This is a genomic window from Allobosea sp. 2KB_26 (genome assembly GCF_052115715.1).
Lineage (GTDB): Bacteria > Pseudomonadota > Alphaproteobacteria > Rhizobiales > Beijerinckiaceae > Allobosea.
Genome location: NZ_JBFRHE010000001.1, coordinates 557826 through 614068 on the forward strand (window position 1 = coordinate 557826; position 56243 = coordinate 614068).

General features: G+C 65.7%; 55 protein-coding genes (1 of these 55 only partly in view). 24 read left to right on the forward strand and 31 right to left on the reverse strand.

Annotated features, from left to right (window positions below):
• From proC to AB4099_RS02765, 3 genes are all read right to left on the reverse strand, one after another.
• Positions 1 to 167, reverse strand: the 5' end (the start) of a protein-coding gene (proC, locus tag AB4099_RS02755) for a pyrroline-5-carboxylate reductase (protein WP_441476953.1). Its footprint begins 655 nt before the window's first position; only the first 167 of its 822 coding nucleotides appear in the window; the start codon lies at positions 165 to 167; its stop codon lies off the left edge, out of view.
• A gap of 115 nt (positions 168 to 282) precedes the next feature.
• The gene (locus AB4099_RS02760; RefSeq protein ID WP_113510835.1) at positions 283 to 789 is read right to left on the reverse strand and encodes a type III secretion system chaperone family protein; all 507 of its coding nucleotides are present in this window, start codon (positions 787 to 789) and stop codon (positions 283 to 285) included.
• 283 nt (positions 790 to 1072) lie between these two features.
• Complete coding sequence (locus AB4099_RS02765; protein ID WP_113510836.1) at positions 1073 to 1327, reverse strand: accessory factor UbiK family protein; 255 nt, start codon at positions 1325 to 1327, stop codon at positions 1073 to 1075.
• 160 nt (positions 1328 to 1487) lie between these two features.
• Between AB4099_RS02765 and AB4099_RS02770 the strand changes: the two genes are divergently transcribed.
• The 7 genes from AB4099_RS02770 (at position 1488) to pth (ending at position 7179) form a co-directional block, all read left to right on the forward strand.
• Positions 1488 to 2639 carry a M24 family metallopeptidase gene (locus tag AB4099_RS02770; protein WP_441476954.1) on the forward strand — a complete coding sequence of 384 codons (1152 nt, stop codon included), beginning with the start codon at positions 1488 to 1490 and terminating at the stop codon, positions 2637 to 2639.
• A gap of 60 nt (positions 2640 to 2699) precedes the next feature.
• The gene (locus tag AB4099_RS02775) at positions 2700 to 3260 is read left to right on the forward strand and encodes a hypothetical protein (RefSeq protein ID WP_441476955.1); all 561 of its coding nucleotides are present in this window, start codon (positions 2700 to 2702) and stop codon (positions 3258 to 3260) included.
• Between the two features lie 157 nt (positions 3261 to 3417).
• Positions 3418 to 4362 carry a ribose-phosphate pyrophosphokinase gene (locus AB4099_RS02780; RefSeq protein ID WP_069882563.1) on the forward strand — a complete coding sequence of 315 codons (945 nt, stop codon included), beginning with the start codon at positions 3418 to 3420 and terminating at the stop codon, positions 4360 to 4362.
• 13 nt (positions 4363 to 4375) lie between these two features.
• Positions 4376 to 5119: a 7-cyano-7-deazaguanine synthase QueC gene (gene queC, locus AB4099_RS02785; protein ID WP_441476956.1), complete on the forward strand. Its 744-nt coding sequence runs from the start codon at positions 4376 to 4378 to the stop codon at positions 5117 to 5119.
• Positions 5109 to 5672, forward strand: coding sequence for a VUT family protein (locus tag AB4099_RS02790; RefSeq protein WP_113510840.1), 564 nt, complete (start codon positions 5109 to 5111; stop codon positions 5670 to 5672). Before queC ends, AB4099_RS02790 begins: the two co-directional genes overlap by 11 nt.
• A 151-nt stretch (positions 5673 to 5823) precedes the next feature.
• The gene (locus tag AB4099_RS02795) at positions 5824 to 6444 is read left to right on the forward strand and encodes a 50S ribosomal protein L25/general stress protein Ctc (RefSeq protein WP_441476957.1); all 621 of its coding nucleotides are present in this window, start codon (positions 5824 to 5826) and stop codon (positions 6442 to 6444) included.
• A gap of 120 nt (positions 6445 to 6564) precedes the next feature.
• Positions 6565 to 7179 (forward strand): aminoacyl-tRNA hydrolase, encoded by a 615-nt coding sequence (gene pth / locus AB4099_RS02800; protein WP_441476958.1) that lies wholly within the window; start codon positions 6565 to 6567, stop codon positions 7177 to 7179.
• 105 nt (positions 7180 to 7284) lie between these two features.
• On the opposite strand, the gene AB4099_RS02805 is transcribed toward pth, so the two are convergent.
• The gene (locus AB4099_RS02805) at positions 7285 to 7890 is read right to left on the reverse strand and encodes a hypothetical protein (RefSeq protein WP_441476959.1); all 606 of its coding nucleotides are present in this window, start codon (positions 7888 to 7890) and stop codon (positions 7285 to 7287) included.
• A gap of 213 nt (positions 7891 to 8103) precedes the next feature.
• Between AB4099_RS02805 and ychF the strand changes: the two genes are divergently transcribed.
• A complete protein-coding gene (gene ychF / locus AB4099_RS02810; protein WP_113510844.1) occupies positions 8104 to 9201 on the forward strand; it encodes a redox-regulated ATPase YchF in 1098 nt (365 codons plus the stop codon).
• A 19-nt stretch (positions 9202 to 9220) separates the two neighbouring features.
• Positions 9221 to 10231 carry a MaoC family dehydratase gene (locus AB4099_RS02815; protein ID WP_441476960.1) on the forward strand — a complete coding sequence of 337 codons (1011 nt, stop codon included), beginning with the start codon at positions 9221 to 9223 and terminating at the stop codon, positions 10229 to 10231.
• Between the two features lie 87 nt (positions 10232 to 10318).
• Here the strand turns inward: AB4099_RS02815 and AB4099_RS02820 are convergent, their stop codons facing one another.
• The 8 genes from AB4099_RS02820 to AB4099_RS02855 form a co-directional block, all read right to left on the reverse strand.
• The gene (locus AB4099_RS02820) at positions 10319 to 10963 is read right to left on the reverse strand and encodes a class II aldolase/adducin family protein (protein ID WP_113510846.1); all 645 of its coding nucleotides are present in this window, start codon (positions 10961 to 10963) and stop codon (positions 10319 to 10321) included.
• On the reverse strand, positions 10960 to 12069 hold the full coding sequence (gene mtnA, locus AB4099_RS02825; protein WP_441476961.1) for an S-methyl-5-thioribose-1-phosphate isomerase: 1110 nt from the start codon (positions 12067 to 12069) through the stop codon (positions 10960 to 10962). Before mtnA ends, AB4099_RS02820 begins: the two co-directional genes overlap by 4 nt.
• Positions 12070 to 12073: 4 nt before the next feature.
• Positions 12074 to 12619 carry an adenine phosphoribosyltransferase gene (locus AB4099_RS02830; protein ID WP_113510848.1) on the reverse strand — a complete coding sequence of 182 codons (546 nt, stop codon included), beginning with the start codon at positions 12617 to 12619 and terminating at the stop codon, positions 12074 to 12076.
• Positions 12620 to 12718: 99 nt separating this feature from the next.
• On the reverse strand, positions 12719 to 13588 hold the full coding sequence (locus AB4099_RS02835; protein WP_441476962.1) for an S-methyl-5'-thioadenosine phosphorylase: 870 nt from the start codon (positions 13586 to 13588) through the stop codon (positions 12719 to 12721).
• Positions 13589 to 13723: 135 nt separating this feature from the next.
• On the reverse strand, positions 13724 to 14605 hold the full coding sequence (locus AB4099_RS02840) for a cytochrome c1 (protein WP_113510850.1): 882 nt from the start codon (positions 14603 to 14605) through the stop codon (positions 13724 to 13726).
• Positions 14606 to 14611: 6 nt separating this feature from the next.
• On the reverse strand, positions 14612 to 15895 hold the full coding sequence (locus AB4099_RS02845) for a cytochrome b (RefSeq protein ID WP_113510851.1): 1284 nt from the start codon (positions 15893 to 15895) through the stop codon (positions 14612 to 14614).
• Between the two features lie 56 nt (positions 15896 to 15951).
• Positions 15952 to 16497 (reverse strand): ubiquinol-cytochrome c reductase iron-sulfur subunit, encoded by a 546-nt coding sequence (petA, locus tag AB4099_RS02850; RefSeq protein WP_441476963.1) that lies wholly within the window; start codon positions 16495 to 16497, stop codon positions 15952 to 15954.
• Positions 16498 to 16686: 189 nt separating this feature from the next.
• A complete protein-coding gene (locus tag AB4099_RS02855; RefSeq protein ID WP_441476964.1) occupies positions 16687 to 18552 on the reverse strand; it encodes an ABC transporter ATP-binding protein in 1866 nt (621 codons plus the stop codon).
• Between the two features lie 118 nt (positions 18553 to 18670).
• On the opposite strand from AB4099_RS02855, the gene AB4099_RS02860 reads away from it, so the two are divergent.
• Positions 18671 to 19132 carry a tRNA (cytidine(34)-2'-O)-methyltransferase gene (locus AB4099_RS02860; RefSeq protein ID WP_441476965.1) on the forward strand — a complete coding sequence of 154 codons (462 nt, stop codon included), beginning with the start codon at positions 18671 to 18673 and terminating at the stop codon, positions 19130 to 19132.
• 122 nt (positions 19133 to 19254) lie between these two features.
• The gene (gene hemF, locus AB4099_RS02865; protein WP_441477657.1) at positions 19255 to 20124 is read left to right on the forward strand and encodes an oxygen-dependent coproporphyrinogen oxidase; all 870 of its coding nucleotides are present in this window, start codon (positions 19255 to 19257) and stop codon (positions 20122 to 20124) included.
• A gap of 6 nt (positions 20125 to 20130) precedes the next feature.
• Here hemF and AB4099_RS02870 read toward each other — a convergent pair whose 3' ends face one another.
• From AB4099_RS02870 to AB4099_RS02885, 4 genes are read right to left on the reverse strand one after another with little or no spacing between them, the layout of a single operon-like run.
• A complete protein-coding gene (locus tag AB4099_RS02870; RefSeq protein WP_441476966.1) occupies positions 20131 to 21372 on the reverse strand; it encodes a CCA tRNA nucleotidyltransferase in 1242 nt (413 codons plus the stop codon).
• Entirely contained in the window at positions 21369 to 21626 is a 258-nt protein-coding gene (locus AB4099_RS02875; protein WP_113510855.1) for a DUF6111 family protein, read from the reverse strand. The genes AB4099_RS02870 and AB4099_RS02875 overlap by 4 nt, the downstream gene beginning before the upstream one ends.
• Positions 21627 to 21646: 20 nt before the next feature.
• A complete protein-coding gene (locus tag AB4099_RS02880; RefSeq protein ID WP_441476967.1) occupies positions 21647 to 22291 on the reverse strand; it encodes a CoA pyrophosphatase in 645 nt (214 codons plus the stop codon).
• Complete coding sequence (locus AB4099_RS02885) at positions 22291 to 22872, reverse strand: DUF1285 domain-containing protein (protein WP_441476968.1); 582 nt, start codon at positions 22870 to 22872, stop codon at positions 22291 to 22293. Before AB4099_RS02885 ends, AB4099_RS02880 begins: the two co-directional genes overlap by 1 nt.
• 206 nt (positions 22873 to 23078) lie before the next feature.
• Here AB4099_RS02885 and AB4099_RS02890 point away from each other — a divergent pair, with 206 nt between their 5' ends.
• From AB4099_RS02890 to AB4099_RS02905, 4 genes are read left to right on the forward strand one after another with little or no spacing between them, the layout of a single operon-like run.
• The gene (locus AB4099_RS02890) at positions 23079 to 24113 is read left to right on the forward strand and encodes an AAA family ATPase (RefSeq protein WP_069882560.1); all 1035 of its coding nucleotides are present in this window, start codon (positions 23079 to 23081) and stop codon (positions 24111 to 24113) included.
• A gap of 11 nt (positions 24114 to 24124) precedes the next feature.
• Complete coding sequence (locus AB4099_RS02895) at positions 24125 to 25042, forward strand: DUF58 domain-containing protein (protein WP_113510858.1); 918 nt, start codon at positions 24125 to 24127, stop codon at positions 25040 to 25042.
• Positions 25043 to 25055: 13 nt separating this feature from the next.
• Positions 25056 to 27872 carry a DUF4159 domain-containing protein gene (locus AB4099_RS02900; protein ID WP_441476969.1) on the forward strand — a complete coding sequence of 939 codons (2817 nt, stop codon included), beginning with the start codon at positions 25056 to 25058 and terminating at the stop codon, positions 27870 to 27872.
• Between the two features lie 3 nt (positions 27873 to 27875).
• Entirely contained in the window at positions 27876 to 29975 is a 2100-nt protein-coding gene (locus AB4099_RS02905) for a hypothetical protein (protein WP_113510859.1), read from the forward strand.
• Here the strand turns inward: AB4099_RS02905 and AB4099_RS02910 are convergent.
• Both AB4099_RS02910 and AB4099_RS02915 read right to left on the reverse strand, forming a co-directional pair.
• Positions 29947 to 30459, reverse strand: coding sequence for a GNAT family N-acetyltransferase (locus AB4099_RS02910; protein ID WP_441476970.1), 513 nt, complete (start codon positions 30457 to 30459; stop codon positions 29947 to 29949). The genes AB4099_RS02905 and AB4099_RS02910 overlap by 29 nt on opposite strands.
• Before the next feature lie 308 nt (positions 30460 to 30767).
• Positions 30768 to 31286 carry an NUDIX domain-containing protein gene (locus AB4099_RS02915; RefSeq protein ID WP_441476971.1) on the reverse strand — a complete coding sequence of 173 codons (519 nt, stop codon included), beginning with the start codon at positions 31284 to 31286 and terminating at the stop codon, positions 30768 to 30770.
• Between the two features lie 354 nt (positions 31287 to 31640).
• Between AB4099_RS02915 and AB4099_RS02920 the strand changes: the two genes are divergently transcribed.
• Positions 31641 to 32534 carry a metallophosphoesterase family protein gene (locus AB4099_RS02920; RefSeq protein WP_113510862.1) on the forward strand — a complete coding sequence of 298 codons (894 nt, stop codon included), beginning with the start codon at positions 31641 to 31643 and terminating at the stop codon, positions 32532 to 32534.
• 87 nt (positions 32535 to 32621) lie between these two features.
• On the opposite strand, the gene AB4099_RS02925 is transcribed toward AB4099_RS02920, so the two are convergent.
• A complete protein-coding gene (locus AB4099_RS02925) occupies positions 32622 to 33368 on the reverse strand; it encodes a glucose 1-dehydrogenase (RefSeq protein ID WP_441476972.1) in 747 nt (248 codons plus the stop codon).
• Between the two features lie 141 nt (positions 33369 to 33509).
• Positions 33510 to 35315: an ABC-F family ATP-binding cassette domain-containing protein gene (locus AB4099_RS02930; protein ID WP_113510864.1), complete on the reverse strand. Its 1806-nt coding sequence runs from the start codon at positions 35313 to 35315 to the stop codon at positions 33510 to 33512.
• Between the two features lie 137 nt (positions 35316 to 35452).
• On the opposite strand from AB4099_RS02930, the gene AB4099_RS02935 reads away from it, so the two are divergent.
• Positions 35453 to 35821, forward strand: a complete 369-nt coding sequence (locus AB4099_RS02935; RefSeq protein WP_441476973.1) for a hypothetical protein — start codon at positions 35453 to 35455, stop codon at positions 35819 to 35821.
• 92 nt (positions 35822 to 35913) lie between these two features.
• Here the strand turns inward: AB4099_RS02935 and AB4099_RS02940 are convergent, their stop codons facing one another.
• The 5 genes from AB4099_RS02940 to mdoH form a co-directional block, all read right to left on the reverse strand.
• On the reverse strand, positions 35914 to 36960 hold the full coding sequence (locus AB4099_RS02940; RefSeq protein ID WP_441476974.1) for an acyltransferase family protein: 1047 nt from the start codon (positions 36958 to 36960) through the stop codon (positions 35914 to 35916).
• A gap of 72 nt (positions 36961 to 37032) precedes the next feature.
• A complete protein-coding gene (locus tag AB4099_RS02945; protein WP_113510865.1) occupies positions 37033 to 38037 on the reverse strand; it encodes a glucokinase in 1005 nt (334 codons plus the stop codon).
• 3 nt (positions 38038 to 38040) lie between these two features.
• Positions 38041 to 38820 carry a 2-oxo-tetronate isomerase gene (gene otnI, locus AB4099_RS02950; protein ID WP_113510866.1) on the reverse strand — a complete coding sequence of 260 codons (780 nt, stop codon included), beginning with the start codon at positions 38818 to 38820 and terminating at the stop codon, positions 38041 to 38043.
• Positions 38821 to 38993: 173 nt separating this feature from the next.
• On the reverse strand, positions 38994 to 39974 hold the full coding sequence (locus AB4099_RS02955; RefSeq protein ID WP_441476975.1) for a hypothetical protein: 981 nt from the start codon (positions 39972 to 39974) through the stop codon (positions 38994 to 38996).
• Positions 39975 to 40345: 371 nt separating this feature from the next.
• Complete coding sequence (gene mdoH / locus AB4099_RS02960) at positions 40346 to 42937, reverse strand: glucans biosynthesis glucosyltransferase MdoH (protein WP_441476976.1); 2592 nt, start codon at positions 42935 to 42937, stop codon at positions 40346 to 40348.
• 45 nt (positions 42938 to 42982) lie between these two features.
• On the opposite strand from mdoH, the gene AB4099_RS02965 reads away from it, so the two are divergent.
• The 4 genes from AB4099_RS02965 to AB4099_RS02980 all read left to right on the forward strand — a co-directional run bounded on the left by AB4099_RS02965 (position 42983) and on the right by AB4099_RS02980 (position 46339).
• Positions 42983 to 43990: a zinc-dependent alcohol dehydrogenase gene (locus AB4099_RS02965; RefSeq protein WP_441476977.1), complete on the forward strand. Its 1008-nt coding sequence runs from the start codon at positions 42983 to 42985 to the stop codon at positions 43988 to 43990.
• A gap of 62 nt (positions 43991 to 44052) precedes the next feature.
• Positions 44053 to 44454, forward strand: a complete 402-nt coding sequence (locus tag AB4099_RS02970; protein WP_113510869.1) for a 6-pyruvoyl trahydropterin synthase family protein — start codon at positions 44053 to 44055, stop codon at positions 44452 to 44454.
• Positions 44451 to 45503, forward strand: coding sequence for a glycosyltransferase family 4 protein (locus AB4099_RS02975; RefSeq protein ID WP_441476978.1), 1053 nt, complete (start codon positions 44451 to 44453; stop codon positions 45501 to 45503). Before AB4099_RS02970 ends, AB4099_RS02975 begins: the two co-directional genes overlap by 4 nt.
• Positions 45500 to 46339, forward strand: coding sequence for a class I SAM-dependent methyltransferase (locus tag AB4099_RS02980; protein ID WP_113510871.1), 840 nt, complete (start codon positions 45500 to 45502; stop codon positions 46337 to 46339). The genes AB4099_RS02975 and AB4099_RS02980 overlap by 4 nt, the downstream gene beginning before the upstream one ends.
• Positions 46340 to 46349: 10 nt before the next feature.
• On the opposite strand, the gene AB4099_RS02985 is transcribed toward AB4099_RS02980, so the two are convergent.
• Positions 46350 to 46931, reverse strand: a complete 582-nt coding sequence (locus AB4099_RS02985) for a cytochrome b (RefSeq protein ID WP_441476979.1) — start codon at positions 46929 to 46931, stop codon at positions 46350 to 46352.
• A 262-nt stretch (positions 46932 to 47193) separates the two neighbouring features.
• Here AB4099_RS02985 and ribA point away from each other — a divergent pair, with 262 nt between their 5' ends.
• Positions 47194 to 48336 (forward strand): GTP cyclohydrolase II RibA, encoded by a 1143-nt coding sequence (gene ribA, locus AB4099_RS02990; RefSeq protein WP_441476980.1) that lies wholly within the window; start codon positions 47194 to 47196, stop codon positions 48334 to 48336.
• Between the two features lie 31 nt (positions 48337 to 48367).
• A complete protein-coding gene (locus AB4099_RS02995) occupies positions 48368 to 50734 on the forward strand; it encodes a hypothetical protein (protein WP_441476981.1) in 2367 nt (788 codons plus the stop codon).
• A gap of 7 nt (positions 50735 to 50741) precedes the next feature.
• On the opposite strand, the gene AB4099_RS03000 is transcribed toward AB4099_RS02995, so the two are convergent.
• The 4 genes from AB4099_RS03000 to AB4099_RS03015 all read right to left on the reverse strand — a co-directional run bounded on the left by AB4099_RS03000 (position 50742) and on the right by AB4099_RS03015 (position 54577).
• Entirely contained in the window at positions 50742 to 51602 is an 861-nt protein-coding gene (locus AB4099_RS03000) for a TIGR01459 family HAD-type hydrolase (protein ID WP_441476982.1), read from the reverse strand.
• Between the two features lie 5 nt (positions 51603 to 51607).
• Positions 51608 to 52546, reverse strand: coding sequence for a sugar kinase (locus AB4099_RS03005; protein WP_441476983.1), 939 nt, complete (start codon positions 52544 to 52546; stop codon positions 51608 to 51610).
• Positions 52547 to 52649: 103 nt separating this feature from the next.
• The gene (locus tag AB4099_RS03010) at positions 52650 to 53912 is read right to left on the reverse strand and encodes a coiled-coil domain-containing protein (protein WP_441476984.1); all 1263 of its coding nucleotides are present in this window, start codon (positions 53910 to 53912) and stop codon (positions 52650 to 52652) included.
• Positions 53913 to 53998: 86 nt separating this feature from the next.
• Positions 53999 to 54577 (reverse strand): DUF1134 domain-containing protein, encoded by a 579-nt coding sequence (locus AB4099_RS03015; protein WP_113510877.1) that lies wholly within the window; start codon positions 54575 to 54577, stop codon positions 53999 to 54001.
• Between the two features lie 177 nt (positions 54578 to 54754).
• Between AB4099_RS03015 and AB4099_RS03020 the strand changes: the two genes are divergently transcribed.
• Complete coding sequence (locus tag AB4099_RS03020; protein WP_441476985.1) at positions 54755 to 55273, forward strand: YHS domain-containing (seleno)protein; 519 nt, start codon at positions 54755 to 54757, stop codon at positions 55271 to 55273.
• A gap of 47 nt (positions 55274 to 55320) precedes the next feature.
• On the opposite strand, the gene AB4099_RS03025 is transcribed toward AB4099_RS03020, so the two are convergent.
• Positions 55321 to 56184 carry a 3'(2'),5'-bisphosphate nucleotidase CysQ family protein gene (locus AB4099_RS03025; RefSeq protein ID WP_441476986.1) on the reverse strand — a complete coding sequence of 288 codons (864 nt, stop codon included), beginning with the start codon at positions 56182 to 56184 and terminating at the stop codon, positions 55321 to 55323.
• Between the last annotated feature and the right edge of the window lie 59 nt (positions 56185 to 56243).

The window sequence follows — 56243 nt, forward strand, 5'->3', positions numbered from 1 at the left end:
GCTATCCCCTTCTCGGCTGCCAGCGTCGCGATCTCGTCCGAGGGCTTCGGGTCGATCAGCGTGATCCCGGTCGGATCCATGCCGATGCGCAGCCAGCCCTCGAGCATGGCGCCTCCCATCTTGCCCGCACCAATGAGGACAAGCGTTTGCGGCAGGGAACGGGACATGGAGGCCTCACGAGAAACGGTATGGAGCGTCATGCGCAGCCCGCAGCCGGGCGTCGCACGACCAGAAGCGGCAAGGGATGCCCGGGTCAAGCCCGGGCATGACGAAACCGGGGGCTCAAGCTTCCCCGACTGTTTCGAGCATCGCGCCCTCGAGCCCCTCGCGCGCGCTCTTGCCGGCCCAGACCACGAAGTGGAAGGCCTGGAAATAGCGCTCGCAAGCATCGATTGCCGATTTGATCAGTGCAGCGGCCTGCTCGTCGGTCGGCTCCGCACCGCCTGAAAGAAGGAGTGCGTGGCGATACATCACCACGTTCTCCGAGCTCCAGAGGTCGAAATGGCCGAGCCAGAGCTGCTCGTTGACGAGGCTGACAAGCTGCAGAACCTCGCCGCGCCGCCGCTCCGGCACCTTGAGATCGAAGGCACAGGCGATATGGAGCGCCTCCACCTCGGAAAGCCAAGTGATCGCGACGTGATAATCCGACCAGCCACCGGTGACGGCGACGGAGAGCTCGTCATCGCTGTCGCGGTCGAACGTCCAGTTGTTGAGTGCTGCGAGGCGCTCGATCAGGTCGAGAGGATTGGCAGGCCGTTCGGCTTCTGCGTCCAGGTCAAGGTCCATCATGCCCAGGGTCCAACTGCCAGCTCCCCGCGGGAATGCGGGTCCAGCTCGTTCGAGAACGGGAACACGGCGACGGGGAAGCGCGGGACGCAACAAGACTGCGGAAGCCGCTACATGGCCTCCTGACCGCCAAACGCACCCCAAACAGGTGCGGCCGGCGAATCACCTCTCCTTCGACGATAGCGCAGGCGCGACGACGCTCCCAACACCTGATGCAGGCTCGGCGGATTCGGGGGCTGGGCTCAATCCCTGCCGGCTGCTGTCCACAGCCGGAACGCAGGCCGGCTCAGCCCTTGTCGCGCGCAGCCTCGAGAGCAGCCAGCCGTGCGGCGAGCTTGTCATTCTCCTCACGGGCCAGAACCGCCATCTCGCGCACCGCTTCGAACTCTTCGCGTGTCACGACGTCCATCTCGCGCAGGAGGCGGTCGATCTGCGTGCGGGCGACTGTCTCGACCTCGCGGCGCACACCCTGGGCGGCTCCCGCGGCGTCGGTGACCAGACGAGCGAGGTCGTCGAGTATGCGGTTCGAGGTCGTGGCCATCATCAATCTCCAGGGCCGGATGCCGGCGCTCCATAGCACGCCTGATATGGGCGACGAAGGCCTCGCCCGCAATCGCAGCGGCACATCGTCCACGTCCTTTGAGCCCGAGCGAGCCCGGCCTAAACATGAGGACCGTGTCAGCACAGGGGATTCGCGAGCCATGGCCCTGCACTTCTCACCCGCCGAATTCGCCCGCCGGCGCGAGGCCTTGCTGGCAGCCATGCAAGCCGAGCGGCTCGATGCGCTCTTCCTGTTCCAGCAGGAATCGATGTTCTGGCTGACGGGCTACGATACGTTCGGCTTCTGCTTCTTCCAGTGCCTTGTGGTGAGGGCCGATGGCAGGATGGCGTTGCTGACCCGTTCTGCCGATTTGCGCCAGGCTCAGCACACCTCGAATCTGACCGATATCCGCATCTGGAAGGATGGCCGCGACGCAAATCCTGCGCGTGACCTGCTCATGCTGGCACAGAATCTCGGCCTGGCCGGCAAGCGCATCGGCGTGGAATTTGAATCCTACGGTCTCGTCGCTGCAAACGGCCGCAGGCTGGAAGCGGCCTTCGCTGAGGTCAGCGATCTCGTCGATAGCTCGACGATCGTGACACGGCTGCGCGCCGTGAAATCGGTCGAAGAGATTGCCTGTGTCCGGCGCGCGGCTGCTCTCTCCGACGCCGCCGACAGGGCAGCGCTCGACCTGATCCGGGCCGGCGCCGACGAGGGCGAGATCCTGGCCGCACAGCACAATGCGATCTTCACGAGCGGCGGCGACTATCCGGCCAACGAATTCATCATCGGTTCCGGCCGCGACGCCCTGCTTTGCCGCTATAAGGCGGGCCGCCGGACGCTCGACGCGCAGGACCAGATCACGCTCGAATTCGCTGGCGTCGACAGGCACTACCATGCTGCGATCATGCGAACGGTCGTGGTCGGAGAGCCCCGCCCGCTGCATCTGCGCTATCACGGAGTTGCCAAAGCGGCTCTGCTCGCCTGCGAGGCTGAACTGAAGCCGGGGCGGACCGCCGGCGATGTCTTCGCCGCCCACGCCCGCGTCTTTGACGAGCACGGTCTTTCCAGCCACCGGCTCAATGCCTGCGGCTACTCGCTTGGCGCAAAGTTCACGCCGAGCTGGATGGACCGGCCGATGTTCTACGAGAACAACGACTGGCCGGTCGCTCCGGGCATGGTGATGTTCGCCCATATGATTCTGATGGATTCGGCGAGCGAGACCGCGATGTGCCTAGGCCGCACCTATCTCGTCGGCGAAACAGGCGCAGAAAATCTGAACTTGCCCGATCTGGACCTCGCGATCCGTTGACCCTACAAGAGTCACGCAGGGAATCCTCAGCAAACCCGTACGCAAAAAGCGGGAGGCGTCATGTTTAGTCGTTTAAGTGGCCTCGTTCTGGGGCCAGTTCTCGCGCTTGCGCTCGCAGGCTGCCAGGAAACCACCAGCACGGCTGCGCGTCCGCGCGTCGATGCGCCCGGCGTCCCGGTCTCGGTCCAGAGCATCTCCGGTGCGCCCGACCAGGTCACCACGAATTTTGCGAGCCTGCTCGGCGAGGCGGCGGCGGAACGCAAGATGGAGATCGTCGCCGGCAATGCACCCGCGCGCTTCCGGGTTCGCGGCTATCTGACCGCCCAGCCGACAGAAGACGGCCAGACCGCGCTGGCCTTCGTCTGGGACGTCTATGACGAGGGCAAGAAGCGCGCCCAGCGCGTGCAGGGCGAGAGCCTCGGCAGGCGCGGCGGCGGCGGCGACCCCTGGTCGAGCATCGACCAGACCATCGTCGCCAAGGCAGCATCGGATTCGATGGACGCGATCGCGAGTTTCCTCGTGACCGCTCCGGTGCCGGACAAACCTGCCGCAGACAGTGCCAAGGATAAGGACAAGGCGAAAACCAAGACGGCTGCTGCGACCAGCGGCAAGCGCTCCTGAGCAGGGCATCCCGCTGAACGCAGTGGGATGAGGCGTGATTCGCGCACTGTTTTTGCAGTGCAGCGGTCGACTCATTGTCATGGCGCTGTTATGAGCGCTGCGAATTCAGCCGGTCTCACGACTCCCGCCCCCGCCAGTCCTCACGGTGCGCCACGGCATGCCCTCTTCGTTCAAAGTCGTCGCCGGAAACTCCAACCGGCCGCTCGCCGAAGCGATTTGTGCCTCCCTCGAAATCCCTCTTGCCAAGGCCCAGGTCCGGCGTTTCGCCGACATGGAAGTCTTCGTCGAGATCCAGGAGAATGTTCGCGGGCAGGACGTCTTCGTCATCCAATCGACCTCCTTCCCTACCAATGATCACCTGATGGAGCTGTTGATCATCACGGATGCCCTTCGCCGTTCCTCGGCACGGCGCATCACCGCGGTGATCCCCTATTTCGGCTATGCCCGGCAGGATCGCCGTGCCTCGGGCCGTACGCCGATCTCGGCCAAGCTCGTCGCCAATCTCATCACCCATGCCGGCGTCGACCGCGTTCTGACGCTCGATCTCCATGCCGGCCAGATCCAGGGCTTCTTCGACATCCCGACCGACAACCTGTTCGGCGCACCATTGATGGCGCGCGATATCAAGGAACGGCTCGACTACAAGAACGCCATGGTCGTTTCACCCGATGTCGGCGGCGTGGTCCGTGCCCGTGCGCTGGCCAAGCGCATCGACGCTCCGCTTGCCATCGTCGACAAGCGCCGCGACCGACCGGGCGAATCCGAGGTGATGAACATCATCGGCTCGGTCGAGGGCCGCTCCTGCATCCTGCTTGATGATATCGTCGATTCCGGCGGAACGCTCTGCAACGCCGCCGAAGCGCTGCTCGCGGAAGGCGCCAGGGAAGTCTACGCCTACATCACCCATGGCGTGCTGTCGGGCGGCGCAGTCGCACGCATCGCCAATTCCAAACTCAAGGAGTTGGTGATCACCGATTCGATCATGCCGACCGAGGCCGTGAAGGTGGCGCGCAACATCCGCGTCATTTCCATTGCCAACCTGATGGGCGAGGCGATCGAGCGCACCGCGAGCGAATCGAGCGTCTCCAGCCTGTTCGACTGAACGGGATGGCATGATGACGGCTGCCACGACCGGCGGAGGCCGCGCACTCGTCCTGTTCTCGGGCGGGCAGGATTCGACCGTCACGCTGGCCTGGGCCCTTGCCCGCTTCGGCTCGGTCGAGACCGTCGGCTTCGATTACGGCCAGCGCCACCGCGTCGAGCTGGACTGCCGGCTCGCGATTCGCGACAAGCTGCCCGCCCTGTCCTCGGCCTATGCCGAGCGGCTCGGGCCGGACCACATCATCGACCTCGCTGCGCTTGGCACGATTTCCGAGACCGCGCTGACGCGCGAGAGCGAGATCGCCTTCGCCGATACCGGGTTGCCGACGACATTCGTGCCGGGACGGAACCTGGTTTTCCTGACCTTCGCTGCGGCGCTGGCCTATCGCCGGAACTGCAGGCACATCGTGCTTGGCGTCTGCGAGACCGATTATTCCGGTTATCCCGATTGTCGCGACGACACCATCAAGGCGATGCAGGTCGCGCTCAATCTCGGGCTCGATCGGCGATTGGTGCTGCACACGCCGCTGATGTGGCGCGACAAGGCGCAGACCTTCGCACTGGCCCGCGAGCTTGGCGGCAAGACGCTGCTCGATCTGGTGGTCGAAGACAGCCACAGCTGCTATCTCGGCAACCGGACGACGCGTCATGCGTGGGGCTATGGTTGCGGAACCTGCCCGGCCTGTGAACTGCGGGCGAAGGGCTATGCTGGCTTTCTCTGTTCACCGGACGACACTGGACCATCCTATGACTCCTGATCGGCAGCGCTGGACCGAAGGGCTGGTCGCCCTCGTCCTTTTCACGCTCACCATCCCCGCCGCGAACTGGATGCTCGGCAATGTCGGTACGGTCTGCGTGCCAAACGGCCCTTGCCTCGTACCGGTCGCCCCGGGCATCAAGGCTCCGAGCGGCGTGCTGATGATCGGCCTCGCCCTCGTGCTGCGCGACATCGTTCAGCGGCGCCTCGGTGCCAAGGTCGGGCTGGGCGCGATCTTCGTCGGCGCCGCGATCTCCGGCTTCCTGGCACCGCCGGCGATCGTCGTCGCCTCGGTGGCTGCCTTCCTTCTCTCTGAGCTCGCGGACTTCGCCGTCTACACACCGCTGCAGCGCCGCCGCTTCGTCACGGCCGTGATCGCATCCAGCCTTGTCGGGCTCGTCATCGACAGCATCGTCTTCCTCTGGCTCGCCTTCGGCAGCCTCGACTTCCTGTCGGGCCAGATCATCGGCAAGGCCTGGATGGTGCTGCTGGCGCTGCCGCTGATGCATCTGCTGCGTCGGCGCGACGAGCGGCTGGGACTGGTCGCCGCCTGAGCGGAACCGCCCTTCCCCGGGTTGAGCTTTCCCGCTTTTTCGCCTATGAGCCTCCTCGCGCTCGACTGACACCCTTGGAGGCACGGGCGCGAGACCAAGACGGCCGCCATCGGGCGGCCGTGTCTTTATCAAGAAAACGAGGACCATCATCATGACCGCCGTGAAGCAAATCGAGGCTTCGGCGCGCACCCAGGTCGGCAAGGGGGCCGCCCGGGCAGTTCGTCGTCAAGGCCAGACTCCTGCCGTGATCTATGGTGCGGGCGAAGCCCCGCAGGCGATCGCGCTCAACGCCAACCAGACCCGCCTGATGATCTATGGCGGCCACTTCCTGACCACGATCTTCGAGATCAATGTCGGCGGCAAGAAGACGCGCGTCATTCCGCGTGACTACCAGCTCGACCCGGTCAAGGATTTCCCGATTCACGTCGACTTCCTGCGCGTCGCCGCCGGTCAGACCATCAAGGTCATGGTTCCGGTCCACGTCGTCGATCAGGAGGCCTGCCCCGGCCTGAAGTCCGGCGGCACCCTGCAGATCGTCGAGCACAACGTCGAAATCGACGTCGCGCCTGAGAACATCCCCGAGGCCCTCGACGTCTCCGTCGCTGGCCTGGGCGTTGGCACGTCTGTCCATGTCAACGACATCAAGCTGCCGGCAGGCGTCAGCCTGACCACCCGCGAGAACCTGACGCTGGTCACGATCCTGGCGCCGTCGGTGATCGAGGATGCTGCTGTCGAGGGCGCAGCCGAAGGCACCGAGGCCGCCAAGGCCTGAGGATGCCGCGCTTCGGCGCTGCCTTCGCGAGACCACTTGGACGGCCGGGTTTCCCGGCCGTCTTGCTTTGGAGGGTGGCGCACGACCGCGTGTCCCTCCCCACTGCCGGAGTGACCTGCCATGCTGATCTTTGCCGGTCTCGGCAATCCCGGCGCGCGCTATGCTCGCAACCGCCACAATATCGGCTTCATGGCGGTCGAGACCATTGCCCGCACATACCGGGCCTCCCCTTGGCGCTCACGCTTTCAGGGCGAGGCTTGCGAGGCGACGATCGGTAGCGAGAAGGTCATCCTGCTCAAACCGCAGACCTACATGAACGAATCCGGCCGCGCGGTCGGCGAGGCGGCTCGCTTCTTCAAGATCGCCCCCGCCGACGTGATCGCCTTCCATGACGAACTCGACCTCGCCCCGGCCAAGCTGCGCGTGAAGCTTGGAGGCGGCAATGCCGGCCACAACGGCCTGCGCTCGATGACGGCCGCGATCGGCAACGACTATCGCCGCGTCCGCATGGGCATCGGCCATCCCGGCGACAAGGCCCTCGTCCATGCCTATGTGCTGAATGATTTCGGCAAGGCGGAGCAGCCCTGGGTCGAGGATCTCTGCACAGCCTGCGCCGATTACGCCGCACTGCTCGCCGCGGGCGATGATTCCGGCTTCCAGAACAAGGTGCATCTCTTCATGGACGCGCGCGGCCATGCCGCGGTGAAGCGCCTCGGCGAGAAGGCCGAGGACTGAAAGGCTGGTGCATCGGACCGGGTTTCGTATCTGGGCCGATGAACGAGCCCTTTGTGGTTGCATCGGCTTTCCCGCAAACCGCAACCCACTTTTGGGGCCGATGCATCACAGCGGCAACTGGGCGCCCTGTTTCGCGATCGTGACGCGGCTGGCAAGAAGACCGCCGCCGGCCTGGCGCGTCGCCGTGAACGCGACCTGTGCACCCGGCGACAGCTCGGACGCTTCGGCGGGGGCGGCCATGATGATGTTGGCATCAGGCGTGATCGTCACCTTCTGCTCGCCACCGGGATAGGTCAGGACAAGATTGGCGCCGTCGACGCGCGAAACCGTCTCGGCCACCGTCGCATTCGTCATGGTGCTGTCGGGCAAGACCCCCCAGGCCCTATGCCCCTCTCCCGTCCCGCGCATCGCCTCGGGAAAGATCAGGACCTGGACCGCGAGAAGCGTGCCATCCGCTTGCGGCCGCGCACCGACGCCCACGAAGCTGCCCTTCTTGATGTCGCTGACGCCCGCCTTGACCACACCGCCAACCGAATAGCCGGGGGCCAGGGCGACCGCGACGTCCTCTCCGCTCGGCGTCTTCACGGTCAGCGCCGCGCCCTCGAGCTTTTCGACCGTGCCACGCACCCGTGTCGCCGGCGCCTGGGCCTGAACGATACTGCTGGTCAGGACGAGAGCTGCCGCGAAGAGACTGGCAGAGAGAGCGCGCATGGAAGAGCTCCGTCGAATGGACCGGCACAGACAGAGGGCCGTCTCGCGAAGTCCTGCGCTCCCGCGCAGCGCCTCGCCATGCACGTTCGCGTGAGCCGTCCCTGGCCCCTGCCATCTTGTCTTTTGCCGCCCGGACCCCAATAAGGCCCTGGACATTCCAATCATCATCTCGCGACCGCCCCTTTGCGGCGGCGACGCAACGGACCAGCCATCATGGGTTTCAAATGCGGTATCGTCGGCCTGCCGAATGTCGGCAAGTCGACCCTGTTCAACGCTCTGACGCAGACCGCTGCGGCACAGGCGGCGAACTATCCCTTCTGCACGATCGAGCCGAATGTCGGCGACGTCGCGGTCCCCGATGACCGGCTGGAGAAACTTGCCGCGATTGCCGGTTCGAAGGAGATCATCCCGACGCGCCTGACCTTCGTCGATATCGCCGGGCTCGTGCGCGGAGCCTCGAAGGGCGAAGGCCTCGGCAACCAGTTCCTCGCCAATATCCGCGAATGCGACGCCATCGCCCATGTCGTACGCTGCTTCGAGGATGGCGACATCACCCATGTCGAGGGCAAGATCTCGCCGATCGACGATATCGAGACCATCGAGACCGAGCTGATGCTCGCCGATCTCGAGAGCCTCGAGAAGCGCGTGCAGCCGCTGGAGAAAAAGGCGAAGTCGGGCGACAAGGAGGCCAAGGAGCTGGCCGACCTGATGAATCGCTGCCTCGTCCTGCTTCGCGACGGCAAGCCGGCGCGCCTGGTTCAGGTCGCCGCCGAGGAACGCAAGGCCTTCGAGATGCTCGGCCTGCTTTCGTCCAAGCCGGTGCTCTATGTTTGCAATGTCGAAGAAGCCAGCGCCGACAAGGGCAATGGCTTCTCCGAAAAGGTGAAGGCCCGCGCCGCCGAGGAAGGTGCAGTCGCCGTCGTCGTCTCGGCCAAGATCGAGAGCGAGATCGCCGTCCTGCCGGCAGAGGAGCAGAAGGACTATCTCGACGCTGTCGGCCTTGCCGAACCGGGCCTCAACCGCGTCATTCGCGCCGGTTATGCGCTCCTGAACCTCGTTACCTATTTCACCGTCGGCCCGAAGGAAGCCCGCGCCTGGACGATCGAGAACGGCACCAAGGGCCCCGCCGCCGCCGGCGTGATCCACACCGATTTCGAGAAGGGCTATATCAGGGCCGAAACCATCGCTTATGACGACTATATCGCCCACAAGGGCGAGAGCGGTGCGCGCGAAGCCGGCAAGTTCCGGCTCGAAGGCAAGGAATATGTCGTCGCCGATGGCGACGTGCTGCATTTCCGCTTCGCCAACTGAGCCGAACCGCGAGCGACCGATGCGCTATTTCGAGGATTTCGTCGTCGGAGAGGTGAAGCAGAGCGGCCGGGTCGCCGTCTCGCAGGACGACATCATCGCCTATGCCTCGCGCTACGACGCGCAGGATTTCCACACCGATCCGGCGGCCGCGAAGCAGAGCTTCGTCGGCCAGCTCATCGCGTCCGGCTGGCATAGCTGCTCGCTGCTGATGCGGCTGCTCGCCGAGGACTTCGTCCTGGACGCCGCCTCGATGGGCGCACCTGGCATCGAAGAGGTCAAATGGCTCCGGCCGGTGCTGCCGGGTGATGCCCTCAGCGCACGCCGCAGCGTGGTTGAAACCAAGGAATCACGCTCACGCCCCGAAATGGGCCTGGTGAAGTTTCGATTCGAGCTCCTGAACCAGCGCGACGAGCCGGTTCTCGAGCAGACCAACTGGATCATGTTCGGTCGCAAGGGCTCCGGCTTCGCCCTGCCCAAGGGCGACTGGCTGGCGCACCCGCCCCGCTATGTGCTGCCGGTCGCGCTGAGCCCGCTCGAGATTCCGGCTGGCGAGACGCAGCCGGCCCGCTTCTTCGAGGAGATCGAAATCGGCGAGAGCCACGAGCTCGGCAGTTTCGTCTTCACACCTGAGGAAATCGTCGCCTTCGCCCGCGCCTTCGATCCGCAGCCCTTCCACATGGACGATGCTGCGGCACGCAGCAGCTCTTTCGGGCGCCTCGCGGCTTCGGGCTGGCATACGGCCTCGGTCTGGATGGCGACGATGGTCGCTCACCGCAAACGCCAGCTCGCCGCCACGCCCGGAAAGGCGCCACGTCTTGGCCCCTCCCCTGGCTTCAAGAATCTGCGTTGGTCCAAACCGGTCTTTGTCGGCGACAGGATCACCTATAGCTCGACCGTCATTCAAACCCGCGCCAGCGCCAGCCGCCCGCAATGGGGCCTGTTCTTCCATCGTAATGCCGGTGTGAACCAGCATGGCGAGGAGGTCTTCAGCTTCGAAGGCTGCGTCTTCATCGAGCGCAGACCGGCCTGATCTGCCGGGTAATCTGAAAGGTCTCAGGCGCCGTCGCCGCGGCAAGCCCGACCATGGCCCGGCGCGCTTCGAAGCGCGCCGGGGTTCTCACCCCACCTTGCCATAGCCCGAGAACTTCGCGGAAACGCGCTCCATCTCGGCCTCGCCAAGTATGACCGGCTCCAACCCGGAGGCGAGCAGGTCGAGATACTGCCCCGCGAGATTCTCGACCTCGGCGACGATCGTGTGCGCTCCCGCCAGCGTCTGTCCAAGCGCGATGACACCGTGATTGGCGAGCAGCACCGCCTTGCGCCCCTCCAGTGCCGTCACGGCGCTCTTGGCAAGCTCAGGGGTGCCGAAGGTCGCGTATTCCGCGCAACGCACATCCGAGCCTCCGCAAAGCGCGATCATGTAGTGGAAGGCCGGAATGCCGCGTCTTGCCGACGACAGAGCGGTGGCGCGCGGCGAATGCGTGTGCACGATCGCCTGGGCATCCGGCCGAGCCTGGTAGATCTCAACATGGAACGGCCATTCCGACGAGGGCTTGCGCGCGCCACTCAGGACAGTGCCGTCCAGCGAGAGATGGATCAGATCCTCCGGCTTGGTCTGGGCATAGGGCAGGCCGGACGGGGTGATCAGCAATCCGCCTTCGAAGCGGGCCGAGACATTCCCCGATTTCGAAGGGCAGAACCCAGCCTTGTCGATCGCCTGGGCGACCGCGACGATCTCTGCGCGAAGCGCCATTTCACTCATGTCGCAGCTCCGCGCGCCAGATCCGGAAAGAGACGAGCAAGCCCTTCGGAACTCGCCGTGGCAACGCCACGTTCCGTGATGAGGCCGGTGACGAGCCGCGCCGGGGTGACGTCGAAGGCGGGATTGGCGGCGGGGCTGCCGGGCGCCACCACCCGGAACTGGCCGACTTCGCCATCCTCTCCCAGGCCCGCGAGATGGGTAACCTCGCGTGCCGAACGCTCCTCGATGGGGATCTCGCCGAGCCCATCCGACAGCCGCCAGTCGATCGTCGGGGACGGCAAGGCGACATAGAAGGGCACGCCGTTGTCATGCGCGGCCAGCGCCTTGAGATAGGTGCCGATCTTGTTTGCGACATCGCCCGTCGCGGTGGTCCGGTCGGTGCCGACGATGACCATGTCGACCTGCCCGCGCTGCATCAGATGCCCGCCGGCATTGTCGCTGACCACCGTATGCGGCACGCCATGGGCGCCGAGCTCGTAAGCCGTCAGCGCCGCCCCCTGATTGCGCGGCCGCGTCTCGTCGACCCAGACATGGATGGGCAGGCCGGCATCATGCGCCAGATAGATTGGCGCCAGCGCAGTGCCCCAATCAACCGTGGCAAGCCAGCCGGCATTGCAATGGGTCAGGATATTGAAGCGCTCACCCGGAGCCTTGCCCACCGCAAGGCCGCGGATCACGCCAAGCCCGTGCTCGCCGATCGCGCGGCACAGCGCGACATCCTCGTCGCAGATCGCAGCGGCCTCGTCATAGGCAGCTGCCATGCGCGAAGCTGGATCGAGGCCTGCCAGTCTGCTGCTCACCCGTTCCAGCGCCCAGTGCAGGTTTACCGCCGTCGGACGGGTCGCGCCAAGCAAGGCGACAGCCGCCTCCAGCGCCTGGCCGGACGGGTCTGCGCGCATGGCCAGGGCGACGCCATAGGCGGCTGTCGCGCCGATCAGCGGTGCTCCGCGCACCACCATGCTCCGGATCGCCTCGGCGGCCTGCTCGGCGCTGCCGAGCGCGACAGTCTCGAAACGAAAGGGCAGCTTGGTCTGGTCGATCACGCTGACGCGCCAGCCATCCTGTGCAAGCCAGATCGTCCGATAGGCCTTGCCGCCGATCTTCATGAGCTCAATGTCCGCTGAAGGAGACGAGCGTACGCACGGGAACGCCGAGGCGACGGACCCGGTCCGCTCCACCGAGATCCGGCAGATCGATGATGAAGCAGGCCGCCACAACCTCGGCGCCAAGCGAGGACAGCAGGTTGACCGCACCTTCCGCAGTGCCGCCGGTCGCAATCAGGTCGTCGACCAAAAGGACGCGCTCGCCCCGCGAGACCGAGTCCTTGTGGACCTCGATCTCGTCCGTGCCGTATTCCAGGGAGTAGGTGATGCTGACCGTCTCGTGCGGCAGCTTGCCCTTCTTGCGCACCGGGATGAAGCCGGCCGAGAGCTGATGGGCCACCGCCCCGCCGAGGATGAAGCCGCGCGCCTCGATGCCGGCGATCTTCGCGATCTTCAGCCCGGCGAAAGGCTGGACGAGCTCGTCGACCGCACGTCGGAAAGCCCGGGCATCGCCGAGCAGGGTGGTGATGTCCCGGAAGATGATGCCCGGCTTCGGGTGATCCGGAATGGAGCGGATCGCGTTCTTCAGGTCGAGGAGGGTATCACGGTCCATACGGAAACAGCTCGCTGTGGCGACGCGCTCTCTTAGCGCCGCGGCCGCGCGAAGGGAACCGCCAGTCCAGGCCGGCCCCCCCCCGATCTCAGGCTGCCGTCAGAGGACCCTGCCCGCAACCGCGTCGAGCTTTGCCACCAGGCTCGGGTCGCGGAACTCGCGCGCCGTGATGATGGCGCTGTCCAGTGCGTGATGGGAACCGGCCGGACATGGCTCGCGCTCGGCAGGGAAATCCGCGGCGAGGCGTGCAACCAGCCGGCGCGCTTTCTCGGCGTTGTCCTTCAGCACGGCGACGACAGAAGCGACATCCACCGAGGACTGCTCGGGATGCCAGCAGTCGAAATCCGTCACCATTGCGACGGTCGCATAGGTGATCTCGGCCTCGCGGGCGAGCTTGGCCTCAGGCATCGCGGTCATGCCGATCAGGTCGTAGCCGAGCGCCTTATAGGTCAGCGACTCCGCATAGGTCGAGAATTGCGGGCCTTCCATGGTGACCAGAGTACCGCCGCGCACGAAGGGCAGGTCCTCGGCCGTCGCGGCATCGGCGAGCCGTGCCTGCAGCACCGGACCGACCGGGCGCGCCATCGGGACATGAGCGACGCAGCCCTTGCCGAAGAAGGAGCTGGCGCGACGCACAGTGCGGTCGATGAACTGGTCGACCAGCACGAACAGGCCGGGATAGAGCTCGGATTTATAGGACCCGCAAGCTGAGAGCGAGACGAGATCGGTGACGCCCGCGCGCTTCATCACGTCGATATTGGCGCGGTAATTGATCTCGGAGGGCGGCAAGACGTGACCACGACCATGGCGCGGCAGGAAGACGATCTTGGTTTGGCCGATGCGGCCGATGCGCAGGATGTCCGAGGGTTCGCCCCAGGGACTAGTGACACGCTCTTCGCGCAGATCGGTCAGGCCCGGCAGGTCGTAGATGCCCGACCCACCGATGATTCCGAGCACAGCTTCGCTCATGATCGTTTCCTTTCAGTTTGGCCGGACAGGAGCAGGCTTCTGTGACGGCCGTACAAAGGCGCTGCGCAGCCGCAGCCGCGCAAGGCCAAACGAAAAAGGCCCCGTTTCCGGGGCCTTTCCCATTCCTGGTAGAGGTCAGTGCGCGGTTGAGCCATCCGGCATGCGCGACCAGACCTTCTTCTTGGTGTAGTAGAGCAGACCGCCGAAGAAGATGAGGAACAGCATGACCTGCATGCCGATGCGCTTGCGCGCCTCGAGATGCGGCTCAGCCATCCAGACCATGAAGGCCGCGACGTCCTTGCCATACTGCGCCACGGTCTCCGGAACCGGCGACTTGCCGTCCGGTCCCTTCGGATACTCGACCTGCCCGTCCTGGAGCGGCTGCGGCATCGCGATGAGGTGGCCCGGCATATAGGTGTTGTAGTTCTGGCCCGGCAGCAGCGGCGGGAAGCCCTGCGGCGGCTCCTTGTACCCGGCCAACAGCGCCGCGATGTAGTCCGGCCCCTGCTCCTGATACTGGGAGAAGATGTCGATGATGAACTGCGGGAACCCGCGCTCATAGGTGCGCGCCTTGGCCAGGACCGAGAGGTCTGGCGGGTAGGCGCCGCCATTGGCGGCCCGCGCCGCCTGCTCGTTCGGGAACGGCGACGGGAAACGGTCGGCAGGGCGGCCGGGACGATCGAACATCTCGCCCTGATCGTTCGGGCCGTCCTTGATCTGATAGGTCGCGGCCAGCGCGGTGACCTGCCCGGGCGTGAACTCCGGACCACCGGGCTGCGACAGCGTCCGCATCGGGATCAGGCTCATCGCGTGGCAGCTGGCGCAAACCTCCTTGACGACCTTGAAGCCCCGCTGGAGCTGGGCACGGTCGAACTTGCCGACCGGACCCGAGAATGACCAGCTCTGCTGCGGCGGGATCACACGGTCGCCGGCGGCCTGAGCCGTCAGCGCATTGGCAGTGAGGGCAAGGCCGAAGCTGAGCCCCGCCAGGGCAAGGCGAAACGGGGTGGTGCTCATCTTTCGTCAGCCCTTGGCGTTCGGTTCGGAAGCGGTGGCAGCCGCAAGGCTCGCGCCCGAGCCACCCTTGGTATTGGCCAGCACGGAGTCAGCGATCGAGTTCGGCAGCTTCGCCGGCTTCTCGAAGATGCCGACCAGCACAAGCGAGATGAAGTAGCCGAAATACAGCGCGGTGAAGATCCGCGAGTAGGTCACGAAAGGCTCTTCGGCAGGCATGGCGCCGAGATAGCCGAGCACGATGCAGACCACGAGGAACGCCCAGAACAGGACCCTGGCGACCGGCCGGTATCTCATCGACTTCACCTTGGAGGTGTCGAGCCAGGGCAGGAAGGCCAGCACCGCGATTGCCGCGAACATCGCCAGGACGCCGCCGAGCTTGTCGGGGATGGCGCGCAGGATCGCGTAGAACGGCAGGAAGTACCACTCAGGCACGATATGCGTCGGCGTCACCGCCGGGTTGGCCGGAATGTAGTTGTCGGCATGGCCCATGAAGTTCGGCTGATAGAACACGAAATAGGCGAACACGAAGATGAAGCAGACCATCCCGAAGATGTCTTTGATGGTCGCGTAGGGCGTGAACGGCACGGTGTCCTTCTGGACGTTCTTCACCTCGACGCCGGTCGGGTTGTTCTGTCCGACGACGTGCAGAGCCCAGATGTGGAGGATCACGACGCCGAAGATCATGAACGGCAGCAGATAGTGCAGCGAGAAGAAGCGGTTCAGCGTCGGGTTGTCGACGGAATAGCCGCCCCACAGGAAGGTCACGATCGTCTCGCCAACCACCGGCAGGGCCGAGAACAGGTTGGTGATGACGGTGGCGCCCCAGAAGGACATCTGACCCCAGGGCAGCACGTAGCCCATGAAGGCGGTGGCCATCATCAGCAGGAAGATGACGACGCCGAGGATCCAGAGCACCTCTCGCGGAGCCTTGTACGAACCGTAGTAGAGGCCGCGGAAGATGTGGACATAGACGGCGACGAAGAACATCGAGGCGCCGTTGGAGTGCAGGTAACGCAGCAGCCAGCCGAAGTTCACGTCGCGCATGATGTGCTCGACGGAGTTGAAGGCCATGGTCGCATGCGGCGTGTAGTGCATCGCCAGGATGACGCCCGTCACGATCTGCGCGACGAGCATGAACACCAGGATGCCACCGAAGGTCCAAAGGTAGTTCAGGTTGCGTGGAACCGGGTAGGACACGGCCGAATCGTGCATGAGGCGAACGATCGGCAGACGGGCATCGAGCCAGCGTTCAAAGCCGGTCTTCGGAACGTAGGTGCTATGACCACTCATGACGAATGCCTCAAGGCTTTCTCGGTATCATTGGAAATCATGGAGAAGCGCATAGCTCAGCCGATTCGGATCTTCGTATCTGCGTTGAACGCATAGGGCGGGATCGGCAGGTTGAGCGGCGCGGGCCCCTTGCGGATGCGGCCGGACGAATCGTAGTGCGAACCGTGGCACGGGCAGAACCAGCCATCATAGTCGCCCTTCGGATCGCCGGGAGAATTGCCGAGCGGCACGCAACCGAGATGGGTGCAATTGCCGTAAACGATGAGGAACTGCTCGTGGCCTTCCTTGACGCGGGCCTGGTCGGTCTGCGGATCGGGCAAAGTCGCGACATTGACCGCACGCGCCTCGTCGATCTCCTTCTTGGTGCGATGACGCACGAAGATCAGCTTGCCGCGCCAGAACAGCTTGATGGCCTGGCCTTCCGCGATCGGGGCGAGATCGACATCCATCGGCGCACCAGCAGCAACGGTCTGCGCGTCCGGAGCCAACTGGCTCACGAGCGGAACAACAACAGCACCGAGACCGACGGCACCGGCAGCGCCGGTCGCCAGCATCAGAAAGTCGCGGCGGGTGGTTTGGGTCGTCTCGGTCGCGTGAGCCACGATCGATTCCTCTGCTCTTCGCCCAGCCTGGAACGGCTGTAAATTATCGTCTGACGCCCCTCATAGGTGCGCCCCTTCGCAGCCGCAATGCGGCGGCGCGTCGCCGCCGCGCTCTTTGGCATGCACTTTGGACGAAGTCTACTGTTCCGGGCGGCGGCAATGTGCATCGCGGCCTGCCCTCAGCGGGACTCAGGCCGTGACCGTCTCCGGGTCGGCAACGGCGAGGAAACCGCCCGACTGGCGGGCCCAGAGCCGGGCATAGAGGCCGCCGCGCGCGACGAGTTCGGCATGGCTGCCCTGATCGACGATGCGGCCCTTGTCGAGCACGATCAGCCGATCGAGCGCCGCGATGGTCGAGAGCCGGTGTGCGATCGCGATCACGGTCTTGCCCTGCATGAGCGCCGTGAGCTGCTCCTGGATCGTCGCCTCGACCTCGGAATCAAGGGCCGAGGTGGCCTCGTCCAGGATCAGAATCGGCGCGTCCTTGAGCAGCACGCGGGCGATGGCGATGCGCTGGCGCTGGCCGCCAGAGAGCTTGACGCCGCGCTCGCCGACACGCGATTCGAACCCCTTGCGGCCATCCTGGTCGCTGAGCGTCGCGACGAACTCATGCGCCGATGCCCTCCTGGCCGCCTCGATGATCTCGTCCTCGGTCGCGTCGATCCGGCCATACCCGATATTGTCGCCGATCGAGCGGTGCAGCAGCGAATTATCCTGCGTCACCATGCCGATCTGCGCGCGCAAGGAATCCTGCGTCACACGGGCGATGTCCTGCCCATCGATCAGGATGCGACCGGCCTCCAGCGGATAGAGCCGCAAGAGCAGATTGACCAGCGTCGACTTGCCGGCGCCCGACGGGCCGACGAGGCCGATCTTCTCGCCCGGGCGGATATCGAGGTTGAGCCCCTCGAACAGACCGCCATTGCGGCCATAATTGAAGCGGACCTGCTCGAAGCGGATCGCCCCCTCGCCGACCGACAAGGGCATGGCATCCGGCACATCGGTCAGGTCATGCGGCTTGGCGATCGTCTCCATGCTCTCCTGCACTGAGCCGATATTCTCGAACACGCCGCGCACGAGATGAATCAGCCAGCTCGACATCTGCACCAGCCGCAGCACGAGGCCGATCGCGGCCGCGACCGCTCCGGGCGACATGATGCCCTGGCTCCAGAGATGCAGTGAAATCCACGCCGTCGTCACGACCAGCAGGCTGTTCATGGTCTGCAGGATGACGCTGACACCAGTAATCAGCCGCGACAAATGCAGGAAGGAGGCGTTCCAGCGTGACAGCGAGTCGCGGACCGACGAGCGCTCGGCATCGGCGCGGGCGAAGAGCTTGACCGTCAGGATATTGGTATAGGAATCGACGATGCGTCCGGTCGTCGAGGAACGCCCCAGCGAGTTCGCCTCGGAGCGTTTCTTCGCGCGCGGCACGAAATAGATCAGCAGCACGACATAGGCCGCAAACCAGACGATCACCGGCAGCGCCAGCCAGAGGCTGGTCGAGCCGAAGAAGCCGATCGCCACCGATGCGAAGATCAGCGCGTACCAGAGATCGTCGATGACCTCGATCGTCGCGCCGCGGATCGATTGCCCTGCCTGAATCACGCGCGCGGAAAGCCGCCCCGCGAAATCATTCTGGAAATAGGAGAGCGCATGGCCGAGCGTGTAGACATGGTTGCGCCAGCGGATCTGATTGGTGATCTGCGGCACCACAACCTGGTCCACGATCGCGTGATTGGCAAAATAGATCAGCGGGCGGACCACGACGAGCAGGAAGGCCGCGCCGAGCAGCACCGTGCCGTGATCGCGCCAGATCGTCTCCGGCGACTGGGTCGCCAGCAGATCCACGAACCAGCCGACCATCAGGTACATCGCCGCCTCGATGCCGCTGAAGCCGAGGCCCGTGAGCATGATCAGGGCCATCCAGCCCTTCACGCCCTTGATGTGGTGCCACATGAATGGCCACACACCCTTGGGCGGCGTCTGGCCCTCGTCAAAGGGCGCGAAGACGTCGATGCGGCTTTCAAGGAAACGGAACAGGGAGGCGAACATGGCGTACCGCCCTCCATGGACCGGCATGACGACGAAATCTTGGCGAGATATGGGGCAGCGGTCGGGTCGCGGCCAGAGGCTTGACGCATGTCATGACGTCACCGCATGACAGCAGCGCATGTTGCGCCTCGCCCTCTACCAACCGGATATCCCGCAGAATTCGGGCACGATGATTCGCATGGCCGCCTGCCTCGGCATCGCGGTCGACATCATCGAGCCCGCAGCCTTCGATGTCTCGGACCGCCATTTCCGACGTTCGGGCATGGACTATCTCGAACGCGCCGCCATCACCCGGCATGATTCGTTCAAGGCCTTCGATGCATGGCGGCTGGCGGGTGGCCACCGGCTGATCCTGGCGGAGACGGATGGGGCCACCGCCCATACCGATTTTGCCTTCGCTCCCGGCGACATCGTGCTCGTCGGACGCGAATCGGCGGGCGTTCCCGCCGAGCTCTACTCAACCGTCGACGGCAGCGTCCATGTGCCGATGCGCCCGGGTTTGCGTTCGCTCAATGTCGCAATTGCCGCAGCCGTGGTTATGGGAGAGGCCTTGCGGCAGCTGGACGCTTATCCGAGATAGGCGCGAAATCCCTCGTCACCGCGGATGAAGACCCTCGCGGCGAGCGGAACGGAAACGGATCGATGACCACCCGAGCGACTGACCCCGCCTCCACGACCTCCTCCCTCGCCCTCGCGGAGGCCATGAAGCCGCGCGCGACAGCCTGGTTCGAGGCCCTGCGCGACCAGATTTGCTCGGCCTTCGAGGCGCTGGAGGATGAAGCCACCGGCCCCTTCCCGCCCGAGGCAAGCACTCCGGGCCGCTTCGAGCGGACGCCCTGGCAGCGTCGCAACCACGATGGCGCCGAAGGCGGGGGCGGCGTCATGTCGATGATGCAGGGCCGCGTCTTCGAGAAGGTCGGCGTCCATGTCTCGACCGTCTATGGCACCTTTCAGCCCGAATTCGCAGGGCAGATCCCGGGCGCGGCCGAGGATCCGCGCTTCCATGCCACAGGCATCTCGCTGATCGCCCATCCCTGGAATCCGCACGCGCCGACGGTGCATATGAACACCCGCTTCGTGGTAACGACGAAGCCGTGGTTCGGTGGCGGAGCCGACCTGACCCCCGTGCTGGACAACCGGCGGACGCAAGATGACGCCGACGCCATCGCCTTCCACGCCGCGATGCGCGCGCCCTGCGAAAGTTTCGCCCCAGTCGCCGACTATCCCCGCTTCAAGCAATGGTGCGACGAGTACTTTTTCCTGAAGCACCGCGGCGAGCCGCGTGGCATCGGCGGCATCTTCTACGATTATGTCTGGTCCGGCGAGCCTGAGGCCGATCTCGCCTTCACCCAGGCCGTCGGCAAGGCCTTCCTCGACATCTATCCGCAGATCATGCGGGCCAATATCGGCAAGCCCTGGACCGAGGCCGAGCGTTACGAACAGCAGGTCCGGCGCGGTCGCTATGTCGAGTTCAACCTGCTCCATGACCGGGGCACGATCTTCGGCCTCAAGACCGGCGGCAATGTCGCCTCGATCCTCTCCTCGCTGCCGCCGACCGTACGCTGGCCCTGAGCGCTCTCAGCGTGAGCGTTGCGCGATTGCACTCTCGACAAAGACAAGCTGCTGCGCCCGCTCGCCGGGACATCCCGCCTCGATCCACTCGCGCCGTGCCTGATCGAGCACGCGCCCGACATCCGGCCCGGCGGTAACACCACGTTTGAGTACATCGCGACCGCTCGGCAGGAAGGGCGGCGTCCGTCCGAGTTCCGCAATTGCAGCCTGCACCTCGGAGTGCCCCGGAGAACGCCCGTTGGCCGTGAGCAGAACGAGGCCGCCGGCGACCGCATCCGCGCCGACGCGATGGGCCAGATGGCGCAGCATGGCGATCGAACACTCCGTCGCACGCCCCGAGAGCCCCTCAAGAGCCAGTGCGATGCGCTCGATCCGGTCGAATTGCTCGTTCGATAGCCGCAACCCGTCCCGCAGGCGCAGTGCATCCTCGCGCACGCCAACCGCCAGCGCCGCGAGCCGGAAAGCCGGATAGACTGTTCCCGCGGGCTCGCCTGCCGCAATCGCCGCGAAGCGCGAAAGCCGGGGCACGCCACCGATCACCGGCACAAGAAGCCCCGCTCCCATCATCGCCGACAATGCCTCGGCCGCGCGCGGCGCGACGAGCAGTTTCAGCAGTTCCGCTCGCACCCGCTCACGCGAAAGCCCGCCGAGCCCGGCCCGGCCGGCAGTACAGGCGGCGAGCCCGGTCTCGTCCAGTGCGCCCTCCCCGTAGCGCGCGTGAAAACGGAAGAAGCGCAGGATGCGCAGATAGTCCTCGCGAATGCGCAGGTTCGCATCGCCGATGAAGCGGATGCGACGCGCCTCGAGATCGGCAAGCCCTCCGCAATAGTCGTGAACGATACCGTCGCGCCCGAGCCCAAGCGCATTGACCGTGAAATCGCGCCTGATCGCGTCCTCTGCGAAATCGCGCCCAAAGACCACCTTGGCGCGGCGACCATCGGTCTCGACATCGCGGCGCAGCGTCGTGGTCTCGAAGGGAATGCCATGGGCGACGATGGTCACCGTGCCATGCTCGATTCCCGTCGGAACCGATTTGAAGCCCGCCGCCGCTGCGCGCCGGATCGTCTCCTCCGGCACTGCGGTCGTCGCCAGATCGACATCGCCGAGCCGCTCTCCGAGCAGCAGGTCCCGGACAGCCCCGCCGATGACGCGCGTTTCCTCGCCGCCGCCATTGAACGCAGCCAGCACCTCCGTCACCGCCGGCTGCTGAAGAAAGCGCCCGACCCGAGCCCGCTGCGCTTCGCTCATCTGAACTGGCCAGGGATGAGCTGCCCGTTCTCCATATGAGGCGGCACATAAGCGCCCTGGCTGCGCGGAGCGATCCAACCGGTATAGGCGACGAAGCCGATCGAGATCACGAGACCCACGACCGACAGCCAGAAGACGTGCCCGTCCCAGTGCTCGACGTCGAAAGGGTTCCGCCGCCTGATGATCAGATAGCTTGCGAAGATACAAAAGGGCAGGACGAAGAGCAGGACCTCTTCGGTCACCGAACGCAGCATGGGCGCGCCATCCAATCAGACTAGCCGGAGAGTCGCTCGTAAAGGTTACGGATCATGCCGGCGGTTGCACCCCAGATATAGTGATCTCCGAAGGGCATCGCATAGTAGGTGCGATAGCGCCCCTTCCATTCCCGCCCTTCGCGGCGATGATTGGCTGGATCCATCAGGAAGGCGAGCGGGGTTTCGAAGGCTTCGTCGACCTCGTGCGGATTGATCGTCAGCGCGAATGGCGGCTCGACCAGCCCCACGACAGGCACGACCCTGTAGCCGGTGCCGGTGAGATAGGCGTCGAGAAAGCCGACGACGCGCACATGTTCGCGCGCGAGACCGATCTCCTCCTCCGTCTCGCGCAGCGCCGTAACCACCGGCGAGCCGTCCACGGCATCGACGCGTCCGCCGGGAAAGGCGACCTGGGCGGAATGGCTGCGCAACGCCGCTGCGCGCTGCGTCAGCAGCACGGTCGGCCCGTCCTCGCGCAGCACGATCGGGATCAGCACCGCGGCCTGGATCGCCGCCGCCTCGTCCGGTGGCTCGATCGCTTCCGGCTGGAGATCGTGGTCGCCGCGTGGCCGGCTGATCACGTCGCCGAGATCCGGCGGTTCGTGGCGCAGCCGCGCCCCGGCAAGGGCCACGATCTCTGCCGCCGTCAGCTTCAGCGCCTGCATCAGAATCCTTCGATCTCGCTGGCCGACACGGCCGGATAGAATGCACCGGCAACGGCCAGCCCGAACATGCCGATGCCATCGACCAGCCGGATCTCGCCAAGGGCCAGAAGGTCATAGGTCAGGGCCCGCGTCACCCTGGCCCAGAGATCCCGGCGGATATGGACATAGGGCTTGAGCCCGCCATTCATATCCCGAACGAAGCGGATCGCGTGCTCCGGGCCCACGCTCACGATATCGTCAACCAGCGTCCGGAATGCGATGGCGCGTTCGTCGCCCCTCCCCTCGACCGTCATCTCGACGGCCTGGAACGGCGCGTCGTCGACCTTGATCCCGACCTTTTCGACCGGTGTCACCAGGAAATAATCGCTGCCGTCGCGACGCAGCACCGAGGAGAAAAGCTTGACCAGCGCCGGTCTGCCGATCGGGGTTCCGAGGTAAAACCACGTGCCATCCGCAGTGATGCGCATGTCGATATCGCCGCAATAGGGTGGATTCCAGCGTTCGACAGGCGGCAAGGCTCGCGTGCGACCGTCCTTCAGCGCGACCAGCAGCCGCTCTATCGCCTGAGTTGAATGGTTCATCGAACTACCTGAAATCGCCGCCCGCGGCATATTGGTTGCATGACCCGTTTCGCCTTGAACTCTACATAATCGTGAAGCCGAGTTCTGTGCACCAGAGCCTGTAGCCCCTTGAGCCGGTTGGATAGCCCGTCCACAGTCACCGGTTCGGGAAGCTTGCGGGGCGTGAAGCAGCGCAAGGCGCGACGACGAGGGTGAAGGAGATAGACATGGTGGCGCAAGTCCGTGCGACGGATGGCAAGAGCGAGGCCGGTCAACCCGTCAATCTCGATACCGGGATCGTCGAAGCGGCTGAAGCTGCGCTCGGCGCCATCGGCGCCGCCCGCCGCGAGATCGGCCAGGTCATCTTCGGGCAGCAGGAGGTGGTCGACCTTTCGCTGATCACCTTGCTCGCCGGTGGCCACGGTCTGCTCGTCGGCGTGCCCGGCCTTGCCAAGACCAAGCTGGTCGAGGCGATGGGAACGGTCCTCGGCCTGAGCGCGAGACGTGTGCAGTTCACGCCTGACCTGATGCCTTCCGACATTCTCGGCTCCGAGGTGCTCGATGAGAGCGCCGACGGCAAGCGCCATTTCCGCTTCATCAAGGGACCGGTCTTTGCTCAGTTGCTGATGGCCGACGAGATCAACCGCGCCAGCCCGCGCACGCAGTCGGCGCTGCTGCAGGCGATGCAGGAGCATCACGTCACCGTCGCCGGTGAACGCTACGACCTGCCCGCGCCCTTTCATGTGCTGGCAACCCAGAACCCGATCGAGCAGGAAGGCACTTATCCACTGCCGGAAGCCCAGCTCGACCGCTTCCTGCTCGAGATCGATGTCGGCTACCCCGACCGCGAGGCCGAGCGGCGCATTTTGCTCGAAACCACTGGAGCCACCGAACACAAGCCGGTTCAGGCAATGACGGCAGAGACGCTGATGTCGACACAGCGCCTCGTGCGCCGCCTGCCGGTCGGCGAGAATGTGGTCGACGCCATTCTCGATCTCGTGCGCTCGGCTCGCCCCGGCGATGGTGATCCGGCGCTGACCAGCAAGCTCGCCTGGGGCCCCGGTCCGCGCGCCAGCCAGGCCCTGACGCTTGCTGCCCGGGCCCGCGCACTCGTCGAAGGCCGGCTCGCACCGTCCGTGGATGACGTCGTTGCACTCGCCACGCCAGTGCTCAAGCACCGTATTGCGCTCACCTTCGCTGCGCGTGCCGATGGCGAGACGGTCGAAAGCGTCATCGCAAGGCTCGTGGAACGATTGGGATAGGGACTTCAGTGATGCTGCGCACGCGCGTCCTCGGCCCATCCGAACGCCAGCCGGCCCCGCCGGTCCTGAAGGCTTCTCTCGATCTCGCGGCGCGCCTCCCACGCCTGATCCTGGAGGCCCGGCGCGTCTCGGCGAGCGTGCATGGCATCCACGGCCGCAGGCGCGCCGGCCCCGGCGAGACATTCTGGCAGTACCGCCCTCTGGTGACCGGCGAGGCCGCGTCACGCATCGACTGGCGCCGCTCGGCGCGCGACGGCCATCTCTTCGTCCGGGAGCGCGAATGGGAGGCCTCGCATGCGATCTGGCTCTGGATCGACCGCTCGGCCTCGATGGGCTTTTCCTCGTCCCTCGCCATGGCCTCCAAGGTCGACCGTGCGCTTGTTACCGGCTTCGCCCTGGCCGAGACCTTGGTCGAAGGCGGTGAGCGGGTCGGGCATCTCGGTCTGACGCGGGCGCTCGCCTCGCGACGTATCGTCGAGACCTTGGCACAAGCGCTCATGATCGACCGCAAGGGCGAGACCGCCGATCTGCCGCCGGACGCGCCGCTTCCACGCCTGGCCGACGCCATCATCATCACCGACGGACTTTCCCCGGCGCAGTCCCTGGCCAAGCGCATCGCCACCATGGCGAGCAGCGGCGCGCGCGGACATATCCTGCTGATCGCCGATCCGATCGAAGAGACTTTCCCCTTCAGCGGCCAGGCCGAGCTCTTCGACCTCGAAGACGGCCTCACTCTGCGCGTCGGCGATGCCGGGGCCTGGGGAGAGGAATATCGCCGGCGCCTCGAAGCCCATCGCGAGATCATTCGGGAGGCCTGCCGCAAGGCGGGCTGGACGCTGACCCTGCATCGGACGGACCGGCCCGCCAGCGAAGGCGTACTCCGGATTGCGAGCCTGATCGCCGCCTCGCGCGGCGGCCAGGGCCGCTAGGAGGGCGCCAACGATGCTGACGCAACTGCCCATCGCCTTCTCCGCCCCGCTCGCACTGACCGCGCTTGCGCTGCTGCCGGCGCTTTGGCTGATCCTGCGAGTCACGCCGCCACGCCCGCGGCGCATCGATTTCCCGCCGCTCAAGATCATGGCCGACCTGATCGCCAAGCGCGAAATGCCGGCGCATACGCCCTGGTGGCTGTTGGCATTGCGCATGGCCATTGCGGCGCTCGCCATCATCGCCGTTGCCGGCCCGGTCTGGAACCCACCGGTGGCAACGGCGCCAACGCGCGGGCCAGTGCTGCTCCTGATCGACAACGGCTTCGGGGCGGCGACCGACTGGCCCGAGCGTGTGGCGCTGGCGGAGTCGCGGGTGAGCGCTGCAGCCCGCGAGGGACGTGCGGTGGCGATCGTCGGACTCGCGGAAACGCCCGGCGAGGTCACGCTGTCGGATCCGCGCGCGGCGCTCGACAAACTGCGTGCATTGGCCCTGCAGCCACACGCGCCCGACCGCACCACCCAATTGCCACGGATCGAGGCCTTTCTCCGCGCCACGCCTGACGCCGAAATCGTCTGGGTCTCCGACGGGCTTGGCCTGACCGACGAAGGCGCCTTCCTGGCGCGCCTGAAGCAGGAAGCCGATGCACGCCGACTGTCCATCCACGCCATCCCCGCCGATCAGCTCGCGCTGACGGCCGCGGAGAACCTCTCCGGCGCGCTGACAGTCAAGGTGCTGCGGCCAAGCACCAGCGCCCCCGCGAGCGGTGAGGTTCGCGCACTCGATCTGAAGGGTCTGCCACTGGGGGATGCTCCATTCGCCTTTGGCCCAACGGAAACGCAGACGGTGGCCCGGCTCACCCTTCCGATCGAGGTGCGCAATGCCGTTTCGCGGCTCGAGGTCGTGGGCGAACCAAGTGCGGGTGCAGTGGCGCTGCTCGACGACCGCGCCAAACGGCGCCGCGTCGGTATCGTCTCCGGCGCGACCACCGATACCGCGCAGCCCTTGCTGTCTCCAACCTATTACGTCTCGCGCGCTCTCTCGCCCTTCGCAGAGATCCGCGAGCCGCGCCCTGGTTCAAACGACCCCGTCGGCGAGTTGCTTGCGCAAAATCTCTCAGTCCTCGTTCTCGCGGATATCGGCGCGCTCGACCCTGAGACGGCGACGAAGATCAGCAGCTTCGTCGAGCGGGGCGGCGTTCTCTTGCGCTTTGCCGGCGCGCGCCTTGCCACCGCCTCCGACGAGCTCACCCCCGTGCGGCTGCGCCGTGGCGGGCGGACGCTCGGTGGCGGCCTTTCCTGGGACACCCCACGCAAGCTCGCTCCCTTCACCCGGGAGAGTCCGTTCTTCGGCACGCAGATCAGCGACGACGTCCGCGTCAATCGTCAGATCCTGGCCGAACCCGATGCCGATCTTGCCCGCAAGACCTGGGCTGCGCTCGAAGACGGCACGCCTGTGGTCACCGGCGAACGACGCGGCGATGGCGTGATCGCCATGATGCATGTCACCGCCGACACCACATGGTCGAACCTGCCGCTGTCGGGCCTCTTCGTCGAGATGCTGCGCAAGGTGGTGGCACTGGCCGGCACCGGCCCGGCCGAGGCCCAGGCCGAGGATGCCAAGGTCGAGACACTCTCGCCGACCCGCGTACTGGACGGCAAGGGCACCTTCCGCGCACCACCGGCTACGGCTCAACCGGTGCCGCGGACCTTCACCGGACGTGCCACTCTTGCCCACCCGCCCGGCATCTACGGCCCGGCCGACGGCTCGCTCGCAGTCAACGCACTCGCTCCCGCCGACATGCTGCACGCGCTCGATCTGGCCTCGCTCGGCGCGCCGATCCTGCCGATCGACAAGCCGGTCGCGCAGGACATCCGGCCACAGCTCCTGGTCATCGCGCTGCTGCTGCTGATCCTCGACACGCTGGCGACCCTCTGGCTCGGTGGGCGTCTGCGCGTGGCGCGCGCCAGCAAGGCTGCTGCCGCCGCGCTCCTCCTGGGGCTGGCACTGACTGTCACCCTCTCGGCCGTTCCGACCCTTGCCCAACCTGTCCCGGCCGCGCCGGAAGACACGAGGCCGCCGATCCCACGCGAACTTTTCGCCGCCGGTGCCGTCACCCGCCTTGCCTATGTCCTGACCGGTGACAAGGCGGTCGATGATATGTCGAAGGCAGGGCTGGCAGGCCTCAATATCGTGCTCGGCGCACGCACGGCGCTCGAACCCGGCGAAGCGGTAGGCCTCGACCCAGCCCGCGACGAGCTTGCCTTCTTCCCGATCCTCTACTGGCCGGTGGTGGCCGGACGCCCGATTCCGGTGCCCGAGACTCTGCGCAAGCTCGAAGCCTATATGAAGGGCGGCGGGCTCGTGATCTTCGATACCCGCGATGCCATGAGCGCCCGACCAGATGGGGGCAGCACGCCCGAAGGCGATCAGCTCAAGCGGATGCTGCAGACGCTCGACATCCCCGAGCTTGAACCGATCCCGCGCGACCACGTGCTGACCAAGACCTTCTACATCCTCGACGGTTTCGTCGGTCGCTATGACACCGGCACGACCTGGGTCGAGATCCTGCCGCCCGCCGGCGAAGACGGGCGTCGTCCGGCGCGGGCCGGCGACAGCGTCTCGCCGATCGTCATCACCTCGAACGATCTTGCCTCGGCCTGGGCCGTGAATCGCCGCGGCGAAGGGCTGGTACCGATGTCCGGTTCCGATCCCCGCCAGCGCGAGATGGCGCTCCGCGCGGGCGTCAATCTCGTGATGTACGCGCTCACCGGCAACTACAAGGCCGACCAGGTCCATGTGCCGGCCCTGCTCGAGCGTCTGGGGCAATAGACCATGTGGAGCCTCTCCTTCGCCCCGCTCGTGCCTCTGCCGCTGCTGATCGGGCTGGCTTTGCTGGCTGCCGTCGCTGCCGGCGCCGCGCTCGTTCTCGCCGGCCGCAGCGCCATCCTCCGCGCGCTCGCGCTGATCGTGCTGACGCTCACGCTGGCCGACCCCTCGCTCGTTTTCGAGGACAGAGAGCCGGTCAAGGACGTCGTCTCGGTGGTGGTCGATCGCTCCGGCTCGAACCGCCTCGCCGACCGGAGCGTGCAGACCGAAGCCGCTCTGGCCGATGTCGAGCGCCAGCTGCGCGGCGTTCCGGGCGTCGAGTCGCGCATCGCCGACGTCACCGACATGCAGGGCTCGGGTGACGGGACCCGTCTCTTCGAGGCGTTGGCCGCAAGCATTGCGGATGTCCCCTCGGAGCGCGTCGCCGGCGCCATCGTCATCACCGACGGCCTCGCTCATGATGCTCCTCCCAATGCCGAGGCCTTGGGTCTCAAGGCACCGCTGCACGTTCTCACGACTGGCCGGAACGCCGAGATCGACCGCCGGATCGTGCTTGTCGATGCGCCGCGCTTCGGCATCGTCGGCAAGGATCAGGTCATTCGCCTGCGCGTCGTCGACAAGGGCGGGCCCGGCCGTGCCGGGCTGACGATCCGCCGCGACGGCGAGATCGTCGCTCGCCGCGAGGTCACCTCGGGTCAGATCGTGCAGGTGCCGGTTCGGATTGATCGCGGCGGCCCCAATGTCGTCGAGATCGAGGCGGCACCGCTCGAGAATGAGCTGACGCTTGCCAATAATCGCGCCGTCATCACCATCGAGGGCGTGCGGGACAAGCTGCGCGTGCTGCTGGTCTCCGGCGAGCCGCATCCGGGCGAGCGGACCTGGCGCAACCTGCTCAAGGCCGACGCCAATGTCGACCTCGTTCATTTCACCATCCTGCGCCCGCCGGAGAAGCAGGACGGCACGCCGATCAACGAGCTTTCGCTGATTGCCTTTCCAACGCGCGAGCTGTTCCAGGTCAAGATCAAGGAATTCGACCTGATCATCTTCGACCGCTACGCCAACCAGTCGATCCTGCCGCTGCTCTATTTCGACAACATCGTCCGCTATGTGCGCGAGGGTGGCGCCCTGCTGGTCGCGGCCGGTCCGGAATATTCCGGCTCGCAGTCGTTGGCACGCACACCGCTCGGCCAGATCCTGCCCGCCCTGCCCGATGGCAGCGTCATCGACGAGGCCTATCGTGCCCGTGTCAGCGAACCCGGCCGCCGCCACCCGGTCACCCGCGACCTCCCCGGTTCTGAGGTCGAGCCGCCGCGCTGGGGCGAGTGGCTGCGCATGGTCGGCGCCCGCCCCCGCACGGGCTCGACCATCATGACCGGCCCGGGCGACAGACCGCTGCTCATGCTCAGCCGCGAGCAGAAGGGCCGCGTTGCACTCTTCCTCTCCGATCATGCCTGGCTCTGGGCGCGGGGCTTCCGCGATGGCGGACCGCATCTCGACCTGCTGCGTCGCCTTGGCCACTGGCTGATGAAGGAACCCGAACTCGAGGAAGAGGCGCTTCGCGCCACCGCGCGCGGCCGCACCATCGAGATCGAGCGCCAGACGCTCGGCGACGCCCCCTCCCCGATCGTCGTCACCGACCCCAACGGCACATCGCGCACGGTTCAGCTGGAAGCCGGGCGGCCCGGCATCTTCAGCGCCCGTGTCCCGACCACCGAATTCGGCCTGCACCGCATCTCAGGGGATAATCTGACGGCTTTTGCCAGCGTTGGCCCGGAAAACCCGCGTGAGCTCATGGAAGTCGTCAGCGATCCGACGAAGCTTCAGCAGCTTGCCGAAGCCACCGGCGGTTCCTCCCGCCGGATCGGTCAGGACAGCGGCTCGAGCGTGACCGTGCCGCGCATCGTTCCGGTCCGTTCGGGTAGTCAGTTCGCTGGCGCGGACTGGATCGGCCTGCGCATCAGCGATTCCGGTATCGTGCGCGGCGTCTCGATTTCGCCTGTCTTCATCGGGCTGATCGGCCTCGCGCTGCTCTTTGGCGCGCTGGTAGCCGGCTGGCTCGGCGAGACCGGCCGGCGCCTCAGGCGGAGCCCGGACGCAACGCCATGACCGCCCCGCTGCGCCTCGCCAGCACACCCTCGACCAGTTCGAGAGCGAGGAAACGCGCGGGATTGGCCGGCCCCGGCAAGGTCAGCTGGCCCGGCGGGATCGGCTTGAAACCGAAGCGGGCATAGTAGGGCGCATCGCCCACCAGCATGATGAGGTCGTGCCCGGCCGCCCGCGAGGCTTCGATCGAAGCGTTCATCAGGGCAGCGCCGATACCACGGCCCTCGAAGGCGGGATCGACGGTGAGCGGCCCGAGCATCAGCGCCGACTGCCCACCCGCCGAGACACGGGTCACGCGCACAGAACCAACCAGGAAGGTTCCCACATGCGAGGCAAAGGATAGCGCCGGGTCCTGCGGCACGCCCTCGCGCAGGCGAAATGCGGTGCGGGCAAAGCGGCCAGGACCGAAGGCACGCTCGTGCAGACGCTCGATGGCAGAATAATCGGCGGGGAGTTCGTGGCGAATGGTCAGGGGAAGCGAAGTCATGGCGTCGGCAACCTGCGAACGGACAGCGGGGCAAGAAGCTCTGGCGCCGTGAAGCAGCCGAGCGGAAGGGCGCGCTCAGCGCGCCGGTCGTCGCAGGATGGAGAGGTCTTGCCGGTCAGCCATGAATCGCCTGTAGCAGAGGCACGGGCGGGCGTCCATGTCGGAAATGACGGGGTGTTTTGCGTCTTACCTCGCGCGCGGATGGCAGGGCGAAGCGCTGGCGGATGAGAGAACCGGCGGCGCCGTGGTCTGTTTGCGGTTGGCGAGGGGCGTGCACGCACCCGCACCCTTTCCGGCAGAAATCGATCTCACCAATCGCCAGTCGGCTGACTCCTGCCGAAGATCTCGTCGAGCCGGCGGCGAGTGCCTGCCGTGGTGGTGTCCGGCAGCGCGTCGAGCGGAAAGAAACGGGCCTCGGCAATTTCGCGATCCGGCTGCCTGACACCGTCCACAACGAATTCCCGCACCACGAAGATCGCGACGTGATCGCGGCGCGACACCGTTCGGTTGAAGAAGACGCCGTGCAATTGTGGCGGCCCGGTCAGCCTGACGAGCGTCTCTTCACGCAGTTCCTTGTCGAGCGCGTCTCGCAATGTCTCGCCCGTCTCCACCCCGCCGCCCGGCAGATGCCACCCCGGCGTATAGGTATGGCGTACCAGCAGGACTTCGCGCTCATCCCTGAGCACGGCTGCGCGCACGCCCAGCGTCATGCCGCGTGTCAGCCAGAAATACAGATGCAGGAGCCTGCGCACGGGCCTCGCGATGGGGCGCGGCTCGCGGACATGCCCTGCTTCGGGGCCAGTCTTGGGGTCGGGCCCATGTGACACGCCTCGCGCTCCTCTCATCGGCCGCGTATTTGCCTATGCAAATAATGCATAACAGACCACTGTTTCCGCTGCCGTTACGTCACAAACGCGCCGCAAAGCAGGTAGAAATCAGCGCCATCACCGCTGGGGTTACCACAATGCTTCTCGCTTTCATCACCGCTCGCCTCCGGGCCAAGCGCGCTTTCGTCTGGAAGCCCGCCCTCACCCTGACCGATCCGCGCATCGTTTCGGAACTCACCGACTCGTTCAACTGAGTCCTTGGGCCCCAACCTGATTGGGGTTCGGGACAGATTGAGGCGAGCCGACGCGCGGATGCGCTTGACGGCTGCCATGCTCTGAGGGCAAGCGCAGGGCGTGTTCAAGATCGCGCACCTGTCCGACCCGCATCTCGGCCCCCTTGCCGAGTTCTCTCTGCATCAGCTGCTCGGCAAGCGGGCGACCGGTTATGTCAACTGGCGTCGCAAGCGCCGGCACGCCCATGACATGGAAATCCTGGCGCTGATCGTCGCGGATATCCGCGCGCAGACGCCGGACCATGTCGCCTGCACCGGCGATGTCGCCCATATCGGCCTGCCCAACGAATTCAAGACCGCGGTCACCTTCCTCGACACGCTGGGTCCGCGCGCGGATGTCAGTTTCGTGCCGGGTAATCACGACGCCTATGCCCGCTCCTCGCTAAAGCCACTCGCGAGCCTGCTCGGCCCATGGTCGAGCAGCGATGACGGCATGGTCGGGTATCCCTGGTATCGCGAGCGTGGTCCCGTCGCGCTCATCGGGTTGAACACCGGCATTCCGACCTTGCCGCTGATGGCGACAGGCCGCGTCGGGCGCGAGCAGCTCGCCAAGGCGGAAATTCTCCTCGACCGGGCCAAGGCGGCAGGGTTGATCCGCGTCGTACTCATCCATCACCCGCCCTATCTCGGCGGTGCGCGGCGCACCCGCGAGTTGCTCGATGCGGATGCTTTCGAGGCGATGCTGAGACGCAAGGGGGCCGACCTCGTCCTGCACGGCCATAATCACCGTTTCTCACTCGCCTGGCGGCCGGGACCGGATCACGATATCCCCATCGTCGGCGTGCCCTCGGCCTCGATCGGGCCGCTCGGTCATGGCGAAATGGCGAGCTGGCACCTCATCAAGATCGAGGGCGATGCCAAGGCTCCTTCGATCAGCGTCGAGCAACGTGGCTTCGAGCCCGACGGCACCGTGAGGATGCGTCAGGAGATTGCGCTTCACGCCAAGCCGGTTTGACGCCCCGCCGCGCATCGAGAGCGCGCCGCGCAATGACAAAGGGCGCCGCATGGCGGCGCCCTTCAGAGGTCTGGCAGGGAAGACTGCTCAAACGCAGCGACCGCCGTCGACCGCGAGCACGCTGCCCGTCACCATTTCCGACTCGTCGGAGCACAGGAAGAGCGCCGCGTTGGCGATATCCTGCGGCGTCGAGAAACGGCCCCAGGGAATCGTGCTGGTGAAGGCCTTGCGCTTCTCCGGCGTATCCTCGCCCATGAAGGTCGCAAGCAATGGCGTGTCGCCGGCGACGGGCGCGATCGCATTGACACGGATGCGATCGGGCGCGAGTTCGACGGCCATCGACTTCGAGAGCAGGTTCGCGGCCCCCTTGGAGCCATTGTACCAGGTCAGTCCGGGGCGCGGACGCAAGCCCGCCGTCGATCCGATATTGAGGATCACCCCGCCGCCATGCTCGCGGAAATGCGGTACGACCGCTTTGGCCATCAGGTAGATCGACTTCACATTGACGTCGAAGACGCGGTCGAACTCCGCTTCCGAAACGTCGAGCATCGGCTGGTTACGGTGGCTGATGCCGGCATTGTTGACGACGATATCCAGCCTGCCGAGCCGAGTGATCACCTTGGCGACCGCCGCATCGACGCTCTTTCCCTTGCCGACATCGCACGCGACGGCAAAGGCCTTGCGGCCGATCGCCTTTGCCGCCTCCTGCGCCTTCTCGCGATTGATATCGAGTACAGCCACCCGCGCACCCTCGCGCACGAAGGTTTCGGCGATGCCGAAGCCGAACCCTTGCGCAGCGCCGGTCACCAGCGCGGTCTTGCCCTTCAGTCTCATGCTGTTTCCTCGTGATCTTCTTTGAGGTGATGACATTGGGACGATTTGTGGCCGGCCAAAAATGCGTTTTTGCGATTGCCCGGATACCGAAATCCTATGGCCGGCCCGATCGCGCTACAGACAGGCCGGAGAATCCTGGGTCTAGCCGATCTCCTCACGCAGCATCTCGAGCTCCAGCCAGCGCTCTTCGGCCTGGTGGATCTCGCGTGTGACCTCCTCCAGCCGGGCCGTGGCCTTGGCAAAGAGTTTGGGATCGCGCGTGTAAAGATCGCCGGAAACAGCCGTGTTGAGCTTGGCGGCTTCCCCCTGAAGGGCCTCGATGCGCTTCGGCAGCGTCTCCAGTGCGTGCTTCTCGTTGAAGGAGAGCTTCCGCCTGCTGGGTGCCACCGTCGCGGCAGCAGCCGGTTTGGCGGCTGGAGCAACCGCCTTCTCCGCCACAGCACGCGCCTTCGCGCCAACGCCTCGGCCACGCTGCGCGAGCATATCGGAATAGCCACCGGCAAACTCGGTCCAGATGCCGTCCCCATCCGAGATCAGCGTCGCGGAAACCACCCGGTCGATGAAGTCGCGGTCATGGCTGACCAGCAGCACCGTCCCTTGGTAGTCCGCCAGCAGTTCCTGAAGCAGGTCCAGCGTTTCGAGATCGAGATCGTTGGTCGGCTCGTCCAGGACCAGCAGGTTCGACGGCTTTGCCAGAGCCCGCGCCAGCATCAGCCGCCCACGCTCGCCACCCGAGAGCGCTCCAACCGGCGTGCCGCGCTGGATCGGCTGGAACAGGAAGTCCTTCATGTAGCTGATGACATGGCGCGGCTGCCCTCCGACCATGACCTGGTCGGAGCCACCGCCCGTCAACGCATCGCCGAGCGGCGTCGCCGGGTCGAGGCTTTCACGGCGTTGGTCGAGCGTCACCATTTCGAGCGAGACGCCGAGCTTGATCTTGCCGGAATCTGGCTGCAGCGCTCCGGTCAGCAGGTTGATCAACGTGGTCTTGCCGGCGCCATTCGGTCCGACGATGCCGATCCGGTCTCCGCGCGCCACGCGCAGCGAGAGATTCTTGACCACGACATTGTCGTCATAGGCCTTGGCGACGTCGATCGCTTCGATCACCAGCTTGCCCGACATCTGGGCTTCGCTGGCCTCGAGCCGGACCGAACCAACCGCACCGCGCGCCGTGCGGCGCTGGTCACGCAGTGCGTGGAGATCGCCGAGGCGGCGCTGGTTGCGTGTGCGACGCGCGCTGACGCCGTATCGCAGCCAGTCCTCCTCGCGTGCGATCTTGCGATCGAGCTTGTGCCGGTCGAGCTCCTCCTGCGCCAGCACCTCGTCGCGCCAGGCCTCGAACTCGCCAAAACCACGATCCATGCGCCGCGTCTGGCCGCGATCGAGCCAGATCGTCGCGCGCGAAAGCGAGGTCAGGAAGCGCCGGTCGTGGCTGATCAGCACCATGGCCGAGCGCAGCGACTTCAACTCCTGTTCAAGCCACTCGATCACCGGCAGGTCGAGATGGTTCGTCGGTTCGTCGAGCAACAGGATGTCGGGCTCCGGCGCCAACACACGCGCCAGCGCCGCACGACGAGACTCGCCGCCCGACATGGTGGCCGGGTCCTCATCGCCGGTCAGGCCCAGCTCCTCGACGAGATAACGGGCGCGATAGGCATCGTCGCCAGGGCCGAGGCCGGCCTCGACATAAGCAAGCGACGTCCGGTAGCCGGTGAAATCCGGCTCCTGCGGCAGGTAGCGGACAGTCGCCCCCGGCTGCAGGAAGCGCTCGGCGCTGTCGGGCTCGACCAGCCCGGCCGCGATCTTGAGCAGCGTCGACTTGCCCGAGCCGTTGCGGCCGACCAGGCAAACCCGCTCGCCCGGCGATACTGCGATCTCCGCGCTTTCGAGCAGGGGCTGGCCGCCAAAGGTCAGGGCGACGTCGCGCAGGTGGAGCAGAGGAGCCATTCGATACCCGTTGATTGTCGAGCGGCCGGGATAGACTGGCGCGCCCGGCCTGTCACTCCGCCACGGCGTCACGGCCCCTTGCGCAATGCAATATCCATTATAGGATACAAAATGTATCACTTAATGGATAGACCGCCGTGACGCGCCCTTCTTCCCGCAGAGCCCGCAATGCCAGGATCGGCGACAATGGCGGCCCGCCGCTCGACGACCCGGCCCAGCGCCAGCCGGAATGGGGCAAGGGTGAGATCGGACGTTATTTCGATTGGCGCTTTGCGTCGCGCAAGGCCTGGAAGAAGCCGCCCGCTATCGCCTTGCGACGTCAGGAGCGGGCCGAGGAACTCGGCCTGACCTATGAGGAATACACACTCGAAGTCATGGAGCGGGGCTATTTTCCGCAGCCGGGGGATGTCACGGCGATTGTCGCCAAGCGGGCCGAGAGGCGTAAGGCCGGCGGCATCGTCGGCCAGTCCTTGAAGGGAATGCGCCTGAAACGGCAGCGCGACTAAAGCATCGGCCCGAAAAGTGGATTGCGGTTTTCGGGAAAGCCGATGCAAACACAGAAGGCTGGAACATCGGACCGGATATGCGGTCCTATGTTCTAGGTCTCAAGCCGCTTCCTGAGCCAGCGCGTCGCCGGTCGCTCGAACCAGCGATAGATCAGCACCGAAGCGATCACCGAAGCGCTGAGTGCCGTCAGGACATAGAGGCCGGGCCAGCCGGGAGCCACACGCGCAAAGACTTCGCGCAACGCCCGGATCGCAAAGGGATGAACGAGATAGAGCGCGTAGGACGCGTCGCCGAGACCCGCAAGGCCGCGCACCAGGGCCGACGGCGCCGAATTGCCGCTGCCGGATGACGCCGCCGCAACCAGGAGCACGGCAGCCGATCCCCGCAGCAGGAAAGACATCCAGGGCGTGTCTGCCCCGGGGAGCCAGGCTGCCAGCAGCAGGATTGCGACGCCCAGGACAGCAACGAGCCAGCGCGGCCCACCCGTAAGCCGAAAGCCCTGCCGCCTCAACAGGGCCAACCCCATCCCGGCGGCGAATTCCAGCACGATCGGCTGCCCCCAGAAGCCGAATGGCAATGGCAGGGGGCCAGACAGAGCCTCGGTCGCAACCAGCACCGCGAGCGCCAGCGTTACCACCAGGACGACTGCGGCCCGCGGCAGGAGGAGCGCTGCGCCGAACAGCACGTAGAACAGCATCTCGTAGTTCAGTGTCCAGCCGAGCGAGTAGACGGGCTGGACGAGACCGGCAGATGAGACGGCCGGCCAGAACAGATAGGATGCCAGAATCTGCCCGAGATCGGGCGCAGCCGAATTGAGCGCACCGGGGAGCAGCAGCCCGGTGAGAAGGAACAGCGTCGTAGCCGCCCAGTAGAGCGGTACGATGCGGGCCAGCCGGCGCGTCAGGAACAGGCGAGGCGCATCCTTGCGGCCAAAGAGCCCGCCGGACGCGTGCACCATGATGAAGCCGGAGACGACGAAAAAGATATCGACGCCGGCCATCCACGGCACGAGATACGAGGGCGTGAAACTCGCACCCGAGCGCTGGGCCAGAGCAAGCGCATCCGGCTGGACGTGATGCACGGCGACCATGAATGCCGCGAAGGCGCGCAGAACCTGGATGCCGTAGAGCTGAGACAAGGAGCGGGAAAGCCCTGAAAAAGAGAATGCGGCGCTCTGCGCTCGTCGCGAAACGCAGCTCCTAGCCGCCGTTCACGGAAACCACAATCGGGCTTTGTCGTCGAGACCAAAGCGGGCCGGAGATGCCGCAATGGCTGCAAGCCCCTGCTCGGCAGCGTCCGGTGCCGTGATGACATGCAGGGCGAAGCGCGCCGCAAGTTCCTCCATCGGCGGCTTGCCATTGAACATGGCATGGAGTGCGGCATTGCCGGCGAGCGGCAGGAGACGTGGCACGATTCCGCCGGCGATATAGACGCCACCGGTCGCCTTGAAGACGAGTGCGAGATCACCGGCAACACGCGCCAGCAATCGCCAGAAGCGGATGACCGCCATCAGCGCGGCAGGGTTGCCGTCGAGCGCCAGTGTGGTGACGTCAGCGGCGCTGACCCTCGCCTCCTCCATGCCTGTTTCGCTGGCGATGGCGCGATGCAGGCGCACCAGACCGTCACCGCTCAAGAGCCCCTCGACCGTGACGCGCGGCAGACCGGCCGCCAGCGCCGGCCAGATCTTCTCCTCCGCCTGGTCCTCGGGCCCGACGCCGATATGCCCGGCCTCGGTCGGGATCAACGCGCCCCTGCCATTCCGGCTGACCAGAGCCGCCGCACCAAAGCCGGTCCCGGGTCCGAGCACGAGACGCACTCCCTCCGCCTCGGGCTGCCCCGGCACCAGGGTGACCATGTCCTGCGGCTTCAGGACAGCGAGCGAGGCGGCGAGCGCCTCGAAATCATTCACCAGCAGCCCCTGCACCAGCCCAAGCTCGGCGGCCATGCCAGGCCCGTCGAAATGCCAATTGGCATTGGTCAGCTGGGCAGTGCGGCCATCGAGCGGCCCTGCAACCGCAAGAACCGCCGAGCGAGGGCGGGGATCGAGGGATACCAGAACCGAGGCCAGCGCAGCATCAGGCGTCGGATAGCTGCCGGTCTGGATACGCGCCAGCGGCTCAGGCCGTGCACCGGCGCGCTGCACGAGCGAAAGACGGGAGTTGGTCCCGCCAATATCCGCAACGAGGACCGGGTAGGCAAAGGGCTCGGCGCGCATCGCTCAGGCCTGCTTTTTCCAGTCGGAGAACCAGCCCAGCCCCTCGAGCGTCCCGGCTCTTGGCCGGTACTCGCAGCCGACAAAGCCAGTATAGCCGAGACCGTCGAGTTCAGCGAACAAACGCGGATAATCCGGGCCGAGCGCGTCCGGTTCATGCCGACCATTGGCGCTGGCGATCTGGACATGGCCGACCAGCGGATAGAGCGCTTTCAGCTTGCCTGAGACGTCGCCGTGGATCAGTTCGCAGTGATACATGTCGAACTGCAACCTGACATTGAGCCGTCCGGACTCGCGGACATAAGCCGCGGCGGCATCGAAATCATTGAGGAAATAGCCCGGCATGTCCTTGCCGTTGATCGGCTCGAGCAGGAGATCAATGTCATGCTCGGCGAGTTTGTCGGCGGCATAGGCAAGCGAGGCACGATAGGCTGCCTGAGCTGCAGGATCCCTGGGATCGGCATGCCCGGCCATCATATGCAGGCGCTTCACCCCGGTGGCCTGCGCATAGGTCAACGCGGTCTCGACGGATGCGCGGAACTCCGCCTCGCGGCCCGGAACGGCGGCCATGCCGCGCTCGCCCTTGGCCCAGTCGCCAGGCGGCAGATTGAACAGCGCCTGCTCGAGTTCTGCCCCCGCGAGCGCAAGGCTCACCTGCTCGACCGGGTGTTCATAGGGGAACAGGAACTCCACGGCCTCGAAGCCGGCTTCCGCAGCCGCCTTGAAGCGGTCGAGGAACTCCCATTCGTTGAACATCATCGACAGATTGGCGGCAAAACGCGGCATGGCATCCTCAGCAAACGAAACGCGCGCCAACCTATCGGGCCGCACGCCCTGCGTCATGTGAGAACGCAACAGAGGCGCGTTGCGTTCCGATGGGGAGCGGCCTCGACGTCGCGCAGTCATGCCGGGGGCGGCCAGCGCGCCCCGGCGACACCGATAAGGACGCGGAAGCGCTCCTATTTCCTGGCAGGCGCCGCCGGCGGGTTCGGGTCCCTGGAGAAATTGCGGAAGACCATGTCCGGCGAAGAGGTATTGTGACGCGAATGGGTCGTGCGGCCCATCCAGATATCACTCGCCTTGCCGCCACTGAAGGGCATCAGCAGTTCCTCTCGCCAACCCTTGGCTCCGGGCTCGCGTATGGCGATGCGGGCGACGTCGTTGTTGAACTCGGTGACGTACATCGAGCGCAGGGCCACAAAGGCCTTGCCGCCTGTGACCGGCTTGTCGAGCACGGCATCCAGCACCATGCGGTTCTCGTCGACACTGTCGAGCTTGAGCGTCGCAGCCGAGCCATCCTTGAAGTTCATCTTGAAGGAGGTCGTCTTCGGGTCGAACTCGATCTCCTTGATGTTCACCACCGGCCGTGCGCCATCCTGTTCGATCGGTCCGAACAGGAAGGATGAGCCGTAGGAGGAAAACCCGAGATGCTGCGGCGGCATCGGCCGGGCGCGCCAGTAGCCGTCCTGCGGATAGACCACGAGAACTTCATAGGATTTGTCCTTGCCGAGCTTCCAGAGCTGCACGAGATGCAGGCCCTTCTCGACCCGGTCTCCAACCTTGAAAGTGGTGTCCGCCGGGCGCCAGAAGGTCGGGAAGGTGTAGCCGACGAGCCAATAATCGATGCTCTCGTAGAAGGTGACCCGGCGTGGCGGTGTCGGCGCGGTGAAGACGGGGTCGCCGGTCATGTCGCAGGCGGTCCAGTCAGCGTCCCAGTTATCCCGCACCAACCCGGCGATATAGGCCGGGTGTGCCGCCTCGATCTGGAAACGCCGCACTTCGGGCGAGATCGCCTTGATCGTGACGTTGTCCTTCTCGGCGCAAAGCACAGGCTCCGACTCGTTCTTCACCTCGACAGCGACATCGCCCGCAGCGTGCACCGGCGCGGCGAGAAGCAGGAGGGCGAACGAGACAGCGATTGGGCGGGCGAGGCTGAACATGACCATCCTTCGAAAACGGCTTTCGACGCCAGCATGGCGAAGACCTGATGAATGCGAGCTGGCTGATTTCCTCATAGGGCGTGCGGGCAGCCGATGAAAGCATACGCCTGCAGGACGGAGGCTCGGCAGGCCGTCAATTCAACCGATGATTAGGCAGTGGTTCACGGCTGTCTCGCGCCATCGGGGAACGCGTGCAAACACAACTTCTGCTGGCCGGAGCCCTGATGCTCCTCATCGGGCTGGTCCACTCCGTCCTCGGCGTCCTGGCGGCGACGGAGGGCAGGCATCCGGGCCGGCTGGGTCTCCTTTGCGGCAGCGGTGCTGGTCCGGAGGGGGCCGGCAGTTCGAGCAAATGCGACGATGCCCGCTGCTCAGCCCTGCAGGATAGCGTAGACATCGCCAGAGTTGGCCGAATGCGGCAAATCACGCAGGTAGCCGCCCATTGCTTCGGCGCTGGCCTCCTCGGAGAGTTCGAGGAACTGGCTTTCACCGAGTGCAACGTTGAAGCGGTACGGCCCCATAGTCTCGAGCAGTGCGAGGCAGCCCTCAGCGACATCGCGCTGGATCGTGGTGAACTCGAACGAGATCACCGGCACCAGCCGCGAGAGCCCGGCAAGGACATTGGCCTCAAAGCCTTCGACATCGATCTTGATGAAGGCGGGCTCGCCATAGCGCGAAATCAGAGCGTCGAGCGTCGTGCAAGGCACCGTGATCTCGCGATCCCAGACCTGGTCGGCCCAGCCCTCGGCGCCGTGGGCGGCACCGACGAATTGCTCGGAGACGGTCGAGACGGTCGGATTCGCACTGTTGATCCTGAGCCTCACGGTGCCGGCCCGATCGCCGCAGGCGGCCTGCACCAGGGTGACATTCGGATCCCGCCCGTGAATGAGGCGAATTGCACGCGCCGGACCGGGTTGCGGCTCCAGCGCAACAACCCGCGCACCGAGCCGACGGAAAGAGGAAATCCGGTCGCCGACATGGGCTCCGATATCGAAGGCGAGATCGCCAGGCTTCAGGAAGCCTGCATAGAGCGCATCCATTGCCGCGTGGCGTCCACGATCGCGATGATAGACCCTGAGCGAGCGTGCAATCGCCTTGGCCGTACCCTTGGGATAGGCCACGCCCATCACGCGCGCGTCTCCGTTGGCCTGGATGTTGGCCTGGATGGCGGCGAGTTCGGCCGGAGGATCGAAATCCTCGGGGATACCGCAGAGGCCGCGGGCGACGAACCATTCCCCCAGCGCCGGTGCAGCGGTCAGCATCGCAAAGGGAATTGCCAGGACATAGCCGGCGGTCAATGGCAGCGACCAGAGCAGCACCGTCGGCGACAGGATGGCGAGCGAACCGAAGATATAGAGCCCAAAAAGCAGATGCGGCCACAAACCTGCGAATGCCGTCGCAAAAGACAACGCGTGCGCGTCGCGCGATTGGCCGTTCCAGCCGATCTTCGCTCGCCCGAAGGCAAGGTTGATCATGAACAGCGTCGTGCGGAAGGTCGAGACCGCTCCCTGCAGAAAGGCAAAGACGATCTCGATCAGCGACGAGGCGATGAAGCGGCCCGTGCCGCCGTAACGCTTCGTGCCTCCCCCGGTCAGCAGGATATCGGCAAAGCCCGCCAGCTTGGGCGAGAGGTACATCGTGAAGAACAGCACGTAGAGGAAAGCCGCGAGCCCCGCCGGGTATCCGGCGATATTGCCATCCTCGATCACCTTCCAGGGCAGCAGCGCGATCATCAGCGTCCAGGCCGGCAGGCCGAGGAACATCAGGATCGCCCAGACGAGCTGGAAGCGGCTCATCGGCTTCAGGCCCGGCAGATCGAGCAGCTTGAGATATTGCAGATTGCCGAGGCACCAGCGCAGATCGCGCTTGGCGAATTCGAGCATGGTCGGAGGGTTCTCCTCCCAGCTCCCCATCTCCTCCGGCAAGACGCGCACCTCGTAGCCGGCACGGCGCATCAGGGTCGCCTCGACCTGGTCATGGCTCATCACCGGGCCGCCCAGCGGCGGTCCGCCGGGGAGCACGGGCAAATGGCATTCATCGCGGAAGGGCGCGATCCGCACCATGGCATTGTGCCCCCAAAACGGCCCGCACTCGCCAATCCACCAGGCCGAGCCCATCGTGTAGGGGCGCATGCCGTGACGCATGCCGAACTGGAAGATCCGCGCGAAGGCCGACCTGCTCGGCATGCCGACGACAAGGCTCTGCAGGATGCCGAGCCGCGGATGGGCCTGCATCATACGGGTCAGCCTGACGATCGCCTCGCCCGACATCACGCTGTCGGCGTCGAGCGGCAGCATGAGTTCGTAACGATCGCCCCAGCGCTCGCAAAATTCACGAACATTGCCTGCCTTGAAGCCGGCATTATCGGTCCGCCTGCGATAGGTCACCCGGCCGCTCTCGCCGAGCTCGCTCGCCCACCCCGCCGCGAGCGCCTCCTCCGCAGCGGCGACACGAGGATCATTGCTGTCGGAGAGTACGAAGTAGTCGTACCAGCCGCCCTGCCCTGTCGCGTCAAGGCTTTGCTTGACCACGCGCAGACGACGGAAGGCCCGCGTGGGATCCTCGTTGCGAAGGGTCATCAAGACTGCGGTGCGAACCGCCAGCGGTGTCGCGACATCGCCGTCAGCGGCAAACGGCGCAACCTGTTCGCGCCCGTCCTCGACGCCATGCAGCAGCCAGAGCCCGATGGCAGCATTCCAGAAGCCGAGCACGGTCCAGGGCGCACCGAACAGGAAGGCGACGAAGATCACGATATCGGCAAGGGTCCAGCCGCCTGCGCCCAGCACCCGCGACAGCCCGAAGAGAAGGCCCGCAAGCGTGACGAGGTTAAGCACGAGAACCAGCAGACGGCGGGCCCGCAACACGCCGATCGTCTGCAGCCCGGCGGGAGTCAGCCCCGGCAGCATATCGCCTGCCTCTTGCGCCGCCGGCTGGAACGTGGTCGGAGCGGGGCGCTGATTCATGGCGGGTTCCGTCATGCGATGGTGCAAGGCGAGGGTCTGCTCAACATGGCGCAGGAGCTAAAGCCGGCATTCTCAGCCGGCGCAAGTTCGACGGCAACGGCCCTCTGGTATGTGGCGCCGCGTGAATGCGTCCTGAACACCGTCAAGGTGCCTCCCGCTGGACCGGGCGATTGCCTGGTTCGCATGCTCTGGAGCGGCATCAGCCGCGGCACCGAGCGCCTGGTTTTCGAGGGACGCGTGCCGCCGTCCGAGCACGAGCGGATGCGCGCGCCCTTCCAGGAGGGGGCGTTCCCGTTCCCGGTCAAATACGGCTATTGCGCCGTCGGGCAGGTCGAAGCCGGGCCGGCCGACATCATTGGCAAGACGGTGTTTTGCCTCCATCCGCATCAGAGCCGCTTCGTGGCGCCGCGCGAACGGATGACGGTCGTGCCCGATGCCGTTCCTGCTCGCCGCGCGGTGCTCGCCGCCAATATGGAAACCGCGCTGAACGCGCATTGGGATGCTGCATCCGGTCCCGGTGACCGCATTGTCGTCGTCGGTGGCGGCGTGCTCGGCCTGCTGGTCGCCTGGATTGCGGCACGGATGCCCGGTGCGGATGTGACGCTTGTCGATATCGACCCCGGCCGTGTTGCTCTGGCAGGACAGCTCGGCTTCGGTTTCGCACGGCCCGACGCCGCCCCTGAGAACGCCGATGTCGTCTTCCATGCCAGCGCCTCGGCGCCAGGGCTTGCCACGGCGATAGCAGCGGCCGGTTTCGAGGCCCGCATCGTCGAGCTGAGCTGGTATGGCGAGGGCGCTGTGCCCGCCCCGCTCGGCGGCGCCTTCCATTCCAAGCGATTGCAGATCGTCTCCTCGCAGGTTGGGCAGGTCTCACCCTCGCGCCGTTCCCGATGGGACTACGCCAGGCGCGCCCAGGCCGCGATGGCCCTCCTCGCCGACGAACGGCTGGACGGGCTGATCACGCAGGACATCCGCTTCACCGACGCTCCGGCGCAGCTTCCCGGCGTGCTGTCCGCCGATTGGCGCGGGCTGACCGCAGTGCTGCGCTATTGACCTGACACGGGCGCCTTGGCCAAGACAGAGGCCTGCCGACGCGCCGGCCCAAGGAGTTGCACATGTTTTCCGTCGAAGTCCGCGACCGCATCATGATCGGCCACTCGCTGCCCGATCCATTCTTCGGCCCGGCGCAGAACATGCACGGCGCGACCTTCGTGGTCGATGTCGCCTTCTTCCGCGAGCGGCTCACGCGCCAGAATGTCGTGGTCGATATCGGCGCCGCACTCGACGTCCTGAACAAGACCCTGAAGCCGCTGAACTATCAAAACCTCGATACGCTGCCGCAGTTTTCCGGCGTGCTCACCACCACCGAGTTCCTTTGCAAATATATATTCGACGCGATCGCTGGAGCCGCAAAGTCGGGGGCCCTTGGCGAGGACGGCGCCGGGTTGTCCCGCATCCGCGTCACCCTGCATGAGACCGACCTCGCCCGCGCCAGCTATGAGGGCGCCCTCGCGTGAGCGAGATCGTCTTCGCGATCCCCGGCGAGATAGACCTACCTACGGGCGGCTATGGCTATGATCGCCGCCTGCTGCGGGAGTGGCGCGCCAATGGCGTTGCAGCGCGGCACCTCGCCCTGGCCGGTTCCTTTCCAAACCCGACGCCGACGGATCTCGACGAGACCCAGCGGCTGCTCCTGTCACAGCCCTCCGGTCACGTCCTGCTGATCGACGGATTGGCCTATGGTGCCCTTCCGGAGAGCATCGCGGCCGACCTGGCCGGCCGGGTGGTTGCACTGGTGCACCACCCCCTCGGCCTCGAAACCGGACTTGAAACGGAGCAGGCCCGCGCCTTGATTGCGCACGAAACCGCCGCCCTGCGTTATGCCAGCGCCATCATCGTCACCAGTCCGGCGACCAAGCGCCTTCTGGTCTCCGATTTCGGAGTCCCCGCCGGGCGCATCGCGGTTGCCCAGCCCGGCGTCGACCGGGCCCCGCGTGCTGCCGGTGGCCGCCCGGACGAGCCGCTGCAACTGCTCGCGGTCGGGTCCCTCGTCCCGCGCAAGGGCTACGACATCCTGGTCGAGGCATTGCGCCCGCTGCGGGGCTTGTCCTGGCGGCTCCAGATCATCGGCGCAGCCGACCGGGCGCCCGCGACAACTCTCGCGCTCAAGGCACAGATCGCGTCTTCCGGGCTTCAGGACCGGATCACGCTGGCGGGCACCGTTGGCGAAGCTGAGCTGGCACAGGCTTACGACAAGGCCGACCTCTTCGTCATGCCCTCCCTCTTCGAGGGATATGGCATGGTGCTGACCGAAGCGATGGCGCGAGGCCTGCCGATCCTGTGCACCACCGGGGGCGCAGCAGCCGAAACAGTGCCGGATGCCGCCGCCATTAAGGTTGTTCCCGGCGATGCCGGCGCATTGACCCGGGCATTGGGCGAGCTTCTGGCTGAACCCGCTGGCCGAAAGCGCCTGGCCGATGCCTCCTGGGCCGCGGCAGGGACATTGCCTCGCTGGCAAGACACCGCGACGATCGTCGCCGAGACCTGCCGAAAGGTGTTTGCATGAGCGGCTTTTCCCCAGACTGGCTGGCTCTGCGCGAGCCGGCCGATCACGCAGCGCGCAACCCGCAATTGCTCGCAGCCGTTGGCGCCCATTTCTCCAGCCGCCCATCACTCACCATCGTCGATCTCGGCTGTGGCGCGGGCTCCAATCTACGCGGCACCTATTCCGCGCTCCCCGCTCGACAGCACTGGACGCTCGTCGATTTCGATGAGCGCCTGCTTGGCGTCGCTCGTGAACGCCTCGCGGCCTGGGCCGATGAGGTGCGCGAGCAGGGTGAGGAACTCGTCCTGCGCAAGGGAGGCAAGACGATCACCGTCGATACCCGCAAGGCGGACCTGAACAAGGATCTCGAATGGGTCCTTGGCTGGCAGCCCGATCTGATGACCGCGGCGGCCCTGTTCGACCTCACGTCGAAGCGCTGGCTCGAACGCTTCGTCGCCGCGCTCGTCAGCCAGAACGTCCCGCTTTACACGGTGCTGACCTATGACGGTCGCGAACAATGGCAGCCGAAACATGGCGCCGACGCCAGGGTCCTTGCAGCCTTTCACCATCATCAGCACAGCGACAAGGGCTTTGGCCCAGCTGCTGGACCAGACGCCACGGAGGCGATGGCCGAGGCCTTCCGCAAATCCGGATTCGCGGTTTCCACCGCCGAAAGTCCATGGTTGATCGACGAAAGCCAGCGCGAACTGGCGGAGGCCCTGACGAAGGGCATCGCCGAGGCGGTGACCGAAACCGGCCATCTCGACCCCGCCACGGTCGCAGACTGGCTGGAGGCCAAGCGCGCGGTCATCTCCGGGCTCGTCGGACACCAGGACCTCTGGGCCCGGCCTGTCTGAATTAGGTCGGCTAGCGCGCTCCGGGCCACATCCGCCGCAGCACGCCATCCCTGCGGATAAAGCGGTGATAGATCACCGCGGCGATATGCGCTGCGATCAGCAGGGCCATGCCGAGCGCCAGCCAGCCGTGGATATTGAGCACCCTCTTTGCCATATCCTCGTTCGGCGCAGCGAGTGCCGGCAGATCGAACAGATCGAAGATCGTCAATGCTGGAAAGAGCGACACGCCGATCCAGCCCAGAATCGGCACGATGAGCAGCAGGCCATAGAGCAACCAATGCACCAGATGCGAACCAGCCTTGTGCCACCACAGTAGGGTCGGCTCGTCGGGCGGAGCGCCATGCAGCAGGCGATAGAGCAATCGCCCGGCCATCAGCCAGAGCAGCGTGAAGCCAATCAGCTTATGCGCGCTGTAGAGCGAGTTGGTCAGTGTATCCCAGATATCGAGCGTTTTGCCGCGATAGGTCATCGCCAGGCCAAGCGGGATCATCACGAGGACGAGCGCGACGATCAGCCAGTGGAAACCCCGCGCGACCGGGCTGTAGACTGCTGCCATGCCCGATTTGGCCGCCTTGGCGTCGTGACTGCTCACCCTGCTCTCCCATGGTTTCCTGTGATTGGGTATGCCGCTACCTTCGCCCATTCATCTCGCGTTCAATCTCACCTTCCTATACAGCTGGCGGCAACAGATTGGATGGCTGCTAAGTTCAGCCGACGTGAGGGTTTTGGCAACGGGAACCGTCAGCCCCCGGGAACGTTTCGAAACCGGGGTCAGTCGCGCATCCCTAGCGATTTCCTGAACGTAGAATAAACATTCCTCCGCCGCTCGCCGGTGCAATCTGACGGACAGTTCGATGCTCAAGTCGCCGATGTCTCGGTCGCGTACGCTCTTCGGCCGCTCGCAAGAAACCAACCTCGTGACGGTCGATCGTGCGATCGCCGAATTCCGCGCCGCCCGACCGGTGCTCTTGCGCGATGGTGTCAGCCTGGCTCTGGCACTCTCCGCGGAGCTCGCAGACGCTGATCTGGTTCAGCGGCTCGACGAGCTTGCCCGTGGCCGAGCACATCTCATTCTCAGCGCAGCGCGTTTGCGCAGGCTGGGAGCCAAGGGCCGCAGCGAGACCGGCATCCTGGCGATGCCGACGCTCGATCTTGCCCGTATCGAAACACTTGCCCTGAAGATCGACGCCAAGGTCGATGCGCCCGTTGCGCCCGCCGGCTTGCTTGACGAAGCCGCACTCGAACTCGCCAGGCTTTCGCTGGTTCTGCCGGCGACGATCCTTGTCCCGGTCGCTGCCGACGAGATTGCCGGCGAGCCGCTCGTCGAAGTCGCCATTGAAGCGATCAACGCCTATCGGGGCGAGCAGGTCGCATCGCTGGCGATCGTCGGTCGGGCGCCTGTGCCGCTGGAAGGCGCGCCGGAAACCGAATTCGTCGTCTTCCGCGGCGGCGAGGGCCTGCGCGATCAGGTTGCGATCATCGTCGGCAAGCCGGATCTCGGTACCGCCGTGCCCGTGCGCCTGCATTCGGCCTGCCTGACGGGCGATCTCTTCGGTTCGCTGAAATGCGACTGCGGCGACCAGTTGCGCGAGACCGTGCAGTGGATGGCAGAGAACGAGGGTGGCATTCTGCTCTATCTGGACCAGGAAGGCCGCGGCAACGGCATCTCCAACAAGATGCGTGCCTACCGGCTGCAGAGTCAGGGCTGGGATACCTATGACGCAGACGAAGTGCTCGGCTTCGACCTCGACCAGCGCCATTTCGATTTTGCCGCCACCATGCTGAAACAGCTAGGGGTGACAAGCGTCACCGCCTTGACCAACAACCCGCTCAAGATCGGCGCGATCAAGGCTGCCGGGCTCGAGGTCGCCGCAACCCAGCGCGTGCTCGGCCGGCCAAACGTTCACAATGTCCGCTATCTCGCCTCCAAGCGGGACCGCGCCGGCCATTTCATCGACATGGACGCGCTGATGGCTCGCGCCGCCCCAACGGATTGATCGCGGCGGCAGCTTCGGGCAGAGCTCACTGATGTCCGAGCCCGGCACCATTCCCCCTCCGGTTCCCTCGACACGCTGGCCGCTCGCCAGCGTGTTCTGTATTGTGTTCTGCGCCTGGTTGGCCCTGTCCTGGCCCTGGCTCTCCGGAATCGTCACCATTCCCTGGGACGCGAAGGCCCATTTTCACCCTCAGCTGCAATTCCTGGCGACGGCGCTGAACCGGGGTCTCTCTCCGTTCTGGACGCCCTATGTTTTTGCCGGATCGCCGCAGGTCGCCGACCCGCAATCCCTGATCTTCTCACCGCCTTTCGCCCTGATCGCGATCTTCAATTCGGCGCCGAGCTTTCGCTGGAGCGACGGCGCCGTGCTCGGCACCTTGCTGGCGGGCGCCCTCGCCCTTGTGCTGCTGTTTCGCGATCGCAACTGGCATCCGGCCGGCGCCGTCATTGCAGCTCTCGCCTTCGCCTTCGGCGCCTCTGCAGCCTGGCGCATCCAGCATATCGGGCAGGTGCTCAGTCTCGGCTACTTCGCCATAACGCTATTGCTGCTGTCGCGTGCGCTTGAACGCAGCTCGCCGATCTACGGCTTGGCAGCGGGCATCGTGGCCGGCTTCATGGTGCTTGGCCGCGACCAGGTCGCATTGATCGGCGTCTATGTCCTGGCCGGACTGGTGATCGCCGCCATTGCGATGGCCGACAAGCCACTGCGGGCCTTGCGCGCAAGCATCCTCCCGCTCCTCGCCGGATCGCTCGGCGCCGTCCTCGTCGCGACCGTTCCGATCCTGCTCACCGCCTTCCTGGCACAGGAATCGAACCGCCCCGCCATCGACCTGATCGGGGCCGGAAAGGGCTCGCTGCACCCTGCATCCCTGCTCACCGGGCTGATTGCCAATCTCTATGGCGCGGCAGGGCCGCTCGAGAACTTCTGGGGGCCGCCGAGCCCCGCCTGGGAACGGCGGTTCGGGCCGCTCGATCTCTATCTCGCCCGAAACATGGGCGAGCTCTATCTCGGCTTCCTGCCGATGCTGCTGATCCTGACAGTCGGACTGGTGCGCGGCGCGCTGCTGCGGCGCGAGATCATAGCGCTTACCATCGCCGCACTGCTGGTGCTGGTCTACGCGCTCGGTCGCTACACACCCGGTTTCCGGCTGATCTTCGAGGTGCTGCCGGGCGTGAGTTTCTACCGGCGGCCGGCCGACGCGCTCTTCATCCTGGGGGCGCTGCTCGCGATCCTCGGCGGCTACCTGACCCATCTCGTCATGACCGACACCGCGCCACGTGCGAGGCTTTGGCAAGTGCTCGTCGAGGCAGCCCTTCTGGTCGGCTTCGTTGGGCTCGCCCTCTGGCTCGCCTCGACCGTCGGGCGTGTCGGTGTGGCGACGATCCCGCTCGTCACTGCGCTGCTCTGCGCCCTCTTGAGCGCGGGCGCACTGGTCGCGGCCCGCGGGCTCTCACTGAGAGGCTCGACGCTTGCGGCCACTGCCTTGCTGGCAGCAACGCTGACGGTGGATCTCTCCGTCAATAACGGCCCGAGCGAATCCACCGCCCTGCCCTCGCAGAATTATGACGTCTTGCGCGCCGACAGCACGAACGAGACGATTGCCCTGCTCAAACGCGAGACGGCCCGCACCGCGGCGCCGGACCGCCGCGACCGCATCGAGCTCGCGGGCATCGATTTCCACTGGCCCAACGCCAGTCTCGTCCATCAACTCGACAATACGCTCGGCTACAATCCCCTCCGGCTCGGTCTCTACAGCAAGGCCACGGGCGCGGGCGACCATGTCGCCTTGCCGGACCAACGCACGTTCTCGCCACTGATGCCGAGTTACCGCTCGCTGCTCGCCGACATGCTCGGCCTGCGTTTCATCGCGACCGGCGTCCCCGTCGAACAGATCGACAAGACTCTGAAGCCCGGCGACCTCGTTCAGATCGCCAGGACGCGCGATGCCTATGTCTACGAGAACCCGCGCGCCTTGCCCCGTGTGCTGCTTGTCGAGAAGGCCGAGCGGGCCGATTTCGACCCGATCCTGGCAAGCGGCCAATGGCCAGCAGGCTTCGACCCGAGAACCTCGGTCCTGTTGGAGCGGGCCCCGCCGCCCCTGCCCGCCGGGCCCGCTCAGCCCGGCTCGGTCCGCATCGTCGATTACGGCACCACCGACGTCGTTCTCGAGGCGGATGCTCCGAGCGGCGGCTATGTCGTGCTCAATGATGTCTGGCATCACTGGTGGCAGGTCGAAGTCGACGGCAAGCCAGCTCACTTGCTTCGCGCCAATGTCCTGTTCCGAGCGGTCGCTGTGCCGCCTGGCCGATCGAAGATCCGCTTCGTCTTCCGCCCCTTCGAGGGGCTTTACGCCGATATCGGAGCCTGGCTGAAGACGCGGCGGGCGCCTCCGGTCTGAGCCACCCTCAGGCGAGCGCGGCCATGGCTGCGACAGGCACGGCCGGCTGCCCGGCCAGAACGCGGGTGACGCCGGCCGGGTCGACCTCACCATCCAGGATCGTCTCTTCGCGATGGATGCCCCCGGCGACGAAAAGACTGTCGAAACCCATCATGCGTGCACCCGCGAGATCGGTTCGCACCGCGTCGCCGATCACCAGAACCTTGTCGGCTTCGATCGCGCGGCCGCCACGAGCCTCCCGGGCCGCAGCAAGCGCCAGGTCATAGGCCGGTCGATGCGGCTTGCCAGCCCAGGCCACCGAGCCGCCGAGGGCCTCGTAGATCGTCGCAAGCGCTCCGGCGCAGGGCAGCAAATCCTCGCCGACATGCACGACGAGATCGGGATTGCCGCAAATGAAGGGAAGCTTGCGCGCCGCAAGGCGCGTCAGCAGCGGACGGTAATCCTCTGGTGTCTCGCGCCGATAGTCGTTCAACTCCGTCGCAACGACGAGCTCCGCCTCAGCTTCGTCAACGAGATTGACATCAAGGCCCGCAAACACGGCCCGGTCCGCATGCCTGCCGATATGATAGATCTTCCGTGTCGGGCTCGCTGCGATGAGCGCCTTGGTTACATCGCCGGAGGTCACCAGCCGATCCCAGGCTTCGCGAGGAACGCGCTTGTCGTCGAGAACGCCGGCAATCTGCTCCGAGGGACCGGGCGCATTCGAGAGCAGCACGACCGCACCGCCACGCTGCCGGAACGTGATCAACGCATCGCAAGCGGGTTCGAGGGCCCAGACGCCGTCATGCACGACGCCCCAGACATCGCTGATGAGCACGTCATAGCCGGCGAGCAGATCGCCGGCCTGGCTCAGGATCGGAACGTTCATCTCAATCAAGCCCTTGCCTCAACGGCCATTCGCGCCTCGACATCGGCGCGCCTTGGTAGCGGCGCGACTGCGCCATAACCCAGCGTGGAAAGCGCCGCCGCGACATTGGCGTAGGCGGCGGCGACAAAGGGATCGCCCGTGCGCACATACTCGGCGAGGAAGGCCCCGTCATAGCAGTCGCCGGCGCCGGTCGCATCGATCGCATCGACCTTGATCGGCACGAAGCGCTGGCGCCGCTGCGACGTCGCAACCAGCGAGCCTTCGTGGCCCAGAGTGAGCGCCACAATCTTCGCGCCAAGGCCGAGATAGAAATCGGCGATCGCATCCGGCTCGCTCAGGCCGGTCAACTGGGTCGCGTCATCAAAGCCCGGGAGCACGATGTCGGCCATGGCGCAGGCGGCATGGATGATCGCCCGCGCCCGGGTCAGCGGCCAGAGCTTCAGTCTCAGGTTGGTATCATAGGCCGTGGTGACACCGCTCGCGCGGGCCACGGCAAAAGCCTCGAACACCGCATCGCAGGCACTTGCCGAAATCGCCTGGCTGATGCCCGATGCCTGCACCACCTTGGCCGAGCGAACAAAGTCGAGCGGCAGATCGCGCGGTCCGCAGAGGCTCGCGGCCGAGCCCGCACGCAGATACGAGAACACGTGTCCGTTCGGTCCGTGATCGACGAAATAGAGCCCCGTCGGCGCGGTCGGATGGGTCGTGACATGGCGGTCATCGACGTTTTCCCTGGCCCAGAGCTCACGGAAGGAGCGGCCTGCGCTGTCGTCCCCCAAAGCGCCGACATAGGCAACGCTGGCCCCCTGCCGTGCCGCCGCGATCGCGCAGTTCGAGGTGTCGCCGCCATGTCCGAAGCGGAAGGAACCGGCCTCGCCGCGGGTCGCATTGAACTCGCCAAGCGGCTCGCCGATGCAAAGAATGTCGAGTGTCTTATCCGTCACGGCACCGTCTCAGGCCAGAGCTGTAGGACGCGGCGAAAAGCCTGCGCGCCTTCCTAAAGCATCAAGCGCTCAAGGTGGAAACGGTTTTCCGCGGGATTGCGCGCTATTCCGCCGCTTCCCGGCTCGGCGGCGGCGCCAAGAGCTGATCGGCGATCCGCACGATCTCCTGCCGCAGGGCGGCATTGTCGCTCCGCGCAACTGGATCATCGACGGGCTTCGCCTCCCGTCGCAACTGAGACAGTTCTTGCTTGGTGCGCGCAAGCTCGGCTCGCACCTGAGCCAATGCTCCCTGCAGGGTCTGCGCTTCTGCATGCTCCGTTTCAAACCGGGCGTCCCGAGCCCGCAGCTCATTGTGAGCCTGCGCGACTTCTTCGGCAGCCCGCTGCTTTCTGGACGCGTTCATGGATTTCTCCTGCGCCAATTCCACTTCGAGTTCCTGCCTCATCCGCACCTGCTGGTCGCGCTCCTCTTCGACCTTGCGGGCGAGCGCTGCGAGACGACCAGCCTCCGAAGCGACCTCAACCGCGCCAGAATCCGCCGCGGCAAGGCCTGCCTCGGCTTGTATCGCGCGTGCGGCGAGAGCGTCAGCGCGCAGTCTTTCGCTATCTCGATCGGTCGTCATCGCCTTGAGCGCAGCCGCCGCCTGATCGACGGCACGCCGGCTGGCTGCCAATTGGGCTGCGAGTTCGCCGCGTTCTCCCTCGATCACCATGATACGTGTGCGGCCCTCGACTTGCGCAACACGATGAGCATCGCCCTCCTGACGGGCTTGCCCGAGCTCCGCCTCACGCTCCGCGAGCAGCGCCTCGGTCCGCTCGAGCGTCGCGCGCAGCTCTGCCACCTCTCCGGTGCGCGCATCGAGATCGGAGCCGGTGCCGCGCAGCGCAAGCCTGGCCTCGCTCAGGCTGCGCTCCAATGCGCCAAGATCATGGATCCGCTGTTCGATGGTGCCGCTGGCCAGCGCCAGCGCCGCGGTTTCCCGGGCCAGCGCGTCGCGGGTTTCGGTGAGATTGATGCGCGTGGCCGCCAAATCCCCCTCGAGTCCGTTGATGCGTTCTTCGCGGGCACCAAGCTCCCGTTCGAGCCGCCCGATCGCCATGTCGCGGCGGCCGAGCTCTTCCATCGCACCAGCTCTTGCAGCGAACCCGCTCTCCGCCCGTTGCTCGAGCGCCCGCGCCTGCATCGCCAGTTCCGCACGCAGATGATCCCGATCGGCTGCGATCTCCGCCAGCGAGAGCGGGAACGCCGCCTCTGCCCGCTTGCGAGCCAACCGGTCGGCCCGCCGGGCAAGCGCCGGCAGGGCCGCCAGCGCCAGCAGAATGGCTGTCAGGAAGCCGAGCGTGACGAGCATGACGGCTTCGATCAAATCACGGGGCTCCGATCAGGAACGATTCCAAGAACGAAACCCTGCCATGACAACGGCGCCATGGCCAGCAAAACGAGCCTTCCCGGTCAGAACGGGTTCCAGGTCGCCTGGGGCGTGAACTTGAGATACCCGAGATTGACACCGAGCCGCCAGCCGACGCCGGTCCGGATCGGCACCAGCGTTACGCCCTCGGCTGCCATTGCCGTGAAGCCGAAGCCCCCGACAAAGTAGACCGAGCCGTCAATGCCGACGAAACGCTGATAGAGCGCGTCGACGACCGGCAGATTGTAGACCAGCATCATGGTGCGAGCGCCCTCTCCGCCGAAATCGAAGCCGACGGACGGGCCCTGCCAGAACACCTTGCGATCGCCGGCATTGCGCGTGAACAATGTGCCCTCGCCAAAGCGGAGGCCACCGACGAAAGCACCGGAGGCTTCCTGGCCGAGCACATAGCCATTGGGTTCGCCCCAGCGGCGGACGGCCTCCTCGATCGTCAGCGCAAGCCCACGCGAGACATTGCCGAAAAACTGATGACCGGAGCTGACGAGCTCGGTCTGAGAAAAGGACTGCGGATTCTGGCTCTGCGCCAGCACCGGCAGGCTGCTCAAGCCAAGGGTGGCCGAGACAACCGCACCGGCCAGAAGGGAACGGCGAGTGAGATCCATTGAGGAAACTCCGGGCTAGGCGTCGCATCCCGGCCGGGTGGCCGAATGCGCGGCGGGGCACGGCATCACGCGAATGCGTGACAATTCAGTAACCAGTTTGATACGCCCCAAGAGTATCCAACCCGTGAAGATTGCGCGGAGGTGCTTCCCCGCCGTCACCCAGCAAAGGAATCTGTGATGAAGGCCGTAAAATGGCAGCGCTGGATTTCGATCGCGGTCGGCGTCCTCGCCCTCGCCATCGCGGTCCAGCCGGTGCTGGCTCAGCCGGCGGCGCTGCCCGACGGTCTTCCGGAGTTGCCGGCAATTGGCGAGGAAATGCAGCGTGACATCCGTTCCGGGCTGGCCATGCGCGGCTATGACCCCGTTGCCTATCAGGCAGAAGGCCGCGCGGTTTCCGGTCGCCCGGACTATGAGCTGGTCTATGAGGGCGCAGTCTGGCGCTTCAGCACGGCCAGCAACCGCGAAGCCTTTCGTGATTCGCCCGACACCTACGAGCCTGCCTTTGCAGGCTTCGACCCGCTCGCGGTTGCCGATGGACGTGCGGTTGAGACCGATCCGCGTCGCTTCGTAATCATTGATTCGCGGCTCTTCCTCTTCCGCAGCGACGAGAACAGGCGACGCTTCACTCAGGAAATATCCCTGCGCCAGCTTGCGGAATCCAACTGGCAGCGTGTCAGTCAGCAGATCGCTCGCTAAGGCACCGCCCCGAAAAGTGGATTGCGGTTTTCGGGCAAGCCGATGATCTAACCCACGGCTCCCGCCTCGCCGACAGGCGTCAGTTCCTTCGCGAGTGCGATCGCGCGCCCGGCCAATCCCTCATTGCTGGCCGCCACGAAAGACGGGTTGCGATAGTGCCGCTCGGCGCCGCCATAGTGCAGCACGTTGCCATCGAGCTGCCGGACAACACCGCCAGCTGCGGTCAGAATCGCGTCGCCGGCAGCAATATCCCATTCCATCGTGGTTCCTCCGCGGACATGAAGATCGGCCTCGCCACTGGCGATCAGGCCGAATTTCACCGCCGAGGACATCGGCATCTGTTCGCTCTTGCACATCGCGCTGAGCACGCTGCTGCTGAGCGTGTCTCCGTGAAAGCGGCTGACCAGAACGACCGGGCCGCTGGCCGGAGTGGGACGCGCGACGATACGCTGCGCCGCACCGAGCGTTGAGCCGTCCGGCGCGATGGCCTGCGCAAAGGCATCTTCCCCCGCAAACCAGAGCCGTCCCATCTCCGGCGCGGCGATCGCCCCCGCGATGGGCCGCTTACCGCTGATGATGGCGATCGCGACACAATAGCTTTCACCAGCAGCCAGGAATTCGCGCGTTCCATCCAGCGGGTCGAGCAGGATGAAGACGGGAGCGGGCTGGGCGGATTCGACACTCTCTTCGCTGATCACGGGGAAATCGGGCAGCAGCCGGGTAAGGGCCGCCTTCGCGGCGTGATCGGCGGCGAGGTCAGCGGAACAGACCGGCGAACCGTCCGCCTTGCTCCGCACATCCCTTGCGGCGCGCATGGCCAGCAGCACGGCGCCGCTCAGGCGCGCCGCCTCAGCCAGCTTCTCAGCCAGGGCATTGCGGTCGGAAAGGCGCGGATCATTGGGCGCTATCATGCGGATTGGGCGCCCATTCGCTGTTCTGCTGGCCAAAACACAGTTAACCACATGCAAAC

Coding starts and splice junctions, on each gene's coding strand:
- mdoH (WP_441476976.1), bottom strand. CDS start 42,937: ATGAATCAGCGCCCCGCTCCGACCACGTTCCAGCCGGCGGCGCAAGAG.
- AB4099_RS02815 (WP_441476960.1), top strand. CDS start 9,221: ATGCGCTATTTCGAGGATTTCGTCGTCGGAGAGGTGAAGCAGAGCGGC.
- AB4099_RS02945 (WP_113510865.1), bottom strand. CDS start 38,037: ATGCGCGCCGAGCCCTTTGCCTACCCGGTCCTCGTTGCGGATATTGGC.
- AB4099_RS02900 (WP_441476969.1), top strand. CDS start 25,056: ATGCTGACGCAACTGCCCATCGCCTTCTCCGCCCCGCTCGCACTGACC.
- AB4099_RS02860 (WP_441476965.1), top strand. CDS start 18,671: ATGTTGCGCCTCGCCCTCTACCAACCGGATATCCCGCAGAATTCGGGC.
- AB4099_RS02995 (WP_441476981.1), top strand. CDS start 48,368: ATGTCCGAGCCCGGCACCATTCCCCCTCCGGTTCCCTCGACACGCTGG.
- AB4099_RS02795 (WP_441476957.1), top strand. CDS start 5,824: ATGACCGCCGTGAAGCAAATCGAGGCTTCGGCGCGCACCCAGGTCGGC.
- AB4099_RS02880 (WP_441476967.1), bottom strand. CDS start 22,291: ATGCAGGCGCTGAAGCTGACGGCGGCAGAGATCGTGGCCCTTGCCGGG.
- AB4099_RS02805 (WP_441476959.1), bottom strand. CDS start 7,890: ATGCGCGCTCTCTCTGCCAGTCTCTTCGCGGCAGCTCTCGTCCTGACC.
- AB4099_RS03020 (WP_441476985.1), top strand. CDS start 54,755: ATGAAGGCCGTAAAATGGCAGCGCTGGATTTCGATCGCGGTCGGCGTC.
- AB4099_RS02895 (WP_113510858.1), top strand. CDS start 24,125: ATGCTGCGCACGCGCGTCCTCGGCCCATCCGAACGCCAGCCGGCCCCG.
- ychF (WP_113510844.1), top strand. CDS start 8,104: ATGGGTTTCAAATGCGGTATCGTCGGCCTGCCGAATGTCGGCAAGTCG.
- AB4099_RS02780 (WP_069882563.1), top strand. CDS start 3,418: ATGCCCTCTTCGTTCAAAGTCGTCGCCGGAAACTCCAACCGGCCGCTC.
- AB4099_RS02875 (WP_113510855.1), bottom strand. CDS start 21,626: ATGCTGCGTTCGGTGACCGAAGAGGTCCTGCTCTTCGTCCTGCCCTTT.
- AB4099_RS02790 (WP_113510840.1), top strand. CDS start 5,109: ATGACTCCTGATCGGCAGCGCTGGACCGAAGGGCTGGTCGCCCTCGTC.
- ribA (WP_441476980.1), top strand. CDS start 47,194: ATGCTCAAGTCGCCGATGTCTCGGTCGCGTACGCTCTTCGGCCGCTCG.
- AB4099_RS02885 (WP_441476968.1), bottom strand. CDS start 22,872: ATGAACCATTCAACTCAGGCGATAGAGCGGCTGCTGGTCGCGCTGAAG.
- AB4099_RS03000 (WP_441476982.1), bottom strand. CDS start 51,602: ATGAACGTTCCGATCCTGAGCCAGGCCGGCGATCTGCTCGCCGGCTAT.
- AB4099_RS02910 (WP_441476970.1), bottom strand. CDS start 30,459: ATGACTTCGCTTCCCCTGACCATTCGCCACGAACTCCCCGCCGATTAT.
- AB4099_RS03025 (WP_441476986.1), bottom strand. CDS start 56,184: ATGATAGCGCCCAATGATCCGCGCCTTTCCGACCGCAATGCCCTGGCT.
- AB4099_RS02965 (WP_441476977.1), top strand. CDS start 42,983: ATGGCGCAGGAGCTAAAGCCGGCATTCTCAGCCGGCGCAAGTTCGACG.
- otnI (WP_113510866.1), bottom strand. CDS start 38,820: ATGCCGCGTTTTGCCGCCAATCTGTCGATGATGTTCAACGAATGGGAG.
- AB4099_RS02770 (WP_441476954.1), top strand. CDS start 1,488: ATGGCCCTGCACTTCTCACCCGCCGAATTCGCCCGCCGGCGCGAGGCC.
- AB4099_RS02930 (WP_113510864.1), bottom strand. CDS start 35,315: ATGGCTCCTCTGCTCCACCTGCGCGACGTCGCCCTGACCTTTGGCGGC.
- hemF (WP_441477657.1), top strand. CDS start 19,255: ATGAAGCCGCGCGCGACAGCCTGGTTCGAGGCCCTGCGCGACCAGATT.
- queC (WP_441476956.1), top strand. CDS start 4,376: ATGACGGCTGCCACGACCGGCGGAGGCCGCGCACTCGTCCTGTTCTCG.
- AB4099_RS02855 (WP_441476964.1), bottom strand. CDS start 18,552: ATGTTCGCCTCCCTGTTCCGTTTCCTTGAAAGCCGCATCGACGTCTTC.
- AB4099_RS02845 (WP_113510851.1), bottom strand. CDS start 15,895: ATGAGTGGTCATAGCACCTACGTTCCGAAGACCGGCTTTGAACGCTGG.
- AB4099_RS02925 (WP_441476972.1), bottom strand. CDS start 33,368: ATGAGACTGAAGGGCAAGACCGCGCTGGTGACCGGCGCTGCGCAAGGG.
- AB4099_RS02835 (WP_441476962.1), bottom strand. CDS start 13,588: ATGAGCGAAGCTGTGCTCGGAATCATCGGTGGGTCGGGCATCTACGAC.
- AB4099_RS02840 (WP_113510850.1), bottom strand. CDS start 14,605: ATGAGCACCACCCCGTTTCGCCTTGCCCTGGCGGGGCTCAGCTTCGGC.
- AB4099_RS02820 (WP_113510846.1), bottom strand. CDS start 10,963: ATGAGTGAAATGGCGCTTCGCGCAGAGATCGTCGCGGTCGCCCAGGCG.
- AB4099_RS02775 (WP_441476955.1), top strand. CDS start 2,700: ATGTTTAGTCGTTTAAGTGGCCTCGTTCTGGGGCCAGTTCTCGCGCTT.
- AB4099_RS03015 (WP_113510877.1), bottom strand. CDS start 54,577: ATGGATCTCACTCGCCGTTCCCTTCTGGCCGGTGCGGTTGTCTCGGCC.
- AB4099_RS02970 (WP_113510869.1), top strand. CDS start 44,053: ATGTTTTCCGTCGAAGTCCGCGACCGCATCATGATCGGCCACTCGCTG.
- mtnA (WP_441476961.1), bottom strand. CDS start 12,069: ATGAAGATCGGCGGCAAGGCCTATCGGACGATCTGGCTTGCACAGGAT.
- AB4099_RS02905 (WP_113510859.1), top strand. CDS start 27,876: ATGTGGAGCCTCTCCTTCGCCCCGCTCGTGCCTCTGCCGCTGCTGATC.
- AB4099_RS02870 (WP_441476966.1), bottom strand. CDS start 21,372: ATGAGCGAAGCGCAGCGGGCTCGGGTCGGGCGCTTTCTTCAGCAGCCG.
- AB4099_RS02980 (WP_113510871.1), top strand. CDS start 45,500: ATGAGCGGCTTTTCCCCAGACTGGCTGGCTCTGCGCGAGCCGGCCGAT.
- AB4099_RS02955 (WP_441476975.1), bottom strand. CDS start 39,974: ATGTTCAGCCTCGCCCGCCCAATCGCTGTCTCGTTCGCCCTCCTGCTT.
- AB4099_RS02890 (WP_069882560.1), top strand. CDS start 23,079: ATGGTGGCGCAAGTCCGTGCGACGGATGGCAAGAGCGAGGCCGGTCAA.
- pth (WP_441476958.1), top strand. CDS start 6,565: ATGCTGATCTTTGCCGGTCTCGGCAATCCCGGCGCGCGCTATGCTCGC.
- AB4099_RS02760 (WP_113510835.1), bottom strand. CDS start 789: ATGATGGACCTTGACCTGGACGCAGAAGCCGAACGGCCTGCCAATCCT.
- AB4099_RS02765 (WP_113510836.1), bottom strand. CDS start 1,327: ATGGCCACGACCTCGAACCGCATACTCGACGACCTCGCTCGTCTGGTC.
- AB4099_RS02830 (WP_113510848.1), bottom strand. CDS start 12,619: ATGGACCGTGATACCCTCCTCGACCTGAAGAACGCGATCCGCTCCATT.